Annotated in this window: 39 protein-coding genes and 2 pseudogenes (1 of these 41 running past the window's edge); 29 read left to right on the forward strand and 12 right to left on the reverse strand. The window is 67.1% G+C overall.

Annotation, left to right across the window (positions count from 1 at the left end; genetic code table 11):
- The 11 genes and pseudogenes from ASG20_RS19510 to ASG20_RS15540 form a co-directional block, all read left to right on the forward strand.
- Positions 1-113, forward strand: a pseudogene (locus ASG20_RS19510) (IS5 family transposase); the annotation flags it as partial.
- Positions 114-423: 310 nt separating this feature from the next.
- Entirely contained in the window at positions 424-864 is a 441-nt protein-coding gene (locus ASG20_RS15495) for a nuclear transport factor 2 family protein (RefSeq protein ID WP_168371638.1), read from the forward strand.
- Complete coding sequence (locus ASG20_RS19720) at positions 861-2,144, forward strand: hypothetical protein (RefSeq protein ID WP_056054880.1); 1,284 nt, start codon at positions 861-863, stop codon at positions 2,142-2,144. Before ASG20_RS15495 ends, ASG20_RS19720 begins: the two co-directional genes overlap by 4 nt.
- Positions 2,145-2,191: 47 nt before the next feature.
- On the forward strand, positions 2,192-3,946 hold the full coding sequence (locus ASG20_RS15505) for a tetratricopeptide repeat protein (protein WP_236698786.1): 1,755 nt from the start codon (positions 2,192-2,194) through the stop codon (positions 3,944-3,946).
- 867 nt (positions 3,947-4,813) lie between these two features.
- The gene (locus ASG20_RS15510; RefSeq protein WP_201780737.1) at positions 4,814-5,788 is read left to right on the forward strand and encodes a CobW family GTP-binding protein; all 975 of its coding nucleotides are present in this window, start codon (positions 4,814-4,816) and stop codon (positions 5,786-5,788) included.
- An 8-nt stretch (positions 5,789-5,796) separates the two neighbouring features.
- On the forward strand, positions 5,797-6,813 hold the full coding sequence (locus ASG20_RS15515; protein WP_236698787.1) for a WD40 repeat domain-containing protein: 1,017 nt from the start codon (positions 5,797-5,799) through the stop codon (positions 6,811-6,813).
- Entirely contained in the window at positions 6,810-7,049 is a 240-nt protein-coding gene (locus tag ASG20_RS15520) for a DUF1289 domain-containing protein (protein WP_056054888.1), read from the forward strand. Before ASG20_RS15515 ends, ASG20_RS15520 begins: the two co-directional genes overlap by 4 nt.
- Entirely contained in the window at positions 7,046-7,882 is an 837-nt protein-coding gene (locus ASG20_RS15525) for a HoxN/HupN/NixA family nickel/cobalt transporter (protein WP_056054891.1), read from the forward strand. Before ASG20_RS15520 ends, ASG20_RS15525 begins: the two co-directional genes overlap by 4 nt.
- Positions 7,879-9,045 (forward strand): CobW family GTP-binding protein, encoded by a 1,167-nt coding sequence (locus ASG20_RS15530; RefSeq protein WP_056054895.1) that lies wholly within the window; start codon positions 7,879-7,881, stop codon positions 9,043-9,045. The genes ASG20_RS15525 and ASG20_RS15530 overlap by 4 nt, the downstream gene beginning before the upstream one ends.
- A 51-nt stretch (positions 9,046-9,096) precedes the next feature.
- A complete protein-coding gene (locus ASG20_RS15535) occupies positions 9,097-11,289 on the forward strand; it encodes a TonB-dependent receptor (protein WP_231420831.1) in 2,193 nt (730 codons plus the stop codon).
- Positions 11,276-12,721: a PepSY domain-containing protein gene (locus ASG20_RS15540; RefSeq protein ID WP_231420832.1), complete on the forward strand. Its 1,446-nt coding sequence runs from the start codon at positions 11,276-11,278 to the stop codon at positions 12,719-12,721. Before ASG20_RS15535 ends, ASG20_RS15540 begins: the two co-directional genes overlap by 14 nt.
- 114 nt (positions 12,722-12,835) lie before the next feature.
- Here the strand turns inward: ASG20_RS15540 and ASG20_RS20115 are convergent, their stop codons facing one another.
- From ASG20_RS20115 to ASG20_RS15555, 3 genes are all read right to left on the reverse strand, one after another.
- A complete protein-coding gene (locus ASG20_RS20115) occupies positions 12,836-13,864 on the reverse strand; it encodes a cache domain-containing protein (protein ID WP_056054899.1) in 1,029 nt (342 codons plus the stop codon).
- Positions 13,865-14,272: 408 nt separating this feature from the next.
- Positions 14,273-17,239, reverse strand: a complete 2,967-nt coding sequence (locus tag ASG20_RS15550) for a TonB-dependent receptor plug domain-containing protein (RefSeq protein ID WP_156364386.1) — start codon at positions 17,237-17,239, stop codon at positions 14,273-14,275.
- A 209-nt stretch (positions 17,240-17,448) separates the two neighbouring features.
- Positions 17,449-20,505, reverse strand: a complete 3,057-nt coding sequence (locus ASG20_RS15555) for a glycosyl hydrolase family 28-related protein (RefSeq protein WP_056054905.1) — start codon at positions 20,503-20,505, stop codon at positions 17,449-17,451.
- A gap of 215 nt (positions 20,506-20,720) precedes the next feature.
- Here ASG20_RS15555 and ASG20_RS15560 point away from each other — a divergent pair, with 215 nt between their 5' ends.
- Positions 20,721-21,230 carry a gluconokinase gene (locus ASG20_RS15560; RefSeq protein ID WP_056055968.1) on the forward strand — a complete coding sequence of 170 codons (510 nt, stop codon included), beginning with the start codon at positions 20,721-20,723 and terminating at the stop codon, positions 21,228-21,230.
- 20 nt (positions 21,231-21,250) lie between these two features.
- Here ASG20_RS15560 and ASG20_RS15565 read toward each other — a convergent pair whose 3' ends face one another.
- Together ASG20_RS15565 and ASG20_RS15570 are read right to left on the reverse strand one after the other, a co-directional pair.
- A complete protein-coding gene (locus ASG20_RS15565) occupies positions 21,251-21,949 on the reverse strand; it encodes a FadR/GntR family transcriptional regulator (protein WP_056054909.1) in 699 nt (232 codons plus the stop codon).
- Complete coding sequence (locus ASG20_RS15570; protein WP_056054912.1) at positions 21,939-23,285, reverse strand: GntP family permease; 1,347 nt, start codon at positions 23,283-23,285, stop codon at positions 21,939-21,941. The genes ASG20_RS15565 and ASG20_RS15570 overlap by 11 nt, the downstream gene beginning before the upstream one ends.
- A gap of 255 nt (positions 23,286-23,540) precedes the next feature.
- Here ASG20_RS15570 and ASG20_RS15575 point away from each other — a divergent pair, with 255 nt between their 5' ends.
- Both ASG20_RS15575 and ASG20_RS15580 read left to right on the forward strand, forming a co-directional pair.
- Positions 23,541-23,798 (forward strand): helix-turn-helix domain-containing protein, encoded by a 258-nt coding sequence (locus tag ASG20_RS15575; RefSeq protein ID WP_056055970.1) that lies wholly within the window; start codon positions 23,541-23,543, stop codon positions 23,796-23,798.
- A gap of 54 nt (positions 23,799-23,852) precedes the next feature.
- On the forward strand, positions 23,853-26,852 hold the full coding sequence (locus tag ASG20_RS15580) for a glycosyl hydrolase family 28-related protein (protein ID WP_056054916.1): 3,000 nt from the start codon (positions 23,853-23,855) through the stop codon (positions 26,850-26,852).
- On the opposite strand, the gene ASG20_RS15585 is transcribed toward ASG20_RS15580, so the two are convergent.
- Entirely contained in the window at positions 26,844-28,241 is a 1,398-nt protein-coding gene (locus ASG20_RS15585; protein WP_056054918.1) for a sensor histidine kinase, read from the reverse strand. The two genes, ASG20_RS15580 and ASG20_RS15585, sit on opposite strands and share 9 nt — an antisense overlap.
- Entirely contained in the window at positions 28,231-28,896 is a 666-nt protein-coding gene (locus ASG20_RS15590) for a response regulator transcription factor (protein ID WP_200912584.1), read from the reverse strand. Before ASG20_RS15590 ends, ASG20_RS15585 begins: the two co-directional genes overlap by 11 nt.
- A 109-nt stretch (positions 28,897-29,005) precedes the next feature.
- Between ASG20_RS15590 and ASG20_RS15595 the strand changes: the two genes are divergently transcribed.
- The 9 genes from ASG20_RS15595 (at position 29,006) to ASG20_RS15640 (ending at position 44,475) form a co-directional block, all read left to right on the forward strand.
- Positions 29,006-30,088 (forward strand): ABC transporter substrate-binding protein, encoded by a 1,083-nt coding sequence (locus tag ASG20_RS15595; protein ID WP_056055974.1) that lies wholly within the window; start codon positions 29,006-29,008, stop codon positions 30,086-30,088.
- The gene (locus ASG20_RS15600) at positions 30,085-31,572 is read left to right on the forward strand and encodes an OprO/OprP family phosphate-selective porin (RefSeq protein WP_056054921.1); all 1,488 of its coding nucleotides are present in this window, start codon (positions 30,085-30,087) and stop codon (positions 31,570-31,572) included. The genes ASG20_RS15595 and ASG20_RS15600 overlap by 4 nt, the downstream gene beginning before the upstream one ends.
- Positions 31,573-31,801: 229 nt before the next feature.
- Entirely contained in the window at positions 31,802-33,103 is a 1,302-nt protein-coding gene (locus ASG20_RS15610; protein WP_056054927.1) for a CitMHS family transporter, read from the forward strand.
- 40 nt (positions 33,104-33,143) lie between these two features.
- A complete protein-coding gene (locus ASG20_RS15615) occupies positions 33,144-33,803 on the forward strand; it encodes an alpha/beta fold hydrolase (RefSeq protein ID WP_056054930.1) in 660 nt (219 codons plus the stop codon).
- A gap of 32 nt (positions 33,804-33,835) precedes the next feature.
- Complete coding sequence (locus tag ASG20_RS15620; RefSeq protein WP_056054934.1) at positions 33,836-35,242, forward strand: L-serine ammonia-lyase; 1,407 nt, start codon at positions 33,836-33,838, stop codon at positions 35,240-35,242.
- A 10-nt stretch (positions 35,243-35,252) separates the two neighbouring features.
- Complete coding sequence (locus ASG20_RS15625) at positions 35,253-37,289, forward strand: M3 family metallopeptidase (protein ID WP_056054937.1); 2,037 nt, start codon at positions 35,253-35,255, stop codon at positions 37,287-37,289.
- Positions 37,286-38,347 (forward strand): PLP-dependent cysteine synthase family protein, encoded by a 1,062-nt coding sequence (locus tag ASG20_RS15630; RefSeq protein ID WP_056054940.1) that lies wholly within the window; start codon positions 37,286-37,288, stop codon positions 38,345-38,347. Before ASG20_RS15625 ends, ASG20_RS15630 begins: the two co-directional genes overlap by 4 nt.
- 7 nt (positions 38,348-38,354) lie before the next feature.
- Positions 38,355-41,894 carry a hydantoinase B/oxoprolinase family protein gene (locus tag ASG20_RS15635; protein ID WP_056054943.1) on the forward strand — a complete coding sequence of 1,180 codons (3,540 nt, stop codon included), beginning with the start codon at positions 38,355-38,357 and terminating at the stop codon, positions 41,892-41,894.
- Between the two features lie 277 nt (positions 41,895-42,171).
- On the forward strand, positions 42,172-44,475 hold the full coding sequence (locus ASG20_RS15640; RefSeq protein WP_056054946.1) for a glycoside hydrolase family 3 C-terminal domain-containing protein: 2,304 nt from the start codon (positions 42,172-42,174) through the stop codon (positions 44,473-44,475).
- A gap of 233 nt (positions 44,476-44,708) precedes the next feature.
- Here the strand turns inward: ASG20_RS15640 and ASG20_RS19515 are convergent, their stop codons facing one another.
- Together ASG20_RS19515 and ASG20_RS19520 are read right to left on the reverse strand one after the other, a co-directional pair.
- A complete protein-coding gene (locus tag ASG20_RS19515) occupies positions 44,709-45,794 on the reverse strand; it encodes a sialidase family protein (protein ID WP_231420834.1) in 1,086 nt (361 codons plus the stop codon).
- A gap of 6 nt (positions 45,795-45,800) precedes the next feature.
- Positions 45,801-47,615: a DUF885 domain-containing protein gene (locus ASG20_RS19520; RefSeq protein ID WP_056054949.1), complete on the reverse strand. Its 1,815-nt coding sequence runs from the start codon at positions 47,613-47,615 to the stop codon at positions 45,801-45,803.
- 232 nt (positions 47,616-47,847) lie between these two features.
- Here ASG20_RS19520 and ASG20_RS20040 point away from each other — a divergent pair, with 232 nt between their 5' ends.
- Positions 47,848-47,973 (forward strand): hypothetical protein, encoded by a 126-nt coding sequence (locus tag ASG20_RS20040; RefSeq protein WP_268795643.1) that lies wholly within the window; start codon positions 47,848-47,850, stop codon positions 47,971-47,973.
- A gap of 56 nt (positions 47,974-48,029) precedes the next feature.
- Here ASG20_RS20040 and ASG20_RS15655 read toward each other — a convergent pair.
- The coding region (locus ASG20_RS15655) for a mannose-1-phosphate guanylyltransferase (protein ID WP_236698788.1) at positions 48,030-49,187 on the reverse strand (1,158 nt) is incomplete at its 5' end.
- A 1-nt stretch (position 49,188) separates the two neighbouring features.
- Positions 49,189-49,403, reverse strand: a pseudogene (locus tag ASG20_RS20045) (sugar phosphate nucleotidyltransferase); the annotation flags it as partial.
- A 268-nt stretch (positions 49,404-49,671) separates the two neighbouring features.
- Between ASG20_RS20045 and ASG20_RS15660 the strand changes: the two are divergent.
- The 5 genes from ASG20_RS15660 to ASG20_RS15680 are packed head-to-tail and all read left to right on the forward strand — an operon-like array spanning position 49,672 to position 57,247.
- Positions 49,672-51,060 carry a TIGR03013 family XrtA/PEP-CTERM system glycosyltransferase gene (locus ASG20_RS15660; RefSeq protein WP_056054952.1) on the forward strand — a complete coding sequence of 463 codons (1,389 nt, stop codon included), beginning with the start codon at positions 49,672-49,674 and terminating at the stop codon, positions 51,058-51,060.
- Positions 51,061-51,079: 19 nt separating this feature from the next.
- Positions 51,080-53,137 (forward strand): XrtA/PEP-CTERM system histidine kinase PrsK, encoded by a 2,058-nt coding sequence (gene prsK / locus ASG20_RS15665; RefSeq protein ID WP_082471016.1) that lies wholly within the window; start codon positions 51,080-51,082, stop codon positions 53,135-53,137.
- Positions 53,134-54,513, forward strand: a complete 1,380-nt coding sequence (gene prsR / locus ASG20_RS15670; RefSeq protein WP_056054958.1) for a PEP-CTERM-box response regulator transcription factor — start codon at positions 53,134-53,136, stop codon at positions 54,511-54,513. Before prsK ends, prsR begins: the two co-directional genes overlap by 4 nt.
- Positions 54,506-56,389 (forward strand): tetratricopeptide repeat protein, encoded by a 1,884-nt coding sequence (locus ASG20_RS15675; protein ID WP_056054961.1) that lies wholly within the window; start codon positions 54,506-54,508, stop codon positions 56,387-56,389. Before prsR ends, ASG20_RS15675 begins: the two co-directional genes overlap by 8 nt.
- 39 nt (positions 56,390-56,428) lie before the next feature.
- A complete protein-coding gene (locus tag ASG20_RS15680) occupies positions 56,429-57,247 on the forward strand; it encodes an ATP-binding protein (RefSeq protein WP_056054964.1) in 819 nt (272 codons plus the stop codon).
- A 1-nt stretch (position 57,248) separates the two neighbouring features.
- Here the strand turns inward: ASG20_RS15680 and ASG20_RS15685 are convergent, their stop codons facing one another.
- Positions 57,249-57,671 carry the 3' portion of an ABC-F family ATP-binding cassette domain-containing protein gene (locus tag ASG20_RS15685; RefSeq protein ID WP_056054965.1) on the reverse strand. Its footprint extends 1,359 nt past the window's final position, so 423 of the gene's 1,782 nt are visible here — the last part of the coding sequence; its start codon lies beyond the right edge, outside the window — the gene reads right to left on this strand; it ends in the stop codon at positions 57,249-57,251.

Here is a 57,671-nt window from a genome sequence, read left to right on the forward strand (position 1 = left end):
TCATGTTCGGCCGTCTGAAGGATTGGCGTCGCGTCGCCACTCGCTACGACCGCTGCCCAACCGTCTTCTTCTCTGCCGTCGCGCTCGCGGCCACCGTCATCTTCTGGCTATGATCAATGAGTCCTGACCCTAGGCTGTGATAGGATCAGGCTGTTCTCTAGAATGGGAATATAATCATGAAGAAGATCGAAATCGTCAAGATCCAGAAGCTCAAGACCACGACCGTCGCAGCATATCCGTTCTGGGATTGCTGGTTCGTCTGAACCGTTAAAGGCTGGCGCGGGACGATGGAAGGTCCCGCGCCATTTCTCAGGGTAGCCGCATAGTCGGGGGTCGCCGTCGAGGTTGGGAACGAGGAAACGGAATATGCGGTATTCGTCGACTTACGCGGGCCGATTCCGTCGGATGATCGGGATAAGCGCGGTGGCGGCCATCATGGCGCTGGCGGGGGAGTCTGCGGCGCATCCGTCGCGGTCCGCTAGCGAGCCTTTCGTTCCGTTGCTGCGCGGTTTTCTGGATGCCGAGCGAGATTTTGACCAAGCGGGGATCGCGGCGCGTATCACGCAGGACTATGTCGAAGTCTCGCCGATCGGTGAGGTTGACGAACGCGAGCGGATGCTCGGCTTCTACGCGCTCGCGAACAAGCGCGCCGCGCCCGCGATCGCGCTCGACGAGGTGACGACGCAGGTCGTGCGCGACGCCGCTACGGTGACCGCGCGGTTGGGCTATTCGGTGCCGGGGCCGGACGGGCAGGTGCGCATGATCGTGATGCGCGGCGGCTTCGTGTTCCGACGCGAGCGGGGCAATTGGAAGATCGCCTTTGCCCAATATACGCCGATCCGTCCGAGCAAATCCGGACGATGACGGAGCAATCGACAGCGACCGATGCGACCGATGCGACCGATGCGTCCGCGGTAGCGGCTGGCATTGACGGGCGCGTCTTCCAGGCGATTACCCTGTCGATACAACCTGACGGCGACGATTTTCTGGTTGGCGACGTGGAGCTCGGCGAGTTCTACCAGTTTCCGAAAATCGCCGTGCTGATCATGGCGCAGCTACGTGACGGTGCGACGATCGCGGAGATCAGGGCGTCGATCGGCAGTGAGGGCGCTGCATTCGACGTCACAGAGTTCGTCGAGACGCTCGTCGATATAGGCTTCGTCTACGAGCGCGGCGGACAACCGGTCGTGGCCACGCCGACGGGCGCGAGCGCATCGCGATGGACGCTGTTTCGGACGAGGCCACGCTGGGTCCGGGCGCTATTCTCCTGGCCTGTTCTGGTCCTGTATATCGGCGTCATCATCGTCGCGATCGCGTGCGCAGTCCGCTATCCGCAAGCGCGGCTCGATCCGGGCGGGTTCTTCATCGAGTCCGATTTCACCGTGACCCTCCTCCTTCTCCTCGCCATGTCGTCGGTGGCGAGCGCGATGCACGAGGCGGGCCATGTCCTGGCCGCCGCGCGGTGGGGCATCGCGTCCCGGCTCGGCATCGGCACACGGCTGTGGAGCATCGTAGCAGAGGCGGATATTTCCGGTATCCTTTCGCTGCCCAAGCGGCAGCGTTATCTGCCGCTTTCGGCCGGGATGCTGGTCGACGTCTTCAATATCGGCGTCCTGACGATCGTCGTAAGCGGGCTCGTTCGCGCCGGTGGACACAGCTTTGCGGTCAATCTTCTCCAGGCGCTCGTGCTCCAGATCACGGTGACGTTGATCTGGCAGTTCAACATCTTCCTTCGGACCGACGTATATTTCCTGCTGTGCACATGGCTGAACCAGCCCGATCTCGATCGCGACGCGCGACTGTATCTGGCCGGCTGGCGCACCCGGATCGCGCTTGGCCTGGGCCGACGGCGAGTGCCCCCGCCCGAGGTGCGCTATCGCAGCATCTCGACAGTGCGCTGGTTCGCGGCCGTGTGGCTGATCGGGCGCGTCCTGGCGGTCGCCATGTTGCTCGGTGTCTTCCTCCCGACGATGATCCGCTACGGGCTCAAGGCCTATCATTTGGCGGTCGGGCCCAAAGGCTCGATCGGAAGTGCGATCGATATCGCGACGTTCGTTCTCCTCTCCGTGCTGCTCGTTGCCGTCGGCATGGTCATGTGGTTTCGGCAGCGGGGAATTGTCCGTCAATCGGAGGTTCGATTATGATCGCTTCACGACCCGACCCGTCGAACACGATGCCGATGGATCCGCGTATGTTTGTGCTGGATGCCCGTTTCGACCACGGCGGTGCCTGGGCGGGAGTCGAGCAGTTGGTCGATGCCGCGTGGTGCGATCTGCGCGCGCGTGGTTACGATTCGCTGCTGCAACGGCATCATTACGCGTTCCACATGGTTCTCCAGCGACGCCGCGACAGGATACCGCTTGCCTATGCATCGCTGACGGACATGGCGGTCGGCTCCGAACGCACCCGGAACTTCCCGTTGGATCGTGCGCATCGGATCGTTCACGCTCTGGTCGACGTGATGATCGCGTGGCGACAGCTCGACGAACGCACCACACCATGGATCGTGTTCGTCCGCGGTTTTGACGGCGCTCAAACGCTGGCGCGGCGCTTCTTCGCCGAACTGGCGCGGCGTGGCGCGGCGGATATTGCAGTCGTGACCGACGCTGGAGGCCTTCCGACATGGCTCGACGATCGCGATGCCGCGCTTGCGGGCCGCGCGGCAGACGCATTGCCCGGTCATGATCTGGACGCAGCCGCGGCGATATGGGCCACCCATCCCCGCCTTATGACAGACATGGCGCTGGTCGAGCGTCATCACCCGGCGCTCATCGCGCTGCACCGCGAGAAGGGCGATGCCCTGACCGTTGCCCGCCTCTCGCTGCGTGCGCTCTGTCTCTACAATCACTTCGGTTATTATCACGAATCGGGAAGCTTCGTGGATACCGTCATGCCGTATTTCGATACGATCGTTGGCGACGACCGCGATGCGCGCTGGAATTATGTCGGCAACATCTTTCAGGGGCTGGTGATGATCGGGCGGCAGGCGGAGGCGTTTGCCGTCCTTTCGCAGCGGGCAGAGCCGTATCTGGACCGGCCCGATCTACGGGCAAAGATGCATTATGTCCTCGCGATGTACCATCTCCGGTACGCCGTCTCTACCGATGTCGCCCGTGCCGAATGGCACCTCGATGCGGCCTGTACCGATATCGCCGCGGCGCAATCGACGATCGACCCCGCCGACCACCTGTTTTTCTCGGTCTTCATCGACAACGGCATCGCGTTCCTCCGGGTCCGGCAGGGGCGGGCGGACGAGGCGATTGCGCTGTGTGGCGCCGGGCATGCCCGACTGACGCGCGCGCTGGGGGATGAGCGCCACCGGCTCCACCGCTCGGTGCTGCAATACAACATGGCGCAGGTCCACGCGCAACTGGGCCAGTTGGACATCGCGCTCGACTATTACCGCACCGCGATCGATGCCGATCCGCACTATTCCGAATATTATAACGAAAGCGGCAACCTCCTGCAGCGGCTGGAGCGGTTCGATGAGGCCTTGGCGATGTACGCGCTGGCAGAAACTTATAGCGCCCCCTATCCCGAGCTGTTCTACAATCGCGGCGTCTGCCACGCGCACCGCGAACAATGGCCTGCCGCGCTTGCCAGCCTGGACCGGGCACTGGATCTCGACCCAGCGCAGCCCGACGCGCTGCTGCTGCGCGCAGACATCTTGTCCGCGTTGGCGCGGACCGGCGAGGCGCTCCAGGATATCGAGGCGGCGCTGCGTCTGGCACCCGGCAATGCGTCGGGGCGGGTCAATCGCGCCGTCCTGCTGTTCGAGGGGGCGGACTTTGCCGGTGCCCTGTCGGACATGGATGCGGCAATAGATCTGGAACCCGGCGTCGCCGATCATTTCGACAATCGCGCTGCGGTGCTCGAGGCACTGGGAGAGGCCGACAGAAGCCGTGCAGATCGCAAGATCGCATCTGCACTGAGACTTGCAGCCTGACGCATACGTTCATGATACCGGTGGCGCATGCCTAAAGTATCCAACCTGATTATGGATCGGCACCAAACCGGACCCTGGCTCGAGTGAGACAACCGCCTCTAATGTTCGAGAAAGTATGCGTTAGGAAGGGGATCCGATAGGCGCCGATTGGTACCCCTGCCTGTATAAAGCTTCGACGCAGATTCAAGAGTTTCGCGAAGATCTACCGGGGGCTAATTTTCGGCGTCGGTCAACAGTTCCGGCGAGCGGAGCGGACGCGCTAGTTAGTAACAGGTGGCCTCCTGATTGCCTCCAAAAGCCCTGCGTCCAACAGCGCAGCAGGCGCACGCCATACACCGGGCTCATGGTTGGGACGCAGCGGAAGGAGTGCCAAGTTTGATGGGGCGGTGATAACGCGCATGGCACCAAGCTACATTGAGCCTAGCACTAGATTCACCCCGAACTAAGGCCAAAACCGCCGATGCGCCGATGCGCCGAGGACAGTGGATGTCATTGTACGGCCTGATCAATGCCATGGCCTGCCGGCTCACCGGAGCCTCCACCAGCTTCGCCTTTCGGTCACGGAGGAAAATCGTCAGGAGTACGTGCCTACTTAACGTAGTCACAATAAAGCGCTTGGGCCGTAAAACGCTATGACCGATCCGCGATAGTCTGACTTGGTCGTCCGCACTGAAGCAGTCCGTCGCTGCTTTATAAGGCCAGTCATCTGGTGCCCGCTCATATCGTGACCGCGAAATTCATCGCGTTACGGTGAACCGGGCTCCTCTAGGTGTTGCCGCTACCGCAGGGGGAACACCTTCACCACCGTTGCCGCGTTCGAAAATAGGTCATATAGGAGATGCTATATCATCGCATAGGATCCTCTCAGTGTCATCATCGACCATCCCCGTCACCGTTCTCACCGGCTATCTGGGCGCGGGCAAGACGACGCTCCTGAACCGCATCCTCAGTGAGAACCACGGCCGGAAATACGCGGTCATCGTCAACGAATTCGGCGAGATCGGCATCGACAACGACCTGATCGTCGATGCCGACGAAGAGGTGTTCGAGATGAACAACGGGTGCATCTGCTGCACCGTCCGCGGCGACCTGATCCGCATCATCGAGGGGCTGATGAAGCGCAAGGACGGCTTCGATGCGATCATCATCGAGACCACCGGCCTCGCCGATCCCGCGCCCGTCGCGCAGACCTTCTTCATGGACGACGACGTGCGCGCCCGGGCGAGCCTCGATGCGATCGTGACTGTGGTCGATGCGCGCCATGTCCTCGCCCGGCTGGAGGACAGCCATGAGGCCGAGGAGCAGATCGCGTTTGCCGACGTGATCCTGCTTAACAAGACCGATCTGGTGACCGCGCAGGAGCTTGAGGTGGTGCGCCAGCGCGTCCGTACGATCAACGGCCAGGCGCGGTTGCACGAGACGCAGAACTGCGTCGTACCGCTCGAGGAGGTGCTGGAACGCGGCGCGTTCGACCTCGACCGGATCCTCGAGATCGAACCCGACTTCCTGTCCGAGGACGATCACGAGCATGACGATACGATCACCTCGGTATCGCTGAGTTCGGCGACGGCGATCCGGCCCGAGCTGTTCATGCCGTGGTTGCGCAACCTGACCGCGGTCCAGGGACAGGATATCCTGCGGCTGAAGGGCGTGTTGTCGTTCCCAGACGAGGACCAGCGCTATGTCGTGCAGGGCGTCCACATGCTGCTCGACGGCAATCATCAGCGCGACTGGAAGCCGGACGAGGTCCGCAGCAGCCGGATGGTGTTCATCGGCCGCAACCTCGATCCTGTCGCCTTGCGCGCCGGGTTCGAGGCCTGCGCAATTCCTGCCGAACGATGATCGACGCGATGCGTGAGACGCTGGTGCAAAGCCACGGCAGCCGTGCCGAGGTTGGTGCGGAGCCGACCGCGATTCTGTGGCTCGGGGACGACGCGTTGCTGACGCTCGGCGATGGCAGTGTGCGGCACATGACCGACGCGGGCGAGGTCGCCGCGCATCCGGTGCACGGCGGCGCGATCCTGGCGGCGTGCCGTCATCCCGACGGACGCTCGATCGTCACCGGCGGCGACGATGGCCGGGTATGCCGCGTGACGGCGTACGGCGATTTTCTGGAGTTGGGCCGCTTCGACCGACGCTGGGTCGAGCATCTGGTGGCGAGTCCCGCCTCGGGCCTGATCGTCGCCGGCGTCGGTCGCGAAGCGGTCGTCTGGACGCCCGGCGCCACCAAACCCTCGCACCGCTACGCGATCGGTTCGACGATCGGCGGCTTGGCGCTCGACGGCAAGGGCAAGCGGCTGGCCGTTTCGCACTATGGCGGCGTGAGCCTGTTCTATGCCGCGACCGCCGGCAGCGGCCGCGTCGCGCTCGATTGGATCGGCTCGCACCTCGCTTGCACGATGAGCGCGGACGGCCGCTATGTCGTCACCGCGTTGCAGGAGACCGGACTGCACGGTTGGCGGCTTCCCGATCTGCGCGACATGCGGATGTCGGGTTACGTCGCCAAGACGCGCAGCTTCTCGTGGGATCGCCGCGGCAAATGGCTGGCGACCAGCGGCGATGCGTGCGCCGTCCTATGGTCGTTCGACGGCAAGAGCGGCCCGATGGACAAGCCGCCGGTGCTGCTGGCCGAACGGCGGGGCGCGATCGTCACACGCGTCGCCTTCCATCCTCGCAGCGACTTGCTGGCGGTCGGATATGACGATGGCGTCGTCGTCCTCACCCAGGCCGGCGACGATCGCCCGCTGCTGGTCGATGAAGAGGGCGCCGCCATTACCGCGCTGAGCTGGAACGATGCGGGCACCCGGCTCGGCTGGGGCGACGAGGACGGCCGGATCGGCATTCTCGACATGGCCGCGCGCGCATGAAGAGCCCGTGCGTCGATATCTGCCGCTTCGATGGGCGGACCGGCTGGTGCGTCGCCTGCGGGCGCACGCAGGTCGAGTGCCGCGGCTGGCGCAAGGCGGCGCGGCCGACCCTGCTGGGGATCCAGGCGGAGCTGCCCCGCCGCCTCGCCAAGCTGGCCGCGCGCGGCATCGTCGCCTCGGAACTGGCGCCCGACTCAATTTCGGAAGACGACCCTATCTCGGAAGACATGGCATGACAGATCCCTCGTTCGCACTGCCCACGCTGGGCCTGATGTTCGTGCTCGGCCTGCGCCACGGGCTCGATCCCGATCACGTCGCGGTGATCGACAATATCGTCTTCCGCATGGTCGAGGAGCGGCCGCGATTGTCGCCCTGGACCGGTACGCTGTTCGCGCTGGGTCACAGCCTCGCGGTGGCGGTCGTCGCGATCGGCGTGTCGCTGTTCGCGCACTGGATCGTCGTGCCGCGCTGGACCGCGACGCTGGTCGATACGATGGTCATCGCGTTGCTGATCCTGGTCGGCACGCTCAATCTCGTCGCGCTGCTGCGACACCGCGCCTACGCGCCGGTCGGGTGGCGCGCAGGGCTGGTGCCGCGGTCGCTGCGGTCGAGCACGCACCCGGCGGCGGTCGTCGCGATCGGCGTCGTGTTCGGGCTGGTGTTCGACACCGCGACCCAGGCTGCGGCTTGGGGGGCTGCGGCGACCACACGAGGCGGGCCGGCCGCCGCTGCCGGGATCGCGCTGGCCTTCACGATCGGCATGGTGCTCGCCGATACGCTGGACAGCCAGATCGTCAGCCGATTGCTGCGCTCGAGCCAGCGGGCGGGTCGCGGTGCAGGCGGATCGGTCATGCGGTATCGGCGCGCGGTCGGCTGGCTGATCGTCGGCCTGTCCTACGGCATGGCGCTGTTCGCGGCGTCGGAGACCGCGGGCTTCGCGCTCGACCTCGACGACCGGACCTTCACTGCGATCGGCGTCGGCGCGGCCACCATCGTCGCGGCGCTGCTCGCCCGCGGTGCCTGGATCGCCCGCAAGGCCAGTCGCCCCGCTCTGGAAGGCGCGGCATGACCGGCCTGGTCACCGGACCCGGTGCGCTGATCCCGGTCTCGGTCCTCACCGGCTTTCTCGGCAGCGGCAAGACGACCGTGCTCAATCGGCTGGTGCGCGATCCGCGGATGGCGCGCGCGCTCGTCATCATCAACGAATTCGGCTCGATCGGCCTCGACCATGACCTGATCGTCCGCAGCCAGGACGACATGGTCGTCGAGATGATGGGCGGCTGCCTGTGCTGCACCATCCGCGGCGACCTGTTGCGGACGCTGCGCGAGGCGCCGTGGCGGTTCGCGCGCGACGGCAAGTGCTGGTTCGACCGGGTGGTGATCGAGACGACCGGTCTCGCCGACCCAGCGCCGATTCTGCACACGCTGATGACCGACGAGCGCCTGCAAACGCTGTACCGGCTGGACGGGGTCATCACCACCGTCGACCCCGCGACGGGGATGGCGACACTCGATGCGCAGGAGGAATCGGTCAAACAGGCGGCGGTCGCCGACCGGCTGCTGCTGACCAAGACCGATCTGGTCGGTGCGGACGCGCGTGCTGCGCTGGAAGCGCGGCTGCACGCGCTCAACCCCGCCGCGCCGATCACGGTGGCGGTCGATGGCGCGGTCGATCCGGACCTGCTGTTCGAGGCCGGGCTCTACGATCCGACGACCAAGAGCCACGACGTCCGCCGCTGGCTTAACGCCGAAGCCTATACGAGCCCGGCCCCCCACCATCATGACGACCATCATCACGACCACCACCACGGGCATCACCATCACGGCCACCATCATCACGACGTCGATCGCCACGGCGACCGGATCCGCTCGGTCTGCCTGACCTTCGACGACCCCATTCCAGCCTTGGCGTTCGAGCGCTGGCTGGGCATCCTGACGATGTTCAAGGGCGCCGACATCCTGCGCGTGAAGGGCATCGTCAACGTCGAGGGCGTCGATCGGCCGATGGTGATCCACGGCGTCCAGCACATCTTCCACCCGCCGGTCCGGCTCGACGCGTGGCCGAGCGAGGATCGCCGCAGCCGGATCGTGTTCATCACCCGCGACCTCGACGAAGCCGATCTGCGCGGCACGCTGACGCTGATGACGCTGGGGCTCGAGCATTTCGGTCTGGTCGGAGAGGACGCGATGACCCTAGGGGCAGGGGGTGGACTGATCCCGGACAGAGGCTGACGACCACGACGACCGCAGGGGCGGGCAACAATATTAAAATGGGGGATATCGGTGCGCGCGACGATCATAGAGTCATGGGTGCGCGGTGCCGCGGCGGCGACCGCCTTGTGCGGCGCCTCGACGGCGGCGATCGCTGAGGACGGCACGCCGACCGCGTCGCTGTCCGTACCGGCCGCGGGCGAGGAGATTACCGTGACCGGCTGGCGGCTGCGCCAGCTCGACCTCGCGACGCCGACCGCGAGCCGCCTCGGCCTGTCGATCCGCGAGACGCCGGCCACGATCGACCAGATCGGTGCCGACGAGATCCTCACGCGCGGGTTCCGCACCGTCGAGGAGGCGACGGTCAGCCTGCCGGGCGTCACCTCGGGCGGCTCGCCGGGCGATCCCTCGTTGTTCTCGATGCGCGGCTTCACCGGCGAGCAGATCACGGTGCTGCACAACGGGCTGTATCTCGGGCCGGCGAACATGATCAATCGCCCCGGCAACACGTTCAACATCGCCAGCATCGACGTCCTCAAGGGGCCGGCGTCGGTGCTCTACGGGCAGGGGGCGATCGGCGGCGCGGTCAACATCGTCAACAAGAGCCCGGACTTCACCGCCGACAGCCTCCAGGCGCTTGCCTCCTATGCGTCGTTCGATACCGCAAGCATCGGGCTGGGTGGCAACCACCGCCTCGGCGACACGCTCGCCGCCCGCGGCGACGTCAGCTATCATCGCACCGACGGCTTCGTCGATCGCGCCGGTTCCACCTCGTTCAACGCCACCGGCGCGGTGCTGTTCAAACCGCGCGACACGCTGTCGATCGCGTTCAGCGTCGATTATCTCAAGGACAACCTGTCCACCTATTTCGGCACGCCGCTGGTGCCTGCCTCGTTCGCCGCCGATCCGATCGGCGGGATCCTGTCGACCGGCAACGGCTATGTCGTCGATCGCCGCACGCGCTTCACCAATTACAACGTGGCGGACAACCGGGCAAAGAGCTGGCAGGTCTGGCCGCGGCTCGTCGTCAACTGGTCGCCGTCAGACCACGTCACGCTGTCGAACACCGCCTATTATTTCCATGCCGAGCGGCAATGGATCAACGCCGAGAACTATGTCTTCAACGCGACCACCAAGTTGATCGACCGCGATCGCTTCTTCGTGTTCCACAACCAGGATCTGTTCGGCGATCAGTTCAGCCTGACGCACAAGGACAAACTGCTCGGCCTCGACAACAAACTGGTCGTCGGCATCGACTACAGCCATCTTGATTTCGTCCGCAGCCGTGGTTTTCCCGATGGCGACAGCGTCGATCCGCTGACCCCGAGCGCGGGTCTTTTCGGTGCGATCGACAAACGCGTGTCGCCGACCCGCTGGGACCAGATCGCGCTGTTCGGCGAGGATGCGCTCGCGCTCACGCCCTCGCTCAAGCTGGTGACCGGCCTGCGCGCCGAGCGGCTGTATCTGACGCGCGAGAATTTCAACGTCGACGGCAGCTTCAACGCCGGGTCGAGTTTCGACCGCACCTACCGGCTGTTCAACTGGCGCGCGGGGCTGGTGTACGACGTGACACCAAACGTCACCGCCTACGCGTCGTACAGCACCGGCAAGGATCCGGTCGGCGCGAACATCTTCCTCGTCAACGCCAACCAGAATTTCGGCCTGAGCACGTCGCGTCAGGTCGAGGGCGGGCTGAAAGCCGATCTGATGCACGGCCGCGGAACGCTGACGCTCGCGGCCTACGACATCAAGCGCGAGAACATCCTGACACAGGTCGCGGTCGATACCGTCAGCAATATCGGCAGCCAGCGCTCGCGCGGGATCGAAGCGTCGGGCGAAGTGCGCGTGACTCCGGCCTGGGCGGTGATTGCCAGCGGGACCTATGTCGACGCGAAATACGCCAATTTCGTCGATCCGAACTACGGGATCGCCGCGTCGGGCAACACGCCGCCCAACGTCCCGGCCTGGGTCGGCAATATCTGGACGACGGTGCAGCATATCGGCGGACTGCCCCTGGAAGCGGGCGGTGGCGTCAAATATATCGGCAAACGCTACGGCAACACCGCCAACGACCTCGTGCTCAAACCCTATGCGACGGGGATCGTCTACGCGACCTATGCGCTGACGCCGCGCTGGTCGCTGACCGGGCGGATCAACAATGTCTGGAACAAGACGTTCGTGCAGTGGGCAGACATTTATTACCCCGCGCAGGTCATGCTGGGCGAACCGCGCCGGTTCGAGGTCAGCGTCCTTGCCCGCTTCTAGGGCGAACGCGCGGCCGCGGCAGGCGATCAAGGCGCTCGTCTGGTTCCACCGCTGGCTCGGCATCGCGACCTGCCTGATCTTCGCGCTCTGGTTCGCGAGCGGGGCGGTATTGCTGTTCAAGCCGTTCCCGTCGCTGTCGCACGCCGACCAGGTGCGACTGGAGGCGCCGATTGACGTCGGCGCGGTGGCGATCTCGCCGCGTGGCGCAGCGATCGCCGCCGGCCAGCCGACCGCGCTGCGCCTCGTCCAGCGGGGCGGGGCGCCCGCGTATATCGCCACCACGCCGGACGGGACGATCGCGATCGATGCGCGATCGGGTCAGCGGCTGAGTGATCTCACCCCCGAAGACATCGCCTCGGACCGTTCATCGCCCGGCACGACGCCCCCGGTCGCGATCGCCTACGACCAGTGGGTCGTCCACAACCGCTTCGATCCGCTCCGCCCGTTTTACCGGATCGACCTCGCCGACGGACGCGGGACGAGCCTTTACCGTTCGGCGAAGACCGGCGAACTGGTCCAGCGCACCACTGCCGCCGATCGCGGCTGGAACTGGGTCGGTGCGGTGCTGCACTGGGCGTATTTCACGCCGCTGCGGTCGAGCTTCACCGCGTGGGACCGGACGGTGTGGATCCTGTCGTTCGTCGCGCTGCTGGTGGCAATCGCTGGCACGATCCTCGGCATCATCCGCATGCTCGCGGCGCGCCGTCTGCGCACGCCGTCGCTGACCCCGTACCGCCAGCGCTGGATGCGGTGGCACCATCTGCTTGGCCTGTTCGCGAGCGTCTTCGTGCTGAGCTGGACGCTGAGCGGCTGGCTGTCGATGGACCACGGCCGCCTGTTCTCGCGCGGCCAGCCGACCGCCGAACAGGCAACGCGCTATGCTGGAGCCCCCTTGGCGACCGCGCTGCCGAACGACCTGCCGATGGCCATTCCGGCGGACACCAGGCAACTCGACTTCACGGTCGTCGGCGGCCGGAGCCTCTCGGTCGCGTGGCAACCCGACGGAACGGCAGTGACCTATGATGGCGACTATACGCGGATAGCGCTCGCGATGCTTCAAGACAGGATTGGCAAGGCGGTGCTGACAGCATTTCCCGACGCGTCGGGTTTCAGCGTCGCCCCGATCGATCCAACTGCGACCTATGCCTTGGCGGAAGGCTGGCCCGCGACCGCCGTGCGCGTGACGCTAAGGGGCAATGCGCTTCCCGATGTCTATGCGGACGGCGTCGACGGTCGATTGCTGACGGTGATGGACGACAGCCGCGCCCGCTACGCCTGGATCTATTACGCACTCCACACTTTCAACGTGCCCGGCCTCGCCACGCGCCCGTTGCTGCGTCGGATCGTCGTGCTGATCCCGTTGCTGCTCGGCTTCCTGTTCAGCCTCACCGGCGTCGTGCTGGGCGTCCAGCGCCTACGCAAAATCCATTAGGCGCCGGCTTCGCTCGAAATGCCCCCGATCGCGCTTTCATTGGTGATCCGAGGCAACGTCGAACGAAGATTTCGATAGGGAAAGGCTGTAATACGGTTTGGCGTCGCATGCGGCTTATCCCATCAATGCCCGGCTGATTTCGTCATCCGTCGCGACATGCTCCTCGATGACGCATCTCAGATCGATCCCGCTGATACCGTAGCTGGATACGACGGCTGCCTGGGCGATGTTGAGACCGTCGGACGACTGGACCATTGTCCCGCCGACGGCGATCGGATGCGGATAGGTGCTGTGGTAGGCGTAGCGTCCGGTCGTTGCGACGACGCGGTCGGCGCGGTCTATGATGGTGGCGACGGCGTTGGCAGCGGTGCGATTGATGACGTTCATCACCGCCGCCGCCTGACCCTCGAAATCGAATTCGAGATAGCAGGCGCCGATCGTCACCTCTTCGATCCGGATCGGCGCGACGTAGATGAGCACGTTGCGGTCGCTCGACCACGGGTTCCTCCACACCGCGTCGGTCATCCATTCGGTGGTGAGCGGCGCGGACATGGCGCTGCGAAACTGGTCGTAATTCTTGAAATTCACTGTGCGGACCGCAGCGTTCGCGTGCGCGCAGACCGCGACGTGCCCCTCCGCGTCGACGACGAACGCGTTCAGGAAATAGGGCGAGCAGTTCAGCAGCGACTGCAACCGCTTCAACGCGCGCGCCTCGATCTGCGGCGACGATCGGCCGAGCAGCAGCGCTTCGCTGATCGAATGGTCGGTGGCCAGCATCCGCACGTCGATCGAGCGGTCGTACAGGGTGCGCGCCAGCGTGTCCGCGATCGACTGGGCAAGGTCGGCGAGCCGCCCGCCCTCCATGTCCTTGGCCAACTCGCTCGCGATCACCGCGCCGTGCTGCAGGTAATGCAGGACTTCGTCGCGAAACGCGCGGGCCGAACTCCGCGCGCTTGCCGCCAAATGCTTCACTTCCTGCGCGACGACCGTGAACCCGCGTCCCGCCTCGCCCGCGCGCGCGGCTTCGATCGTCGCGTTCAGCGCCAGCAGGTTGGTCCGCCCGGCGATCGCCTCCGCCTGATCGGCATGCGCGGTAACCTTGTCGCTCAGCGCGGTCAGCAAGGCTCGAATGCGTCGGGGCATCGTATACTTTCTCAAAGTCCGACTGCGGCCCTACCCGGCGATGGTTAACGCATCATGGCGATTCTCTTGCGATCCTTCCGTACCTGCATGGTATCGAACGGAAATATCCTTCACACCGGTGGGACGGCACCGACCGCGTAGCAGTCCTTGCGACTGGACGCCTGACCAACCAGCACCTGCTGGGACACAGGTTTCGCGTCGGTGCGGTCCGTCGGGACGCTACGCCATAGCCCGCGATCAGCATTACGGTCTTGCCCTTGCATTCCCCGAACCGCCGCGACCATGTCGTCTTGGGATCGGCCGGCAGGCGACCAACCTTGCCGCGCCGCTGGAGGTATCCCTGGGTATTTCCCCGTCTTGAAAGGGGTCCGCAGTCGGCGCCGAGTACGCCGACTGCGGACCCGGCCGTCAGAAGCGTGCGCGGACGCCGATGCGGTAGAAGCGGCCGAGCGTGTCGTAGAGTGCCGGGTTCACGTCGAGGCCGGTGTTGGTCTGCGGCGAGGGCTCGGGATCATGATCGAACAGATTGTCGACCTTGAAGAACATGCTGACCTGCTTGGTGACGTTCACCGCGCCGCCGATGTCGAAGTAGAACGCGCCCTTCATCTTGTTGTAGTCGATCGTCGGGTTGTTGCCCGTCGATACCGGGCAGTTCCCCGCCGAGCAGACGACGTACTGGTTGCCGATCACGCCGTCGCTGAACCAGCGTTGCTGCAGCGTCAGGCTGAACTGATCGGTATCGTAGCTCTGCGTCGCGAGCCATTTCCAGCTGGGGGTCGCGCCCGAGTTCGCGCCCGCACTGTCGACCGGGATCGTGCCGGGCAGACCGGGATCGGTGACGAACTTGATGACGTGCGTGGCGAGCGCGCGCACCGTCAGGTTGCCGGCGATGCCGAGCGGCCGGCGCCACTGATAGCTGCCCTCGATATCGAACCCGTTGGTCTTGATCGAGGCGAGGTTGAACGACTGGACGTTGACGAAATTCGGGCCCGCCGTGTTCTGCAGATTGAAGCTGCCGCAGGTCTCCGTATTGCCCTGGAAGCAGAGATTGACGATCTGCGCCGCCGACAGGCTCGAGACGACGTCGTTCAGCTTGATCGTGTAATAGTCGAACGACAGGCTGAGCCCCGGCGCCCATTTCGGCTTGGCAAGAACGATGCCGGCCTCGGTGCTGCGCGCGATTTCGGGGCGCAGCGCCGAATTGCCGATCGTGTTCTGGATGATCAGCACCTGCGTGTTGCGGAAAGGGTCGGTGAAGTTCGGCACGGTCGTCGTCGTCGGCGCGGCGAACAGCTCGGACAGGTTCGGCGCGCGGACATCGCGCGAGGTGACGGCGCGCAGGCGGAAGCCGTCGAACGGGGTCTCCCAGGTGCCGCCGACCTTCCACGCATAGACGTTGCCCGACGTCGAATAATGCGTCGCGCGGCCGGCTGCATTGACGTTTGCGCGGCCCAGCGTGTCGGAATTGAGGACCGGCAGGTTCAGCTCGAGGAAGCTCTCGACGACGTCGTACTTGCCGGTGCCGTTCTTGTAATTGCCCGCATACCAGTTGTTGCCGGCGGGCAGCAGCGACGGATCGGACGGATACAGCGTCGAATTCGGGCTGAGGTCGGACACGCCCGCGCCGTAGGGATCGGCGTTCACGCGGTAGAATTCGCGGCGGTACTCGGCACCTGCCGCGACCGCGAGCGGCCCCGCCCACAACGTCAGCGGCTCGCCCGAGATGCTGACCGCGGCGGCGTCCTGCGTCTGCTTGGTGTGCTGGAACGGCCCGTTCGCGGGGACGATATAGGCCAGCGCGGCCGCCGATGGCGTGGTGCCGCCGAAGATGTTGATCGGCTGGCATCCGCCGGCGCGCGCGGCGGCATTGGCGCAGACGATCTCGCCGTTCAGCCGGACCGCGTTGATCGCCTGGTTGTAGCGTCCGGTCAGGCTGATGTTGTCGACGCGGATGTCGGTGGTGTTGATGCCGTGCTCGTACGACGCGTCATAGGTCCAGCTGGTCCCGAGTATGCTCGCCTTGCCCTTCACCCCGCCGACGAAGCGGTACTGCCTCCGATCGGTGTTGACGTGGATGTTGGGCAGGATCGCGTTGCTCAGGCCGTATTGGAAATTGGTGATGCCGTTAGCGGCGCACGCGGCCGAGATCGAGGCGGGCAGATACGGGTTGGCGCACTGGATCGTCAGCCCGGTCTTCGATGCGCCGGGGTTGGGCTGGTTGTCGGATTTCACCTGCGCGATGTTGGCGGTGAAATACACCTCGTTGTCGGGGGCGAAGTCGTAGCCGATCCGCGTATAGCCGTTGAGGCGTTGCAGCCCCGATTGCAGCGAGGTGCCCGATCCGACATGCCCCGACTGGTCGCCGCCGACGCAGAACCCGACATAACAGCCGTTGACGGTGCCGGCCGCATTCTTGGCGGGGACGCCGTTCGAGCCGTACTGGAACTGGAAGGGCTGGCCGTTGGCGTCGAACGCGGTGCCCTGGAGCGGGCCGGCGCTGATCAGACCGTATTTGGTGTATTGATAGGCCTGGCCGTGATCGCGGTAGAGGAACTGCGGCGAGCCGTTGTTGCGGATGCCGGTGTCGACCAGCGTGGTCGCGCGGTACCAGTCGCGGCTGCCGGCGAGGTCTTCGCCGAAATTGCCGGGGCCGACGCCCTCTTCGTGCGAATATTCGCCGCTCAGTATGACGTGGAGCTTGTCGCCGGCAAAGCTCTTGCCGACCGCCGCCTGGACCAGCACCTGGCCGTCGTCGCCATAGGTGGTGACGCCGGTCTGGATATTGCCCTTGAACCCGGTGAAGCGCGTGTCGGTGATGAAGTTGATCACGCCACCGACCGCATCCGAGCCGTAGGATGCGGACGCCCCGCCGGTGACGATGTCGACGCGCTTGATCAGCAACTGCGGAAACTGGCTGATGTCGGGCACGCCGGTGACGTTTGCGCCGACCACGCGCTGGCCGTCGAGCAGCGTCAGCGTGCGGATCGTGCCGAGCCCGCGGAGCGAGAACGAACTCAGGCCCTGCGAGCCGCTCGACGTGCTGAAGGTACCGGTGCTGGCGCCGGTCGAGCCCTGCAGCGACGGCAGCTGTGCCACGGTGGTGAAGATGTTCGGCTGCGCGTTCTTGAGGATCTGCTCCTCGCCGATCACCGTCGTCGGGGTGGGGGCGTTGAACCCGCTCGAGGTGATGCGCGTGCCGGTCACGACGATGTCGCTGGCCGATGCGGGCGACCGCTCGGCGTCGGCAGCATCGGCGGGTAGCGACTGCGGCGTGGCGGCGGGCGCCTCGGTTGGGGCCGGGGCCGCAGTGGTGGCGGGTGGGACGGTCTGCGCGATCGCCGGCGCGCACAGCAGCGCCGTCGCGAGTACCGCCATGCTAGTAGCGCTACCAAACAGGCTTCTGCTCAAGCGCCGGTCGTGCGTGACCAATTCCATCATCCGTCCCCTTGTTGCACTTCGCATCGGCCGTGTTCGGCTCGGCCAAAGCTCGATTGTCGCGGCGTTCTACCGCATGCGGTGCAGCCGGGCATCTACGACCATCGTCGCATTTCATTCGGGTCGGGGAGCTTGGCTGTCAGGGGCGATCAGGGGCGGGCGGTGTAGAGCGCGTGGTGCGTGAGGATGTAGAGCGTCCGTCCGTCGGCGCCGCCGAACAGCAGTTGCAGGGGGCGTTCGGGGATGTCGATACGGCCGTGTTCGCGACCGTCCGCCGCGTAGACGAACACCTGTCCGTTGGCGACGTAGACGCGGCCGTCGGGACCGGTCGCGACGCTCTCCCCGCCACGTGATGCGAAGCGCTTCAGGTCGGTGATCGCGCCGCCGCGGCCGAGCAGCCCGGTATAGGTCGTGTCCTCGGATCCGTTGACGATGTGGACGCGCGCGCCGACCCGGCCTGTGACGAAGCCATAGGTGTCGAGCGTATCGGAGAACCGCCAGCCGAGATGGTTCGCCGGCCCCTGCTGCCAGACGCGATAGGCGGGCAGTACGAGGCTATTGTCGGGCGAGACATATTCCAGCGGCTTGGCGAGCGCCGCGTCGCGCGCGAACATCTCCGCCAGCGTCGTGAAATGGTCGGTCTCGGCGTCATATTGATCGCGGAATTCGCCGTTGTTCCAGACGCTGCCGGGCAGTGCGATCGCGGCGCCGGCGCGCGCGGCGACCGGTGTCGGCGCGATCACGCGCACGTCCTGCGGTTTCGCCGGGTCGATCGCGTAGACCGTGCCCGCCGGGCCTGCGGACGAGAGCACCATCAGCGTACCCGACCGATCGATCGCCAAATTGACGGGATCGAGCGGCGCATCGGCGACGATCGACAGGCCGTCCTTTTCCGACCAGCCATGAATGCGCTGGAACTGGCGGTCGACGAAATACAGTTTCCCCGCAGCATCCACCGCGCCGCCGCCGAGTGAATAGAAGCCATCGGCGACCTGCTTGACGGACGCGAGCGGGGTAGGGGCGGCGGGGGCCGGCGTATCGGTCACGTCCAGTACCGCGAACTCGCGCTCGCGCATCTCGGTGCCGCGCGCGACATCGACGATCGCGTTTTCGTACGGATATTTGCTCGCGCGCAGATACGTGCCGCAACCGTTCGCGTCACAGGTCGAAAAGCCGCTCTCCGCGTTCACATGGACGTTGCGGAAACGAATGTCGGTCGAGCCGTACAATGTCACTGCCGCGCGCGCCGGTTCGAGCGACCGCGTGACGCGGTAGGCGTGGAGATTGGCGAACAGGATGTCGCGCGAATTGCGCACCTCAAGCGCGACTGTGGCGCGGCTTTCGCCCGCTTCCTCCTCGGTCTGCGGCGCGAGGAACTGCCAGTTGCGCACCCCGTCGAGGACGATCTCGGCACGACGATGATGTTCGGCCGACATCTGGTAGACATAGCCCGGCGTGCTGGTGTTCGAGACGTGGAGCCCGGCGGCGGCATAGGTGTCGGGCGTCCACACGCCGTTGAACGTGCCGCCGCCGCCGTCGGTGACCCACAGGCTCGCATATTGCCCGTCCCAGCGCTTGGCCGGATCGATGTCGGCGGTGTGCGTCGCGTTGTAGGGATCGAAGCGGCTGCCATCTGCGGCAAAGGTACCGTGGCCGCCCTGGAACTTCACGTCGTCAACCAGCGAGCGTTCGCCTGCGCGCCACAACAGCGCGGTCGCGCGCGGGTTGCTGCCGCCGGTGAACAGCCCGAGCCCCGAGACGATCGCGGCGCCGCCCTTCGCGCTTTCGATCAGCGCGCGGGGGCTGCCGACGCCGCGATACGCCGGGCTGTTCTCGGCGAGGACGATCTGCGTCAGGCTCGGGTGGAGGCCAATCAGCACGCTGTCCGCGCGCAGTTTCAGCGTGTCGGTGACGCGGTAGAATCCGGCCGGGAAGTACAGCACGCGGTGATCGTCGATCGCCCGCTGGAGCGCGGCGGTGTCGTCGGTCGCATCGTCGCCGCGCACACCGAGATCGCGGACGTTGGTCCACGCCGATACAGGCGGCAGCGCACGGATCGCGGCGTCGCGCGGACGGTCGATTTTAGGCAGTGGCGTCGCGTCCATTCGTGTCGCGAAGCTGCCCGTGGTGCCGAGCGCGGGAAGAGTCAGACCGTACGTAAACGCGCGGACGCGGTAGCGTGCGGCTGGCCCGGCGACCGTGCGGCCGCTGTCGCGAAAGCGCGCGAACGTCGGCGTATTCTGCCCGACCGCGTTGTCGAAGCCGATCTGCGTATAGGCATTGCCCTCGTTGCTGATGACGATGCCGGCCTTGGCGACGTTTTCGAACCGGACGTCCTTGCCCCACAGCCAGTCGCCATAGCCGCGATCGATCTCGATCCCGACCGGGACGTTGCGGATCACGGTGTTGACCAGCGTCAGCCCGGCCTCGTGCTCGCGGATCGCCGCGTCGCGCTGACCCTCGAACACCGAATCGAGCAAGGTGAACTGCCATGCCGGCGAGGTCTTCTCGGTCAGGATCCCGTAGCGGCCCCCGAAGAACTTCAGGTCCTGAGCCAGATTGCCGACCTGGTAGACGCCTGCCAGTGCCGAACCCAGGTGGAAGTCGATATGGCTGAGATAGGCGTGCTGCGCCGCGTGGAAGCGGACCGCGGTCGCGGCGGGATTGCCCTCGCCGATCTCGAAGTCGACATTCGACAGCGCCGTGTAGAAGGTGCCCGAATTGGCATCGGCGATCCCCGGATCGAACGGCACGCTGGTCGGCGGCGGGACGGGGACGGGCGGTGCCGGCGGTGATCCCGCAGTTGCGGCCGGGGTGCCGGTGAAGAAGACCATGCTGCCGACGCCGCGCTGGAACCCGGGGGTCGACGGCGCGAGCAGGAGCACCGGGCGGGCCCTGCCGACGCCGAACAGGCGGACGCCCGGCCGCATGTAGAGCGTGCGCGTGATCCGGTAGCGGCCAGCGGGCAGGAAGACGATGCCGCCCGCGCCGGTGTTCTTCGACGCGGCGGCGGCCACATCGATCGCGCGCTGGATCGCCACGCTGTCGTCGGTGACGCCGTCGCCGCGCGCCGCGACCGTGATCGCGCGCGGATCGACGGGCGCGGTGGCGAACACCGAGGTCGAGGCTAGCGCGGGGGCGGACACTCCGACCAGCAGCCCCACCAGGAGAGGGGCTGCGAAACCGGCGGTAAATCTGGCCGTCATGACTGTGCGTCCTTCGATGAGGGCCGTTTCCCGCTGCACGGAAAGCGATAGGCTGCCGCGTCGCGCGCGACGATTGCGACAAAGGTCGTAATGGCCAATCCGGAACATCTGATCGATAGCGGCGTATCGACACCCGGCCACTCGGTCGTTGCGAAGGATATCGACCGCCGGTGCCAGATCGTGTGAACACCCAGACCCCCTACGGAATCGTCGTGATGGGTGTGAGCGGCAGCGGCAAGTCGACTCTGGCCGCGCTGCTCGCGCGGCACCTGCACAGCCCGCTGCTCGAAGGCGACGATTTCCATTCCGCGGCGAACGTCGCCAAGATGGAGTCGGGCCATCCGCTCGACGATGCCGATCGCTGGCCGTGGCTCGACCGGCTCGGTGCCGCGATCGGCGTGGCCGCACAGGACAGGGCGACGCAGAATGGGATTGCGGTGGCGGCCTGCTCCGCGCTGAAACGCAGCTACCGGGAGCGACTCTCGCAAGCCTCCACAGTGCCGCTCGCCTTCGTGCTGCTCGACACCGCGCCCGACGAGATCGCCCGGCGTCTCGCAGGCCGCACCGGTCATTACATGCCGCCAAGCCTGCTCGACAGCCAGCTTGCGACGCTCGAACGGCCATCGGCAGGCGAGCGCGCGATCACGCTCGATGCCGTGCTGACGCCCGAGCGGTTGAGCGAGGACGCGCTCGCTTGGCTGAGCGCTCAATTTCCGCGAGGCTAAGCCCCCGCGACATTGCGCGGTCATGGCATCAGCCGCTTGCGACCCTGTGACAGGTGCCAGCGCATCGCCAGCGCTGCGCCGTCCGCGTCCTGCGCACGGATGGCTTCGACGATCGCATCATGCTCCTCCATCATCGCACCGATCACCTCGGGCGGCCGCAAGCGCGAGATATCGACGCCTGCGCGCAGAATCCGCATCACCTCGTCCTGGAGATGATCGAACACCGGCAGGAAGGCGGCATTGCCGGTCGCCTCAGCGATCGCGCGGTGAAGCTGCCAGTCCTCGTCATGCGCCGATGCGTTCGACAGCAACGCGCTCCGCAACGCTTCCAGCGCGTGCTCGATCGCGTCGAGCTGGCGATCGGAGCGGCGCTGCGCCGCGAGGCGCGCCGCCTCCGCCTCCAGCACGAAGCGGACTTCATAGGTGCCGAGCGTCGTCGCGAGCGCATCCATCGGCATGTGCGTGCCGAGCCGCGCGGACGGCCGACGCTTGACGAACGACCCCGCACCGAGCCGCGCCTGGGTAATGCCGTCCGAGGCGAGCCGCGCCAGCGCCTCGCGCACGATCGTGCGCGACATCCCGAACGTCGCCGCGAGCTTGGCCTCCGACGGCAGGCGGTCACCGATCGCCAGATCGTCTTCGGTGATGATCCGGACGATGCCGGTATAGGCGCGATCCGCCAGCCGGCCTTCGGTCGAGGGTGGTAGGTCAGACGACATAGCTGAGCGCCATCACGAGGACGAGGCCGACCACCGAGATCGCGGTTTCGAGCAGCGACCAGGTCCGGAATGTGTCGGCGGTACTGGTGCCGACATAGCTTTTCACCAGCCAGAACCCCGGATCGTTGACGTGGCTGAAGAACACCGAGCCCGCGCCGATCGCCAGCACGACCAGTTCCGGCGACACGCCCGAACTCGCGACCACGCCGGGCATGATCCCGACCGCGGTGATCGTCGCGACGGTCGCCGAGCCTGCCGCGAGTCGGATCGCCACCGCGACCAGCCAGCCGAGCAGCAGCGGCGAGATCGAATACATCAGCACGGTCCGCGCGAGCAGGTCCGAAAGCCCCGCTGTCACCAGCACCTGCTTCAACGCCCCCCCCGCACCGATCGCGAGCAGGATCGCGCCCGCCGCGCCCATCGTCTCGTGCCACACCGCATCCTGGATCGCGACCTCGCGCAACCGCCGGCCGAACAGCAGCGGCAGCGCGATCAGGTTGGTCAGCAATAGCGCGACCACCGGGTTGCTCGCGGCGACCAGCCAGGCCGCGCCCTTCCACGTCTGCACCATCTGGCCCAGCTCGCCGGTCGCGATCATCAGCACCGGCAGCAGCACGATCAGAAGCGACAGCGCGCGGGGGGGCGGCGCGATCGCGAGCCCGGTCTCGCGCAGCACCGGCGATACCAGCCGCACGCCCCGCGTCGTGAACTTCGCCAGCAACGGCCCGGCGATGACCGCAGTCGGGATCGCGATCAGGATACCGTACAGCATCGTCCGGCCGAGATTGGCACCGAGCGCCTCGACAGCGAGCAAAGGCCCCGGATGCGGCGGCACCAGTGCATGGACCACGCCCAATCCGGCGAGCGCGGGCATGATCAGCCGCAGCTTGGCGGCATCGCGCGCTGCGCCGTCCTTGCCGGTCATTTCCTCCGCCGCGGCGACAACGATCGGCAACAGCAGCACGAGTCCGGTTTCGAAGAACAACGGCAGGCCGACGACGATCGCGATCCCCAGCGTCGCCCAGGGTGCGGCGCGCACGCCGGTTAGTCTCAGCGCGCCCTTCGCCAGCGACGCCGCGGCGCCCGACAGATGCAGCATCGCGCCGAGCGACAGGCCGAGCGCAACGACGAGCCCGGTGCCGCCGATGATATCGCCGACGCCCTTCTGCACGGCTTTCGCCACATCGGGCAGCGGCAGGCCGGCGAGCAGGCCGACGGTAAACGCGCCGCACAGCAGGCCGATGAAGGGGTGCAGGCGTCCTTTGACGATCATCAGCACGGCAAGCAGGATGCCGGAGAGCGCGGCGATCACCAGCCGCAGGTCGCCGCCGATCATCGCGCCGCGCCGATCGCAGGGGCGTTGCGACGTTCTGGCTGACGGTCCGGTGCTTGCGCCTTCATCATCGCTCCCCGCTCGATCCGGCGGCGTTTCTCGCCTGCCGATATGGCTCTAGCTGTAGGACAGGTTTTTGCCTGCCGCCAACAGAAAAGGCTTGATTGCCGATAAATCCGGGGCGCATACGGAAAACCTGTCCAACCGAATCCATTCAAATGGATCGCACCCACGGGCCGAAACAGGAGGAGGATGACCATGCAAGGGACCACCCAGACCGTCTCGCAGCACCGGCAGCTGCCAGCCATCCCGGTATCGCCGCAGCTCACGCCGACCCAGATCAAGGTGCTGCACGGCGTCCATTCCGGACTGCTCAACAAACAGATCGCGTACGACCTCGGCATCGCCGAGGCGACCGTGAAGGCGCACATGACCGCGCTGATGCGCAAGCTCAACGTCCGCAACCGGACTCAGGTCGCGATCGTCGCGCACGGCCTGGTGTTGCACGCCGCCTGAACGTTCGGCTCGCGAGCGATCGACGGGCACACTGCATTTACGGGGAGACGGACGATGGACGCGAGATGGCTGCTTGGCGCCGCGGTGCTACTGCTTTCGACGCCGGCATCGGCGAAAACGACCTCGGTCTATCTGACCGCCCCTGCTGATCCGCGCGCGATCACCGTCAAGGGTGTCGGCGATGGTCGCGCCGACGACAGCGTCGCGCTCCAGCAGGCGATCGATGCCGCCGCGGCTGGCGGGCATGGCGGAGTCGTGTTCCTGCCATCCGGCCGATACCGGATCAGCCGGACGATCTTCGTCCGCTCCGCCGTCCGGATCTTCGGCGTTGGTTCGACTCGCCCGGAGATCGTGCTGGGCGACAACAGCGCGGGCTATGCTTCGGGCGTCGCGGCGATGGTCGCGTTTACCGGCGAGGACCAGTACCGCGTCGGCAAGGCGCCGGTCCCGCCGCGCACCAGCGTGCCGTTCGACCCGGCGATCTTCGACGCGACCTCGAGCACCTTCTATTCCGCATTGTCGAACGTCGATTTCCGGATCGGCGCGGGCAATGCCGGGGCGGTCGCGGTGCGGTTCCGCGTCGCGCAGCACGGCTATCTGCGCCACGTCGACTTCCATATCGGCTCGGGCCTCGCCGGAGTCTATCAGGCGGGCAACGAGTTCGAGGATCTGAAGTTCTTCGGCGGCCGGTATGGCATCCTGTCCGAAAAGACGTCGCCGGCCTGGCAGTTCACGCTGATCGACTCCGACTTCCAGGGCCAGCGCGACGCGGCGATCCGTGAACACGAGGTCGACCTGACTCTGGTCAACGTCGCGATCCGCGATACGCCGGTCGGGATCGAGATCGATCGCGGCTATTCGGATTCGCTGTACGGCAAGGACGTCCGCTTCGAGAACATCGCGAAGGCGGGCGTCGTCGTGTCGAACGAGAACAGCGTCTTCACGCAGATCGGGTTCGACAATGCGGTGGCATCGAACATGCCGACGTTCGTGCGGTTTCGCGACAGCGGCAAGACCGTTGCCGGGGCAGGGACACGCTACCGGGTCGGCGATTTCTCCTACGGCCTTAAGCTCGCCGGGCTCGGCCAGATCGGTGCCTATGCGACCGATATCGTCATGGCGCCGCTCGCCCGCCTGCCCGAGCGACGCAAGCCCGCGATCGCCGCGCTGCCGCCGGTGCGCGACTGGGCGAACGCGCACGATCTTGGCGTCAAGGGCGACGACACGACCGACGACACCGCCGCGTTGCAGCGCGCGATCGACACGCACCGCGTGGTGTATCTCCCGGTCGGTCGCTACCGCGTCACCGACACGATCAGGCTGCGGCCCGACAGCGTGCTGATCGCGCTGCATCCGAGCCTCACGCATCTCTATCTGCCCGACGAGACGCCCGCCTATAGGGGCGTCGGCGGGCCGAAGGCGCTGCTGCAAAGCGCGAAGGGCGGCAACGCGATCGTCTCCGGCCTCGGTCTGTGGACCGGCGGCGTGAACCCGCGCGCGACCGCGCTGCTGTGGAAGGCGGGCGAGGCGTCGATGGTCAACGACGTCAAGATCCAGGGCGGCGGCGGCACCGTGCTGACCAAGGGCAGCCCGATCGGCTTCGGCGATCCGCGCGCGCGCTTCGACGGCCAGTATCCGAGCATCTGGGTCACCGATGGCGGCGGCGGTACCTTTGCCGCCTTGTGGTCGCCGAACACGCTCGCTTCTGCCGGGTTCCACGTCTCGAACACCAAGACGCCGGGCCATGTCTACGAGCTGTCCGCCGAGCATCACTATCGCGCGGAAATCGTCCTCGATCATGTCGAGAACTGGGAGTTCCTGGCGCCGCAGACCGAGCAGGAGGTGCGCGACGGCGTCAACGCGATCTCGACCGAGATCCGCAACTCGCGCAACATCCTGTTCGCCAATTATCACGGCTACCGCGTCACGCGCTCGATCAAGCCGATGGACGCGGCGGTAAAGCTCTACAATTCGGGCGATATCCGCTTTCGCAACGTCCATGTGAACGCCGAGAGCGGGTTCGCGAGCTGCGATGCGAAGGGTTGCGGCACGTATCTGCGCGCGAGCAAATTCCCGTTCGAGAACGCCATCAAGGACATGACCCGCCAGCAGGAGGTCCGCGAACTCGAATTCGCCAAGCTCGACGTTCCGCCTGCGCCGACCGTCGCCGCGGCGGCCTCGGCGGTGCCGGTATCACCGGGCGTCGAGAAGCTTGCGGACGGCTTCTATTCGATCGCCGGCGGGGCGGTCGATGCAAAGGGCAAGCTGTACTTCATCGATCGCCAGTTCCAGCGGATCCATAGCTGGTCGAAGGCCGAGGGCCTGTCGATCGTCGCTGAGGCGCCGCTCGATGCGGTCAATCTGGCGGTGGATCGTTCGGGCGACCTGCTCGTGCTGTCGTCCGCGGGTCGCGACGGCACCGTGTACAGTATCGATCCGGCCAAGCCCGCGGAGGTTAAGGTGATCCCACCGACCGCGGTCCGTGCGCGCCGCGACGCCGCGACGGTACTGCCCGTCAACGTCTGGGCGAACGGCGAGTTTGCCGACCGGATCGATCCGACGACCTACCGGTTCCCGACCATGACGGACTTCTTCACGACCAAGATGGGCGAGGCCAAGCCGCAGGAATATGTTTCGCCCGACGGCTCGCTGGCGCTGCCCGCGTTTCGCGTGTGGAACCAGGGGCCGGACGATCATCAGGGCTGGCGCTGGTCGGACACGCTCGACGCGAACGGCTTCGTTGCCGCCAAGCCCGGCGAGCGCGTCGTGCTCGCCAACGCCTCCGAAGGGCGCACCTATTCGGGCCTCGTCGGCGATCAGGGTCGCGTCACCGATCTCAAGATCGTCGCCGATCGTGGCGGCGAGAGCGTCGCGCACGATGCCGCCGGCAATCTCTACGTCGCGAACGGGCAGGTGTTCGTCTACAACCCCGCCGGCACGCTGCTGCGGCGGATCGATGTTCCGGAACGGCCGCTCCAGCTCGTGATCGGCGGCGCCGATGGCCGCACGCTCTTCATCCTCGCGCACCACGCGCTGTACGGCGTCTCACTCTGACGGCACGCGCGGGAAGCGCAGGATGAGCGTGGTGCCGCGCGCGGCATCGCCGAAGCCGATCGTCGCGTTCAGCCGGGCTGCGGCGGAGCGGACGATGGCGAGGCCGAGCCCACTCCCCTCAGGGCTCGCGACGCCGCCGAGGCGCACGAACCGGTCGAACACCGTGTCGCGGCAGGCGGGCGGAATACCGGGGCCGTCGTCCGCGACGACGACCGCGGTGTCCGAGGCGGACGTTACCAGCTTGACCGAGACCGTGCCGCCGACCGCGTTGTAGCGGATGCCGTTGTCGATCAGGTTCGAGAGGATCTCGAAGATCAGCGTGCGGTGGCCCGAGACGATGTGACGCGCGTCGTCTTCGCTATCGAGCGTCAGGTCGACTCCCGCCTCGATCGCCTGATTGATCCGGCGGGTGATGACCGCGGCGGCGACCTCGTGCAGGTCGACCGCCTCGAGCGGCGCGGACACGCCGGCCTCCTCGGCCCGGGCGAGCGCGAGAAGCTGCGTGACCAGGCGTTCGAGTCGCGTAACGGCGTCGGCGATCTCGTCGAGCGCCTCGCGGCGTTCGGCATCGGAGCCGCGGCGGGCGAGCGCGACCTGGACTTTCAGCACCGACAACGGCGTGCGCATCTGGTGCGAGGCGTCGGCGGTGAAGCGGCGGACGCCGACGGTGGCGGTGTCGAGCTGCGCCAGGAGACGGTCGAACGCGCCGGCGAGCGGGCGGAGTTCGCGCGGCAGGGGACCCGTGTCGAGCGGTGAGAAATCGGGGCGCGCCCGCTCGTCGCGCGCCTCGATCGCTCCGCGCAGCCGGGCGAGCGGACGAAGGCTCCAGCCTAGCGCGGGTCGCAGCAACAGCGCGGCGGCGCCGACGAGGACGCATTCGCCGATCAGCAGCGCGAGCATCAGCCGCCGGGTCAGCGCACCGCGATTGTCGAGCGTCTCGGCGATCTGGACGATCACGGGCTTGTCGATCCGGGGGAGCGAGCGGCGGACTTCGGCTATGCGGATCGGCTGGCCGCGGTAGCGCGCGAAGCGGTAACGCGGGACGTCGATCGAGAGCGTGGCGGGATCGGGCGCTGGCATATCCGCGTAGCCGGTGAGCAGGTCCGGCCCGACGGCGACGCGGTAATAGACGTTGTCGCGTTCGGTATTCTCCAGCATCCCGAACGCGGCGGACGGCAGGTCGAGCGTCACCTCGCCGCGTTCGACCTGCACCGTCTCGGCGATCGCGCCGAGCGCACCACCGAGCACGCGGTCATTCGTGCGGCGGACGACGTCGGCGATCAGCGTCGCACCGACCACGCCGATCAGGACCGCCGCCGCCAGCAACGGCCCGAGCACCGCGACCAGCAGGCGGGTGCGTAGCGCAGGAGTCCGCGTCTCAGCCGGCATCGAGCATGTAGCCGACGCCGCGGACGGTGCGGATGCCGGGGCCGTCGGGCGCGAGCTTGGTCCTCAGGCGGGTGACGTGGACCTCGATCGCGTTGTCGCCGACCGGCTCGTCGAACCCGAACACCTCGCCGATCAGCAACGCGCGGGGGACGACCCGGCCGGCTCGGGTAGCGAGCGCCTCCAGAACCGCACGCTCGCGCCGGCGCAGGTCGAGCGCACGACCGGCGATGTCCGCGTCACCAGTCGAGCGGTTAATCGTTAGCGTACCGACGCTCAGCACCGGCAGCGGATCGCCGCCTCGCCGCCGCCCCAGCGCCCGCACCCGCGCCTCCAGTTCCTCGGGCTCGAACGGTTTGCGCAGGTAATCGTCGGCGCCGAGGTCGAGCCCGCGCACACGGTCATCGAGCGCATCGCGTGCGGTCAGCATCAGCACCGGCACCCGCTCGCCGCGACGGCGCAGCGTTTCGAGCACCGAGAAGCCGTCGATCCCGGGCAGTCCGACATCGAGGATCACCAGCGCGTAGGGCTCGCCGGCGACCACCGACAGCGCCTCCTCACCGGTCGCGACGTGATCGACCGCGTTGCCGCCGGCGCGCAACAATGCCGCGATACTGCGCGCGAGGGCCGCGTCGTCCTCGATCAGCAGGATGCGCACAACGGCTCGTCCTGCGCCCGATCGGCGTGAAAGGTTGGTGACAGGTTCGCTTCGTACTCCACCGTTGCAGTCTATCCGAACACAGAGACGGAAGGCGAGGAGAGTGATGATGGCACGCATTTTATTGAAGATCGCGATACTGACCGGGCTGTCGGCGCTTGCCGCGACGGCCGTGGCGCAGCGCCCTGCCAATTATCCGCGCTCCTACGACCAGCTGATTTCCGACGCGCGTGCCGAGCGGCAGGTGCGGATCTACGGCAATGCCGATCGCGCCGAACTGCTGCCGGTCGTCGCCGCGTTCCGGAAGCGGTATCCGGGCATCACCGTGCTGTACGCGGACATCGGCTCGACCGAAATGTACCGCCGCTTCGTCACCGAGACGCGCGCGAAAAAGATGTCAGCCGATCTCGTCTGGTCGTCGGCGATGGATCTCCAGGTGAAGCTGATCAACGACGGCTTCGCGCAAGGCTATGCGAGCCCCGAAAAGCCCGCGCTGCCGCCCGTGTCGGTGTGGAAGAACATGGGGTTCGGCGTCACCGCGGAGCCGATCGGGATCGTCTACAACAAGCGCCTCGTGCCGCCCGCTCAGGTGCCGCGCACGCACGCCGCGCTGGAGACATGGCTGCGGAAGAATGCGCGCGCCCTGACAGGCCGGGTGACCACGTTCGATCCGGCGCGCTCGAATGTCGGCTATCTGTACCTGTCGGAGGATCTCGCGATCACGCGCGACACGCGGTCGTTGCTCGAGGCGATCGCCGCGACAAAGCCCGTGCTGTCGCGCACCAGCGAGCCGATGCTGCGCGGCGTCGCCGAGGGGCGGCAGGCGATCGCGTACAACGTCATCGGCTCTTACGCGGTGGAACGGGCGCGGACCGATCCCCGCATCGGTGTCGCGTTCCTCCAGGACTACACGATCGTCACCTCGCGGATCGCGTTCATCGCGCGCGAGGCCGCGCACCCCGCGGCGGCGAAACTGTTCCTCGATTTCCTGCTGTCGCGCGAGGGCCAGTCGCTGCTCGCGAAACGCAGCCTGTGGCCGGTCCGCACCGACGTTTCCGCCCGCCGTCTTCCCTCGAGCCAGGCGCGACCGATCCGCGTGGGCCCACAACTTCTCGTCAACCTCGACCGCGTCAAGCGCCAGCGTTTCCTGCGCGACTGGACCGCGATTCTCGCCACCGGAGCTCAACAATGACTCTCTTCCGTACCGGGTGCGCCGCACTCGCGCTGATCGCCGCAACGCCGGCGCTGGCCCAGGCTCCGAGCGACGCCGACCTCGGCGCGCTGGTGCGCGCGCAGGCCGCCGAGATCGCTGCGTTGAAGTCGCGGCTCGATCGGCTGGAGAATGCCGCCGCCGTTGCGCAAACCGCCCCTCCGGTCGCTCCGCCACAGGCGGTCGCGCCTCCACAGGCGATGGCGCAGAACACCGAGCCGCGCCGCACGGTGCCGTTCGCGCCGCAGCTCGCGCCTCCGGGCCCGGCCGATCGCAGCGTCGCGCAGGCAGTCGCCGCACGCGACAATCCGTCGGGCGTGACCACCGAATGGGGCGCAGGCCTGCCCGTCTTCCACTCGGCGGACGGCGTCTACACGTTCAAGCCGCGCGGCCGCATCCTGACCGACGTCAGCTCGAGCTTCGGCTCGAAGTACGACGGCCGCAACATCACCACGACGGGCATGCGCGCGCTGCGCCTCGGTCTCGAAGGCGGCGTCGGCACGCACTTCTTCTACCAGTTCGAGAGCGACTTTTCGGAGAACGAGGTCGACGTCGTCACCGCGTTCGTCGGCTGGCGCAACAAGATCAAGCCCGGTCTCGACTATGACGTTCGCGCCGGTCACCTGTTCAACGATCGCGGCTTCGAAGGCTCGACCGGCTCGGACTCGACCCCGTTCCTCGAACGCACCACGGTCGCCACCGCGATCATCCCGCAGCGCGGCTTTTACGGCATCGGCGTGATGCCGCGCATCTTCTGGAAAACCGGCCACGCCTCAGTGACGATCACCGGCGACCGGATCGACGGGACGCAGACCGTCGGCGACAGCCGCACGGTGCTCGGCCGCGCGCACTGGAACCCGATCAAGTCCGATACCGGCGTATTGCATATCGGCGCATGGGGCTTCGACGAGTCGCTATCATCGGTCGCGGGCACGCTGACTCGCAACACGGTGATCGGCGGTCGCTTCAACGGCGCGCTGCGCGTGTCGACCGGGCCGCTGATCGGCGGCACCGGCACGACCGGCTACGGCGTCGAGCTCGGCGGCTATCGCGGGCCGTTGTGGGTGATGGGCGAAGCCGGCCGCCGCAACGCGCGGCTCGACGGCGGGCGTCCCGATTTCGTCAGCAAGGCGTGGAGCGTCTCGGCCGGTCTGTTCCTGACCGGTGACCTGCCGCCGTACAACCCGCGGCTCGGCAGCTTCGGCCAGCCCAAGGTGTTGAAGCCCACGTTCGACGGCGGGGTCGGCGCGATCGAACTCACCGCGCGCTACGAAAGCCTCGATTTCGACAATCTGCTGACCGGCGGCGACGGCTGGGCGGCGACCGTCGGGGTCAACTGGTACCTCAACAGCTTTACCCGCTTCCAGGTGAACGCGATCCAGTGGAACACCGACAACCGCGCCGGCGATTATGTCGGCAACGACAGCGGGCAGACGGTCAGCGCGCGCGTCGGGGTGACGTTCTGATGCAGACCGGCATGCGCTTTGCCACGATGGCCCGGCCCCACTCCTCCGTCATCCTGACGAAAGTCAGGATCCAGAGCCACAAGGGACCACGCGCCGTAACCCTGGATCCTGACTTTCGTCAGGATGACGGGGTGCTTGCGGCCGCCCGTATAGCGGCCCCCGCGACGGTAACTGCGGCGATGCCTGCCACCCCCACCCCCCTATTCACGCCCTTTCCTAGGACGAAGCGATGAACCTTGCCCTGCTCGGCTTCCTGATGGTCGCCACGTTCATGACGTTGATCATGACCAAGAAGATGACGCCGCTGGTCGCGCTCATCGTGATCCCGTCGATCTTCGGCGTCTTCGCGGGTGAAGCCGCGGGTCTTGGCCCGATGATGATCGACGGCATCAAGAACCTCGCGCCGACCGGCGTCATGCTGTTGTTCGCGATCCTGTTCTTCTCGACGATGACCGACACGGGTCTGTTCGATCCGCTGGTCGGGCGGCTGATCCGGATGGTCCACGGCGATCCGATGCGGATCCTGATCGGGACGGTCGTGCTCTGCGCGCTCGTCAGCCTCGATGGCGACGGGTCGACCACCTACATCATCACGATCGCCGCGCTGTTGCCGCTCTACAAGCGCTTCAACATGAACCGGCTGTATCTCGTCTGCCTGTTGATGACGACGAGCGGGATCATGAACCTGACGCCGTGGGGCGGGCCGACCGCGCGTGCCGCAAGTGCACTGAAGCTCGATCCGGCGACGCTGTTCCTGCCGCTGATCCCCGGCATGATCGCCGGCCTCGCCTTCCTGATCGGGCTCGCCGTGTATTTCGGGCGCAAGGAGCGCGTCCGGATGGGTGAAGCGGGGATCACCGCGGACACCGAGTTCACCGGCATGGCCGTCTCGCAATATCCCGAGGCACGCCGCCCGAAGCTGATCTGGTTCAACGCAGCCCTCGTCATCACGCTGCTGACGCTGCTGGTATGGGGCATTCTTCCGCTCTCGGTGCTGATGATGCTGGCGTTCGCGATCGCGATGATCGTCAACTATCCCGGCGTCGCCGACCAGAAGGAGCGCATTTCCGCGCATGCCGGCAACGTGCTCGCGGTCGTCTCGCTGATCTTCGCGGCGGGCATCTTCACCGGAATCCTCGGTGGCACGGGCATGGTCGAGGCGATGAGCAAGGCCGTAGTCGGGGTGATCCCGCCCGCGCTCGGGCCGTACATGGCGCCGATCACCGCGGTGCTGAGCATGCCGTTCACCTTCTTCATCTCGAACGACGCGTTCTATTTCGGGATGCTGCCGATCCTCGCCGAGGCCGGCGCGCATTACGGCGTCGCCCCCGAGGCGATCGCGCGCGCGTCGCTGATGGGCCAGCCGGTCCATCTGCTCAGCCCGCTGGTGCCGTCGACCTATCTGCTGGTCAGCCTGGTCGGGATCGACCTCGCCGATCACCAGCGCTTCACGCTCGTGCCCGCGATCGCAGTCTGTGTCGTGATGACGCTCGTCGGCATGATCGCGCTCGCCTTCCCGTTCGTCGCCTGAGGTGAGCATCCCCGCAACCCGCCGCTACCGGAGCTTCCGCATGATCCGACCGCGTACACCGTTGATGCTGCTCCCCGCGATGGGTTGCGACGGGCAGCTCTGGGCCCGCCAGATCGTCGACCTTGCCGCCGTCGCGCAGGTCGAGTTCGGCGACCTGTCGCAGGACGATACGCTGTCGGCGATGGCCGCGCGCGTGCTCGCCGCCGCACCGCCTCGGTTCGCGGTCGCGGGCGTCAGTCTTGGCGGCTACGTCGCGATGGAGATGGTCCGCCAGGCGCCCGAGCGGATCACGCGGATCGCGCTGTTCGGCACGCGCGGGTCGATGGACGTCCGTCCACGTACGGTCGCGGGGCAGGGGATGCTCGCCACCGCGCCGCATGCCGACCCGCGCCTCTCCGCGATCGTCAGCGGCCCCGCCCAGGCGATGGCTGATCGCGTGGGACCCGTCGTGTTCGAACGCCAGCAACGTGCGCTGCTCGCCCGCCCCGACATCAGCGAGGCGATCGCCGCGATCCATGTGCCCACCCTGGTCGCGGTCGGCGATCGCGACCGGATCTGCACGCCTGACGACGCGCTGTCGCTGAGTCTGCGGATTCCGGGTGCGCACTTCCACCTGCTGCGCGGCTGCGGCCATCTGTCGCCGCTCGAACGTCCGGGCGAGGTCACCGCGGTGCTTCGCCAGTGGTTGAAATCCGGCTGACATCGCCGCGTTGGCGGTGCATGGCGCAAGGCATGGACCCGCTGACCTTCGACCGCCCCGACGAGCGCACGCGAGCGCGGCCCGATTGCCACCAGGCGATCAGCATTCTCGACCTGTTCACGATCGGGATCGGGCCGTCGAGTTCGCATACCGTCGGGCCAATGCGCGCGGCGTGGTTGTTCGCCGATCTGGTCGCGGACGAGAAGCCGGTGGCGGTGCGGGTCGACCTGTACGGCTCGCTGGCGCTGACCGGGCGGGGGCATGCGACCGACAGTGCGGTGATGTTGGGGCTTAGCGGTGCGCAGCCCGAGACGATCGATCCGGACCTGATCCCGGTGCGCCTCGCCGCGATCCGGTCGAGCGGGCGGCTGATGCTCGCCGAGCGGGTCGAGATTGGGTTCGAGGAGAGCCAGCACCTCCTGTTTCATTCGAAGACCTTTCTGCCGGGGCATCCCAATGCGGTGACCTTCACCGCCTCGTTCGGTGACGGGCGCAGCGTCGAGCGGACCTATTTCTCGATCGGCGGCGGGGCGATCGTCGAGGCGGGCTCGGGGCCGGTGAAGGCGAACATCCTGTTGCCGCGGCCGTTCTCGTCGGGGGCGGAACTGCTCGCGACCGGCGATGCGACGGGGATGACGATCGCCGACATCGTCCGCGAGAACGAGATCGCGTGGCGGCCGGAGAGCGAGACCGATGCGTTCCTCGATGCGGTGCGTGGTGCGATGTTCGCGTCGATCGATCGCGGGTGTCGGCAGGGCGGCATCCTGCCGGGCGGGCTGAAGGTGCCGCGTCGGGCGAAGGCATTGTTCGAGGGGTTGCAGGCGCGCGATACCGCGGCCGATCCGTCGGCGGTGTTCGAATGGGTGAGCCTGTACGCACTGGCGGTGAACGAGGAAAATGCGGCGGGTGGCCGCGTCGTGACCGCGCCGACCAATGGCGCGGCGGGCGTGCTGCCGGCGGTGCTGCGCTTCTACGAGACCTTCACCAAGGACCCGACCGCCAAGGGCGCGCATGACTTCCTGCTGACAGCGGCGGCGATCGGATTTCTCTACAAGAAGCGCGCGTCGATCTCGGCGGCGGAGATGGGGTGCCAGGGCGAGGTCGGCGTCGCGTGCTCGATGGCGGCGGGGGCGCTGGTCGCGGCGCTCGGCGGGACGAACGAACAGATCGAGAATGCTGCCGAGATCGGTATGGAGCATAATCTCGGGCTGACCTGCGATCCGATCGGAGGGCTGGTCCAGATCCCGTGCATCGAGCGCAACACGATGGGTGCGATCAAGGCGATCAACGCCGCGTATCTGGCGCTGCGGGGGGACGGTCGCCATATCGTCAGCCTCGATGCGGTGATCGAGACGATGCGCCAGACCGGTGAGGACATGCGCTCGCAATATAAGGAGACGTCGCTTGGTGGCCTGGCCGTCAACGTCGTCGAATGCTGAAGGATTTTCCATGACTGCCCCGACGAACCCGCTTCTCGATACGCTGTCGCTGCCCCGTTTCGGCGAACTGTCGCCCGACCAGATCGCGCCTGCACTCGATGAGGCGATCGCGCGGCATGAGGCGATGGTCGAGGCGCTGACGACCTCGCGGCCGACCGATTTCGCGGGAGCGTGGCTGCCGTACGAGCGCGCAAATACCGATATCGGCGCGATCTGGTCGGCGGTGTCGCATCTGCACGGTGTCGCGGACACGCCCGAACTGCGCGCGGCGTATTCGGAGGGGCAGAAGCGGCTCGTCGAGAACGACATGAAGGTCGGGCAGAACCGCGATTTGTACGAGGTGTTCGTCGCGTTGAGCGTGTCGCCCGATTTCGCGTCGCTGTCGGATGAGGACCGGGTCGCGGTCGAGCAGGCGATCCGCGACTTCACGCTGTCGGGCGTGGCGCTGGAGCCAGAGGCGCGCGATCGGTTCAGCGAGATTTCGGTCGAGCTGTCGGGGTTGTCGAACGAGTTCGGCAGCGCGGTGCTCGATGCGACCGACGCTTGGTCGGAGCTGGTGACGGACGAGGCCGATCTCGCGGGGATTTCGGACGCGGACAAGGCGATGTTCGCGGATGCCGCCAAGGCGAAGGGACAGGCTGGCTGGCTGGTCACGCTGCAACAGCCGAGCGTCAACGCGGTGCTCACGTTTGCCGAGAACCGCGACCTGCGCGCGCGCATGTACCGCGCGTTCGCGACGCGCGCGTCGGACCAGGGGCCCAACGCAGGCGAGTTCGACAACAGCGCGCGGATCGCTCGTATTCTTGAGTTGCGGCACGAGGGCGCGAAGCTGCTCGGCTTCACCGATCCGGTCGCGTGGTCGCTCGAGACCAAGATGGCCCCGAATGGCGCCGAGGTGATCGCGTTCCTGCGCGATCTGGCGCGGCGCGCGACGCCGGCGGCGGAGCGCGACCTCGCCGAGCTGAAGACGTTTGCGGCCGAGCAGCTCGGGATCGCCGATTTCGAGCCGTGGGATGCGGGCTTCGTGTCGAACCGGTTGCGGCAGGATCGCTATGCGGTCGATGCGCAAGTGGTAAAGGCGTATTTCCCGGTCGAGCGGGTGATGGAGGGCTGGCAGACGCTGATGCAGCGGCTGTTCGGGATCAAGCTGGTCGAGCGCGACGACGTGTCGCTGTATCACGAGGACGCGCGGTTCTTCGACGTGGTCGACGAGAGCGGCACGGTGTTCGCCGGGCTGTATCTCGACCTGCATGCGCGCACCGGCAAGCGTGGCGGCGCATGGATGGCGCAGGCGCGGCCGCGGTTGCACGACGGCAACACCGTCACGGTGCCGGTCGCGTATCTCGTCTGCAACTTCGCGCCGGATGGTGGCGAGACGCCGTCGCTGCTGAGCCACAACGACGTGACGACGCTGCTGCACGAGACCGGCCACTGCATCCACCTGCTCTTCACCAAGGTGAACCGGCCGAGCATCGCAGGGACCAACGGGTTCGAGTGGGACGCGATCGAGCTGCCGAGCCAGCTGATGGAGGATTTCGCCTGGGACAAGGACGTGCTGACCGGCATGTCGGGGCACTGCAAGACCGGCGAGACGCTCCCCGCCGACCTGTTCGAGCGGATGGTCAAGGCACGGCATTTCCAGGCGGGGATGTTCATCTTGCGCCAGGTCGAGTTCGCGCTGTTCGACCTGCTGCTGCATCTCGGCACGATGGGCAGCGATCCGATCGAGGTGATCGAGGCGGTGCGCGACGAGGTAGCGGTGATCCGCCCGCCCGCATGGCACCGCTTCCCGCACGCGTTCAGCCACATTTTCGCAGGGGGCTATGCGTCGGGGTATTACAGCTATCTCTACGCCGAGTTGCTGGCGGCGGATGGCTTCGGAGCGTTCGCGGAGGCCGGGTTGGTCGATCGCAAGACCGGCGACCGGTTCCGCGAGGAAGTGCTTGCGCGCGGTGCGACACGGCCGGCGGCGGACAGCTTCCGTGCATTCCGCGGGCGTGACCCTGAGCCGACCGCGATGCTGGTCCGTCACGGGCTGCAAGGGTGACGAAGCGCGTCGACCGGCGCTGGTTGTCGGAGGCGGTGCGGCGGATCGAGGCGGACTATAACCGGTCCGCCGACACGCACCTGATCCGCGTCGACCTGCCGCGGTACCCCGGTATCGTCCTGTACCTGAAGGACGAGAGTTCGCATCCGACGGGCAGCCTCAAGCACCGGCTCGCGCGGTCGCTGTTCCTGTACGCGCTGTGCAACGAATGGATCGGGCCCGAGACGACGGTGATCGAATCCTCGTCGGGATCGACCGCGGTGTCGGAGGCGTATTTCGCGAAAATGCTGGGGCTGCGGTTCTTTGCCGTAGTGCCCGCGACGACCGCCAAGCCCAAGCTCGACGCGATCCGCTTCCACGGCGGCGAGATCCACATGGTCGACGATCCGCGCACCGTCTACGCGGTGTCGCACCGGCTCGCGGCCGAAACCGGCGGGCATTATCTCGACCAGTTCACCTATGCCGAGCGAGCGACCGACTGGCGCGGCAACAACAATATCGCCGAGAGCATCTTCGCGCAGATGGCCGAGGAGGAGCATCCGTGCCCGTCCTGGATCGTCTGCGGTGCGGGGACCGGCGGCACGTCGGCGACGATCGGGCGCTTCATCCGCTATTGCCGGCACGACACGAAACTCTGCGTCGCGGACCCGGTGCACTCGGTGTTCCATCGGCATTTCGAGGACCGCTCGGTGGTGGCGTTACCCGAAGGGTGCGCGTCGCGGATCGAGGGGATCGGACGGCCGCGGGTCGAGCCCAGTTTCGTGCCGAGCGTCATCGACCGGATGATCGCGGTCGAGGATGCGGACAGCATCGGCGCGATGCGCGCGCTGTCGGATCGGCTCGGCCGGCGCGTCGGCGGCTCGACCGGAACCAACCTCTGGGCGTGCGCGCAGATCGTCGAGGAGATGGCCGCGGCGGGCGCGACGGGCAGCGTCGTCACGCTGTTGTGCGATGGCGGCGATCGCTATGGCTGCACCTATTACGAAGACGCATGGCTCGACGATCGCGGGGTCGCGTGGACCGGGGCAGCGGCGCGGATGACGCAATTTCTGGGCTGAGTAACCGATGACCACATGGCAGTTCTGGATCGACCGTGGCGGCACGTTCACCGATGTCGTCGCGTGGCAACCGGACGGGCGGATCGTCACCGCCAAGCTGCTCTCGGAAGATCCCGAACGCTATGATGACGCCGCGGTCGAGGCGATCCGGCGGCTGACCGACGGGGCGGACGTGCCGCTCGAACTGCGGATCGGGACTACGGTCGCGACCAACGCGCTGCTCGAGCGCAAGGGCGAGCCGACGTGTCTCGCGATCACCCGCGGGTTTGGCGATGCGCTGCTGATCGGTCACCAGGAACGGTCCGACATTTTCGCACGCGACGTGAACCGTCCGCCGCCGCTGTTCGCACACGTCGTGGAGATCGACGAGCGGGTTGCGGCCGAGGGCGACGTGCTTCGACCGCTCGACGTCGATGCTGCGCGCGCGGGCTTGCAGGCGGCATTCGATAGCGGTTTGCGCGCGGTCGCGATCGTCCTCATGCACGGCTATCGCTTCACTGCGCACGAGGAGGTGCTGGCGGCAATCGCGGCCGAGACAGGCTTCACCCAAATCTCGGTCAGCCACCGCGTTGCGCCGCTGATCAAGCTGATCGGGCGCGGCGATACGACCGTCGTCGACGCGTATCTGTCGCCGGTCGTCGATCGCTATGTCGCGGGGCTTAGCGTGGCGCTGGGGCAGGGCGCGCTGTTCATGCAGTCGTCGGGCGGACTGGTCGACGGCGCAGGCTTTCGCGGCAAGGATGCGATCCTCTCGGGGCCGGCGGGCGGCATCGTCGGCATGGCCGCGACGGCTCGCGAGGCCGGGTTCGAGCATGTCATCGGCTTCGACATGGGCGGCACCTCGACCGACGTGTCGCACTACGCCGGGACATATGAGCGCGACACCGAGACGCTGATCGCTGGCGCCCGCATCCGTGCGCCGATGTTGCGGATCCATACCGTCGCGGCGGGCGGCGGCTCGATCTGTCGGTTCGACGGCGAGCGGCTGATCGTCGGCCCGGAGAGCGCGGGCGCGGTGCCGGGGCCGGCATGCTACCGCCGCGGTGGGCCGCTGACCGTGACCGACTGCAACGTGATGCTCGGCAAGGTTCGCCCTGAATTCTTCCCGGCGCTGTTCGGACCGGAAGGCAACCAGCCGCTCGATGGCGAGGCGGTAGCGGCGCGGTTCGCGGAACTGCCGCTCGATCCGCAGGTCGCGGCGGAAGGGTTCGTCGCGGTCGCGGTGGCGAACATGGCGAATGCGATCCGGACGATCTCCGTCGCGCGCGGGCATGACGTGACGCGCTACACGCTCGCCTGCTTCGGTGGGGCCGGGGGGCAGCATGCGTGTCTGGTCGCCGATGCGCTGGCGATGGACCGGGTGATGATCCATCCGCTCGCCGGGGTGCTGTCGGCTTACGGCATGGGGCTCGCCGATCGTCGCGTGCTCAGCGAGGCGACCTCGGGTGCTGCGTTCGCGGACTATGCCGCAATCACGCAGGTGCTGGACGGTCTGGCGGAAGCAGCGCGCGACGCCCTGATGGCGCAGGGCGTCACGGCGGACGACGTCCGGATCGAGCGGCGCGTGCATCTGCGGCGAGGCCAGACAGATCACACGATCGAACTCAATCTCGACGAACCCGAAGCGATGATCGCCGCATTCGATGCCGCACATATCGCGCAGTTCGGGTTCGCCAGCGAAGCGCCGTTGATCGCCGACCGAATCGTCGCCGAGGCGATCGCCGAGAGCCCGCCGATCGACGCCGCACTGGTCACGTTCCCTGACGAGCCCGCTGCGCCGCTGTCGGTGGCCCCCGTCTATATGGCCGGTGCATGGCACGACACGCCCGTCCTTGCCCGCGAAGGCCTCCCTGCCGGACACGCCATCGATGGCCCCGCACTGATCCTCGACAGCGTCTCGACCACCATCGTCGAGCCCGGCTGGCGCGCGCGCGTCGATCCTATCGGCAACCTGATCCTCGACCGGATCGCACCTCGTATCGGCGCGAGTATCGGCATCGAATCCGATCCCGTCCGGCTGGCGATCTTCGCCGGTCTGTTCATGAGCATCGCCGAGGAAATGGGCGCCGCGCTCCAGCGCTCCGCCGCGTCGGTCAACATCCGCGAACGGCTCGACTTCAGTTGCGCGCTGTTCGACGCGCACGGCAACCTCGTCGCCAACGCGCCGCATATCCCGGTCCATCTTGGTTCGATGGGCGAGAGCATCCGCACGATCATCGACGCGCGCGGCGGCGGCGCAGACGGCCGCGGTATCCGTCGCGGCGACGCCTATGCGCTCAACGCGCCGTATCGCGGCGGCACGCACCTCCCCGACATCACCGTCATCATGCCGGTGTTCGCAGATGATAGCGACGCGCCCGCGTTCTTCGTAGCCGCCCGCGGCCATCACGCGGACGTCGGCGGCATCACCCCAGGATCGATGCCGCCCGAAAGCCGCTCGGTCGAGGAAGAAGGCGTGCTGCTAGACGACGTGCTGGTGGTCGACGAAGGACGCTTCCTCGAAGCCGAACTCCGCACGGTGTTCGCCAGCGGCCCCTATCCAGCGCGCAACATCGACCAGAACATCGCCGATCTCGCCGCGCAGTTGGCCGCCTGTACGCGCGGCGCGACCGGTCTCACGCGGCTGGCCGACGAATACGGCACCGACGTCGTCACTGCGTACATGGAGCACGTCCAGGCCAATGCCGACGCCGCCGTCCGCCGCCTGATCGCGACGCTCGACGATGGCGCGTTCGCCTACGAGATGGACGATGGCGCAATCGTGCGCGTGGCGGTCCGCGTCGATCGCGCGGCCGCGACGATGGAGGTCGACTTCGCCGGCACCAGTGATCAGCGCCCGACCAACTTCAACGCCCCCGTCTCGATCGTCCGCGCGGCCGTGCTCTACGTCGTCCGCGCGCTGATCGACGAGGCCGTCCCGCTCAACGACGGCTGCCTGTGCGGCGTGACGATCCGCGTGCCCGAAGGCTCGATGCTCAACCCGCGCTACCCGGCTGCGGTCGTTGCCGGCAACGTCGAGACGAGCCAGGTCGTCACCGACGCGCTGTTCGGCGCGCTCGGCGCGATGGCCGCCAGCCAGGGGACGATGAACAACTTCACCTTCGGCAACGACACGCACCAATATTACGAGACGATCGCCGGCGGCGCGGGCGCGGGCCCCGGCTTCGACGGCGCCTCGGTGATCCAGACGCACATGACCAACAGCCGCCTGACCGATCCGGAAATCTTCGAAACGCGCTTCCCGGTACTGCTCGAGGAGTTCTCGATCCGCGCCGGCTCGAGCGGGGCAGGCGCACACCACGGCGGCGACGGGGCGACACGGCGCGTGCGGTTCCTCGAGGACATGACCGCCTGCATCCTCGCCAACCGCCGCCGCGTGGCCCCGTTCGGGGTGGCGGGCGGCGAACCGGGAGGGCTGGGCTCGGCAACCATCGAGCGCGCGGATGGCGGCATTGAGCACCTGGGCTCTACTGCCAAGGTCGACATGCACGCAGGCGACGTGTTCGTGATCGAGACGCCCGGCGGGGGTGGCTTCGGCGAGGCGTGACCGCACCCGTGCGACGCGTGGGAGAAGGACTTTCGACTGATGGCGAAGACCTTCGCCGACGTTCGGTGGAGCTTTGCGCGTACTTCTGCTCCCATCCCTGAAAGGGAGGGGCAAGGGGGTGGGTAGGTCGGCTCGTGTCGCCGACGTCACACGGTTCGGAAACCCACCCACCCCCTTGCCCCTCCCTTTCAGGGATGGGAGACCGGTACGACGGCTGGTTGCGGTAACGCGACGAACGCGGCACAAACGGCATTCGATCAGCCTGAAAGTGAAGCCCATGACCGCATTCCGTTCCCGCGCCCTGTTCGTCCGATTGCTCGCGGGATCGGTTCTCGCGATTGCCGCTCCTGCAACTGCGCAGACGACCAACAACGCGCCCGGTGCAGCGGCGGCGAAGACCGCGGCCCCCAAGGCGCGGCCGTGGATGAACACCAAACTCAGTGCAGATGCGCGCGTCGAGATGCTCCTCAAGGAGATGACGCTCGACGAGAAGCTGCAGCTCACCTTCGGCTATTTCGCGACCAACGCCGACTGGCTGAAGACGCCGGTCAAGAACTGGGTCTATCCGAAGGACGGCCTGCCCGCGTCCGCCGGGATCGTCCCCGGTATCCCGCGGCTCGGCATCCCCAACCAGTGGGAGACCGATGCCGGCGTCGGCGTCGCCAGCCAGCGCGGGCCGACGCCGCGGCTGCGTACCTCGCTGCCGTCGGGGATCGCGACCGCGGCGACCTGGAACCCCGAGCTAGCGCAGGCCGGCGGCGCGATGATCGGCCGGGAGGCGTTCCTGTCGGGCTTCAACGTCCAGCTTGCCGGCGGCATGAACCTGACGCGCGAACCGCGCAACGGGCGCAACTTCGAATATGGCGGCGAGGATCCGCTGCTGGCCGGTGTCATCACCGGTCATGAGATAAAGGGCATCCAGTCGCAGCACGTCGTCTCGACGATGAAGCACTACGCCTTCAACGGCCAGGAGACGAACCGCAACAACATCGATCACAAGATCGGCGAACAGGCGGCACGCCAGTCCGATCTGCTCGCGTTCGAGATCGCCAACGAGGTCGGCCAGCCCGGCTCGGTGATGTGCTCGTACAACCGGGTGAACGGCCATTACGCGTGCGAGAACGACTGGCTCTTGAACAAAGTCCTGAAGCGCGACTGGGGCTTCAAGGGCTACGTCATGTCCGACTGGGGCGCGACGCATTCGACCAGCGAGGCCGCGAATGCCGGGCTCGACCAGCAGTCGGGCTGGGCGTTCGATCGCTCGGCGTATTTTGCGGATGCGCTGCGCGAGGCGGTCAACAACGGCCACGTCAGCGAAGCGCGCGCGACCGACATGGCGCGCCGCGTGCTGTGGGGAATGGTCTCCGTCGGGGCGTTCGACACCGTCGTGGCGGGCGACCAGGCGACCAAGATCGACTACGCCGCGCATGCCGCGGTGACGCGCGCCGATGCGGAGGAGGGCATCGTTCTGCTGAAGAACACCGCGGGTCTGCTGCCGATCGCCAAGTCGGCCAAGTCGATCCTGCTGATCGGCGCGCATGCCGATGTCGGCGTGCTGTCGGGCGGTGGATCGTCGCAGGTGTACTCGCACAACGCGCCGACCAACGGGCTGGTCGTGCCCGACGAATTCCCGAGCGGCTTTCCTGGCCCCAAGACGTATCACGCGTCGTCACCGATGAAGGCGTTGCAGGCGCGGACCGGCGCGAGCGTGACGTATCTCGACGGCAAGGACGTCAAGGCGGCTGCCGCGGCGGCGCGGAATGCGGACGTCGTCGTCGTGTTCGGCGAGCAGTGGACTGGCGAGTCGTTCGATGTCCCCGACCTGAACCTGCCGGCTGGCCAGAACGCGCTGATCGACGCGGTCGCGCGTGCGAATGCGAAGACGGTGGTCGTGCTCGAAACCGGTGGTCCTGTCGTGATGCCGTGGCTCGGCAAGGTCGGCGCGGTCTTGGAGGCGTGGTACCCCGGTACGGCAGGCGGCGAGGCGATCGCGCGCGTGCTGACCGGCGAGGTCAATCCGTCCGGGCATCTGCCCGCGACGTTCCCCGCGTCGCTCGCGCAGACCCCGCGGCCCAAGCTCGAGGGCGATCCCAAGCTCGACCGCGATTCGCATCCGATGGGCAATTACGACATCGAGGGCGCGGCGGTCGGCTACAAGTGGTTCGACAAGACCGGCGCCAAGCCGCTGTTCCCGTTCGGCTACGGCCTGTCCTACACGAACTTCGTGATGACCGGCCTGACCGCGGCGCCCGCGGGCAAGGGCATCAAGGCGGACTTCACCGTTCAGAACACCGGCGCCGTGCAGGGCAAGGCGGTCGCGCAGGTCTATGTGTCGGGCGCGGGCTGGGAAGCCCCAAAGCGGCTCGGCGCATTCCGCAAGGTCGATCTGGCCCCCGGCAAGAGCCAGACGGTGTCGGTGACGATCGACCCGCGCCTGCTCGCGACGTTCGACGTCGCCAGCGGCGGCTGGAAGATCGCTGGCGGCGACTACAAGGTCATGCTCGCCACCTCGGCGACGGATATCGTCCAGACCGCAACGGTCCGCGTGGCCGCGCAGACGCTCGACGCCCGGGGACGCTGAGGGGGTTCGGCGCGTATCCTGTTCGAGTTAGGGGTATCGCCATTCAGCTTTACGCGCCAGATCTTCACCGCCGTCATGCCGGGCTCGTTCCGGCATCCACGGTCCCGCATAATCGCGAGATTTTGGTTCGCGGAACGGTGGACCCCGGAACCAGTCCGGGGTGACGGAGGTCGTGGTGTGACACGTGCCCAAAGCTGAACCCCGAGACGTCCAACCACCGGTTTCCGTCCAGATCAGTGCAGGCGGCGCGGGTCGACCACGACGTATTTTATGTGCTGGCGATCATAGGTGTAGGTGATCCGGACGAGCCCGTCGCGAGTCTGGATCACCGCGGGATAGGCATAGCCGTCGGGAAGCGGTTTGCTTTCCAGCGTCAGCACCGGATGCCAGCGCACGCCATCGTCCGACAGCGCTAGATTGAGCGGCCAGCGCGGTCCGTCGCCCGGACGGTCGGGCCAATGACCGCTGTGATTGTACACGATCAGCTGTCGCCCATCGCGCAGCGTCACCGCATCGGTGCCCGCGTTCGGGTTGGGAAGGTCGATCGCGGCGAGCGGCGACCACGTCCGGCCGATATCCTTTGACCAGCTCATCGCCAACGCCCCCTGCCGCGTGCGCGCGACGAGTTCGAGCCGGCCGTCGGGGTAGGACAGCACGCTGGGCTGGATCCCCTCGATATGCATCGGCGAGGGGATCGGCGGCTCGACCGTCCAATGCGCGCCGCGATCGGTGCTGCGTTCCATGCGGAGCGACCAGCGATTGGCCTCCGCGGTGCCCTCCTCGCGGCTCGACGGCGATAGCCAGCTGCCATCGCGGAGCACGACGGGCTTGTTCTTGATCGGGCCGAGGACGCCATCGGGCAGGCGCTCCGGCTTGCCCCAGCTTCGGCCGTTGTCGGTCGAACGGATCATCATGCCCCACCAGTCACGCGGGTTCGGCCCGACCTTGTAGAACAGGCGGAGGTCGCCGGGGGCCGGCTGGAACAGCACCGGGTTCCAGGTGGGAAAGCGGCGACCATCGGCACCGATCCCGCTCGCCACCGGCTCGGGCGCGGTCCAACCGTCGCCCACCCCGCCGCCGTTGCGCGACGTCCAGATGCGGACATCGGCATTGCCTTCGCCCGATCCGGCGAACCAGGCCGCCATCAGGCTGCCGTCGGCGAGCTGCACGATCGTCGACGCGTGCGCCTGCGGGTAGGGGGCGTGCGCATCGATCAGTTCGGCCTCGAGGATCGGATCCGATGCGGCTGATCGTGCGGCAGTGTCGGGAGCGCCAGCCCCCGACAGCAGCGCTGCCAGCCCGATGATCGCCGCCTTCACGGGGACTTACGCCCGCCTGCGGATCGCTGCGATCCGTTCGTCGACGCGCCGTTCGAGGATGGTCAGCGGCATCGCACCTTCGAGCAGAATGTCGTGGAACTGCTTCAGGTCGAACCGGCTGCCGAGCGCCGCCTTCGCCTTCATCCGCGCGCGCGTCCAGGCCATGTGGCCGACCTTGTAGCTGCACGCCTGTCCCGCCTGCGTGCAATAGCGCTCGACCTCGCGCAGCGTCCGCGGTCGCGCGAAGCCAGTCGTCGCGACCATATAATCGGTCGCCTTCTCGCGGCTCCACTGCTTGGCGTGGATGCCGGTATCGACCACCAGCCGCGTCGCGCGGAACAGGAACGACTGGAGATAACCGGCACGTTCCAGCGGCGTCGCATAGGCGCCGAGTTCGTCCGCCAACTGCTCGGCATACAGCGCCCATCCTTCCGAATAGGCCGAGAAGAAGCCGATTTTCCGGAGCGTCGGAATGTCCTTCGACTCTTGCGCGAGGCTGATCTGGAGGTGATGCCCCGGCACGCCCTCGTGATAGGTGAGCGACGGCAGCGTGTATTTCGGCCAGTCGCCGACGTCCTTCAGGTTGACGAAGTAGATCGCCGGGCGGCTGCCATCGAGCGAGGCGCGGTTGTAATAACCGTTGGCGGCGCCGTCCTGGATCTCGACCGGGACCGCGCGGATCTCGAGCGGTTGCGTCGGCACGCGCGAGAATGCCTCGGGCAGCTTGGTGTACATCGCCTTGATGCCCTCGTTCAGCCCGGCGATCAGTTCGGTGCGCCCTTCCGCGGTGTTGGCATAGAGCTGGTCGGGCATGACGTTCAGCTTGGCGAGCCGCTCGCCGACGGTGCCGGTGGCGTAGCCCTGCGACTTGAGGATCGTGTCGAGTTGCGCAGTGATCTCCGCAACCTGCGCCAGGCCGATCCGGTGGACCTCGTCGGGGCTCATCGTCGTGGTGGTCGCCTGGTTGAGCGCCATCGCATAGATCGCGTCGCCGTTCGGCACGCGCCAGATCCCGTCGCCGGGCTTGGTGGTCGGTTTCAACCGCTCGATCAGCGCGATCTGACGGTCGAGCGCGGGATAGACCTTGTCGTCGACGATCTTGGCGGCGCGTGCCTGCCAGTCGCCGGTGAGGCCCTTGGCGGCGGCGCGCTTGACGAGCGACTGGACGATGCTCGACGTCGCCGCCGGCTGGCCGCGCAGTTTGCGCATCTGGCCGAGCGTCAGGTCGAGCGACCAGCCGGGTGCGAGCAGGCCGCGTGCTGCCTCGGCTTGCTGCATCGCGCTTTCCTGGTCGAGGACGGTACCGAACTGGTCGAGCCGCGCCAGATACGCCTCGGCATCGGGTGTCGCCGCGATCGTATGCGCGGTGTTGAGGAAGTCGGGCACCTGGAAATAGGCGCCGCCCTGCTGGAAGATCCGGTAGGGGCGGATCGGGCTGTCCATGCCGAATTTTTCGGGCGCCGCGATCTGCGTTTCGAGCGAATAGCGGACGACTTCGAGATTCAGCTTGGCGGCCGGCGAGAGCCCTGCTCCGTCATAGCGCGCAAGGCTCGCGATCGCGGCCTTGGTCTCGGCGACATCGCTCGCGCGCTTCTCGGGAGTCCGCGGCGAGAGCTGGCTCTTCAGCGCTGCCAGCGGCCCCTTGTCGAGGCCGAGCGACGTCGCGAGCTCGGGCGATCGCGCGACGCTCTGCTGGAAGATCCGTTCGAAATCAGCGTTCAGCGTGGTGTCGCCGGTGGGTTTCGAGAAGGCGGCTGAGGGCAGCAAGGTGGTCGCGAGCGCGGCGACACCGCCCGAAGCGAGAAACTGACGACGATCCATGACGAACTCTCCCGTGATATGTCGTCCATCGTAGGCGAACAGGACACGGCTTTGCCAGTTGCATGTCGACCGAATCTCATCGCGATCGCGGGAACCACATCTGACGCTGGAGGTTCAAACAGGGAGACCGGCGGTGTGGTTGATCCACCCCCAACGACCCCGTCGGTCGCCCGTGTGCGTATCGAGACCAGCCGTGCGAGATAGATCATCCAAGCCGTTCAACGATGGGCGCTTGCACGCGGTTGGCGAAACCTTGCGCAATTCGTGGCAGACGCCGACGGATACGATGATCACCGACGACCTGCCGACGTTGCTGACCCTGCTGTCCAAGGTGCCGAGCCGCCGCAAACGCCCGTGACGGATCTGTAACGAAAGCGGGTGCGGGCCGTCTTTGGTGCCCGCACCCGTTTTCGGTTACGGCTTGGCCTTCATCGCCTCGATCAGTTTCTTGACCTCCTGGCTGCGGCCGCGCGGCATGATCAGCACGTCGTTGCCGCTCGCGACCACGATCAAATCCTCGACGCCGACCAGCGACACGCGGATGCCGTCGCTGCGGACGAAGCAGTTCTGCGTGTCGATCGCCAGCACATCGCCGTCCTTGTCGCTGCGATGCGCGTTGCCGCTCGCGTCGCGATCACTGATCGCATGCAGCGCGTCCCAGCTGCCGACGTCGTTCCAGCCCATCGCGACCGGCACCACCGCGACGCGGTCGGCCTTTTCCATGACCGCATAGTCGATCGAATCGTCCGGCGACGCGGCGAAGGCGGCCGCATCGGGATAGACCCGCGGGCCCTCGATCCGCGCCTTGTCCATCGCCTCGCGCGTCGCGACCAGGATGCCGGGATGGAACTGCGCGAGCGCCTCGAGATAGGCATCGGCGAGGAACAGGAAGATCCCGCCGTTCCAGGCATGATCGCCGCTCGCCAGCATCGACTGCGCCTTGTCGAGCGGGGGCTTCTCGACGAACCGCGCGACGCGGTTGATGCCGGGCTGGAGCTCTAACAGGAAGACCCCGCCGTTCCAGGCATGATCGCCGCTCGCCAGCATCGACTGCGCCTTGTCGAGCGGGGGCTTCTCGACGAACCGCGCGACGCGGTTGATGCCGGGCTGGAGCTCTTCGCCGATCTGGATCCAGCCATAGCCGGTCTCGGGTGCATCGGGGGCGATCCCAAAGGTTACCAGCCAGCCCTGCGCCACGAGCGGCATCGCCGCCTCGATCGCGGCATGGAACGCGGCGACGTCGCCGATCACATGGTCGGACGGCATCACCAGCAGCGCGTCGCCACCGCCGCCCGCCGAGGCGGCCTTCGCCGCCAGCGCGGCCAGCGCGATCGCAGGGGCTGTGTTGCGGCCGGCGGGTTCGAGGATCAGCGCCTGTGGTGCGGCACCCGCCTCGGCGAGCTGCTGCTCGACCAGCTCTGCATGTCGCGCATTGGCGACCACGATCGGCGCGGCATAGCGCTCGCCCAGCGCGCGCCCGGCGGTCAGTTGCAGCATCGTCTCGTCCGCGGTCAGCGCCAGCATCTGCTTGGGCATTTCGGGGCGCGACATCGGCCAGAGGCGGGTCCCCGANGGGCCCCGGCCTCCGCCTGGGGCATGTCGCGCATTGGCGACCACGATCGGCGCGGCATAGCGCTCGCCCAGCGCGCGCCCGGCGGTCAGTTGCAGCATCGTCTCGTCCGCGGTCAGCGCCAGCATCTGCTTGGGCATTTCGGGGCGCGACATCGGCCAGAGGCGGGTCCCCGAACCACCCGACAGGATAACGGGRACGATCTTACGTACGGTCATGAATCCTCCAGATTGCGCCGAGCTATAACGGCGAGTCCGTGCCTGCCAATCGTATAATCGGTCAATTCGCTGCACGGTCTTCAGGGAACGATCTTACGTACGGTCATGAATCCTCCAGATTGCGCCGAGCTATAACGGCGAGTCCGTGCCTGCCAATCGTATAATCGGTCAATTCGCTGCACGGTCTTCAGGGTTTTTTGGTATTTGACCGCGTAGCACTGGCCAGGTGTCGGTAGCATTTACAGATGATGTGTCGGGATAGCGTGCGATGATACGGCTCTTCAAACACTATGTGCCGCATGCCGTGCTGCTGCTCGGACTGGTCGATCTTGCCCTGCTGATCGCCTCCGCGGAGATCGGCTGGGTCGTTCGCGCGCATCAGATCGGCATGGCGGTCGCGCCGATCCATACGCGGATCGCGCAGTTGCTGACCTTCGCGATCGCGCTCCAGGTGTCGCTGGTTGCGGTTGGCGCGTACGGGGTGGCGTCGTTCCTGTCGCTGCGGTTCGCTGCCGCCCGGCTTGCGGTGGCGCTGGCGCTCGGCGTGATCGCGCTGTCGTTCATCTTCTTCCTCGTACCTGCGCTGAGCTTCTGGCGGTCGAATCTGCTCTATTCGACGATCATCGCGACGGTGCTGCTCGTCACGGTCCGCGCGCTGCTCGGCAAGACGCTGGGCGGCGATACCTTCAAGCGTCGGATCGTCGTGCTCGGTGCCGGTGCCCGCGCCGCGCGGATCCTCCAGCTGTCCGAACAGCCCGGTATCAACTTCATCGTCGCCGATTTCGTCGCGATGGGCGAACCCAATCAGGTGATCGGCGACGCCAGGCCGCGCACGGAAATTCCCAATCTGTCGGCGCATATCGTCGATCGCAACGCGAGCGAGGTCGTGCTCGCGCTCGACGAGCGCCGCAACGCGCTGCCGATGAAGGATCTGCTGCGGGTCCGTACCACCGGCGTCCAGGTCAGCGAGATCTCGACCTTTCTCGAGCGCGAGACCGGGCGGATCGACCTGAAGAGCGTCAACCCGTCCTGGCTTATCTTCTCCGACGGCTTCGCCTCGAGCCGAATGCTGTCGAGCGTCTTCAAGCGCGCCTTCGACATTTTCGCGAGCGGGCTGCTGCTGCTGCTGACGCTGCCCGTGATCCTGCTGACCGCAGTGGCGATCAAGCTCGAATCGAAAGGCCCGGCGTTCTACCGCCAGCGCCGTGTCGGGCTGTACAATGAGGGCTTCGACATCCTGAAGCTGCGGTCGATGCGCCAGGATGCCGAGGTCGCGGGCACCGCGGTCTGGGCGGCGGAGGACGATCCGCGGATCACGCGGATCGGCCGATTCATCCGAAAGGTCCGGATCGACGAACTGCCGCAGACCTGGACCGTGCTCAAGGGCGAGATGAGCTTCGTCGGTCCGCGTCCCGAACGGCCGCAGTTCGTCGAACAGCTCGAGGAGCATCTGCCGTTCTACGCCGAGCGCCACATGGTGAAGCCCGGCATCACCGGCTGGGCGCAGATCAATTATCCGTATGGCGCATCGATCGAGGATGCCCGTCACAAGCTCGAATACGACCTGTATTACGCGAAGAACTATTCGCCGTTCCTCGACATGCTGATCCTGTTGCAGACGTTGCGCGTGGTGCTCTGGCCGACCGGCGCACGATGAGCGCCCCGATGAGCAAATCGTGAGCGGCGCGCTGATCCTGTGGGCGCACGCGCTGACCGCGCTGCTGTTCGGGACACTGGGCCTTGCGCAATTGCGCGGCGGGCAGGGGGCGAACTGGGGGCTGGGGCGCTGGGCGCATCGTGCGTTCGTCGCCGCGCTGTTCGCTACTAGCCTGTGGGCGTTGGCGGTGGCGGGGATCGATGCGCGCGACGTCGCGACGCGGATCGCCGAAAGCGTCCGGAACATCGCGTGGCTGCTGTTCATGATGGCGCTGGTCCGGCACGATCGCGTCGGCAGCGTCTCGCTCGGCGCGGTGTACGGCGTGGTGATGATCATCGCCGGCGGCAGCGCGGTGCTCGCGGTGGTGCAACTGGCGCCGCTCGACGCCGATGCGCGGGTCGCGCTGGAGTCGGCGCGGCTCGTGTTCCGGATGATGGCGGCGGTCAGCGCGCTGGTACTGGTGCATCATGTCTATCAGGCGGCGCCGGCATCGCGCGGCGGCGTCCGGCTCGTGATGCTGGCGGTGGCCGCGATGTGGGGCGTCGACCTCCTGCTGTTCACTGCTCGCTATGTTCAGGGAGACTGGTCGACCGGCCTGATGATCCTCCGCGGCGTGGCGATGGCGGGCGTGGCAGTGCTTCTCGCCATCGCCGTCCACCGGCGTGGCGACTGGACGCTGGCGCTGTCGCGACCGATCGCCGTCCGGGCCTTGTCCGCGATCGCGCTCGTCCTGTACGCTGGCGCCACCGCGCTCGCGACCAGTATCGCGGCGAGCTATGCCGGTGGCTCGCTGCGGATCGTCCAGACCGCGATCGTGTTCGGCGCGACCGCCGCGCTGCTGGCGCTGATCTGGACACCGTGGCTGCGCGCCTGGACCAAGGTGAAGGTCGCCAAGCATTTCTTTCGACACCGCTATGATTATCGTGCCGAGTGGCAACGCTTCACCGATACGCTCGGCAAGCCCGGCGCCGATGCGGAGTCGCTAGAGACCCGTGTCGTGAAATCGATCGCCGACCTGACCGACTCGCCCGGCGGCCTGTTGCTCGTTCCCGATAACGCCGCGCTGGTCATGGGTACGGGGTGGAACTGGACCGCAGGTTCCGACGGCCCGCCCCATGAAGAGCTGGCACGCTATCTGTCGGAGGACGCACGGATCGTCGAGCTGGACGGCGTCCGCGCCGGAACCTGTTCCGCGGACGAGGCGGCGAGCGTTCCCGACTGGATCCGGGCATGTCCCGAAGCGTGGGCGATCGTGCCATTGGTCCATGGCGGTTCGCTGGTCGGCGCGATCGTGCTCGCGCGTCCGCCGGTCGACCGCGCGCTCGACTGGGAGGATTTCGACCTGTTGCGCGTCGCCGGGCGGCAGGCGGCAAGCTATCTCGCGGAAGACCGCGCGCATGCCGCGCTGGCGGACGCAGCGCGGTTCGACGAGTTCAACCGCCGCTTCGCGTTCATCCTCCACGATATCAAGAACCTCGTCAGCCAGTTGACGCTGGTCGCGCGCAATGCCGAGCGGCATGCCGACAATCCCGCGTTCCGCGTCGACATGGTCGCCACGCTCAAGGACTCGTCCGATCGTATGAACGCGCTTCTCGCCCGCCTGTCGCAGCATGGCCCGGTCCGCAACGAGCCGCTCCAGCCGATCGACGTCGGCGCGATCGTCGATCGGGTCGTCGCCGGTCGCCGCGCACAGCATCCGATCGCCGCGCATACGGTCGCGGCGTGCGCACTCGGTCATGTCGCACGGCTCGAACAGGTGCTCGGTCACCTCGTCCAGAACGCGATCGAGGCCAGTGGCGCGGAGGATGCCGTCCTGTTATCGATCGAAACCATCGGTGATCACATCGCGATCGATGTCGTCGATCGCGGCTGCGGCATGACGCCGGGGTTCGTCCGCGATCACCTGTTTCGTCCGTTCGTCTCGTCCAAGCCCGCCGGGTTCGGGATCGGCGTGTTCGAGGCCCGACAGCTCGTCCACGCGATGGGCGGCACGATCGAGGTCACCAGCCGCGAAGGCGAGGGGACCCGATTCCGCATCCTGCTTCGCGTCGCCGACAGACTTGAGGCAGCGGCATGAGCGACGACCGGACTTCGCGCGGCGCTACGCCCTTGCCCGTGCTGCTGATCGTCGAGGACGATGCCGGTCTGCAACGTCAGCTACGCTGGGCGCATGAGGGGTATGAGATCGTCGTCGCCAGCGACCGGGCGCAGGCGCTCGACGCGATCCGCGCGCATGAGCCCGCGGTGGTGACGCTCGACCTCGGCCTGCCGCCCGATCCCGATGGGGTGACCGAAGGCTTCGCGACGTTGCGCGATATCCTGGCGATGAAGTCCGATACCAAGGTCATCGTCGCCTCGGGGCACGGCGCGCGCGAAAGTGCGCTGCAGGCGATTGCCGACGGCGCGTGGGATTTCTACGCGAAGCCGATCGATATCGATGCGCTCGGCCTGATCGTCAGCCGCGCGTTCCATGTTCATGCGCTGGAGGCCGAGAACCGGCGGCTGGCCGGGCGGATCGGTCCCGGCGGTTTTGGCGGCCTGCTCGCCGCGTCGCCCGAGATGGCGGTCGTCACGCGGACGCTGGAGCGAGTCGCCCCCGCCAACGTGTCGGTGATGCTGCTCGGCGCCAGCGGCACCGGCAAGGAACTGCTCGCTCGCGGGCTGCACGATGCGTCGCCGCGGTCGCGCGGCAATTTCGTCGCGATCAATTGCGCGGCGATCCCCGAGACGCTGCTCGAAAGCGAATTGTTCGGGCACGAAAAGGGTGCGTTCACCGGCGCGGTCAAGACCACCGAAGGCAAGATCGAACAGGCCGCCGGCGGCACGCTGTTCCTGGACGAGATCGGCGACGTCCCACTCGCGCTCCAGGTGAAGCTGCTACGGTTCCTGCAGGAGCGCGTGATCGAACGCGTCGGCGGGCGCAAAGCGATCCCGGTCGATACCCGTATCGTCTGCGCGACGCACCAGAATGTCGATGCGATGGTCGCCGCGGGACGGTTTCGCGAGGACCTGTATTACCGTCTCGCCGAGATCGTCGTGCGGATACCGCCTCTCGCCGAACGGACCGGCGACGCGGTATTGCTCGCGCGGCATTTCGTCACGCGCTACGCCAAGGCGATGAACCCCGTCGTCACCGGCCTCGCTCCCGATGCACGGGCCGCGATCGACGCCTGGGGCTGGCCCGGCAACGTTCGCGAACTCGAGAACCGGATCAAGCGCGCGGTCATCATGGCCGATGGCAAGCTCGTCACCGCCACCGACCTCGATCTCGACGGCAAAGGCGATGAGGCCGCGGCGCTCAATCTGCGGAGCGCGCGCGAACAGGCCGACCGCAAGGCGATCCGCCAGGCGCTCGCCCGCGCCGATGGCAATATCTCGAGCGCCTCGCGGTTGCTGGGGATCAGTCGGCCGACGCTGTACGACCTGCTGAAAAGCTACGACCTGCATGGCTGAGTCGATCTATCCGCTGTTGCGTCGGCGTCGCCGCAAACGCCGGTTCCGGCTGGCCAAGGCGTTTGCAGGCAACCGCGCGCGTGTGCTGGCGATCGGCCTGCTGTGCGGCGTGGTCGTACTGGTTGGCCTTGCGACAGCGATGCGACCGTCGCCGCCAACCGCCGGTCAGTTGTTCGCCGACAGCCTGAAGACGCTCGATGCGGGCAACTACAGCGCGGCGCGGACCAATGCGCAGAAGGCGATCGCCGCGGACCCGAATCTGGCGATCGCACATGCCGTCCTGGCACGTGCATTCCTCGAGCTCGACGACGGCGTTGCGGCGCAAACCGAACTCGCCGCGGCGATCGCCGCCGGGTTCCCTGCGGATCGCCTGCACCAGCTTTCGGCGCATGCACGCCTGTTGCGCGGCGATCCCGCCGGCGCGATTGCCGAAGCGGCGCAGGCGCAACCGCGCTATGCGGGGTACGCCACGCGCATTCGGGCACGGGCGCTTGCCGCGCAGGGACATCCCGGCGACGCGGTGGCGGTTCTCCAGGCGTTGCTCTCGCGCGTACCGACCGATGCGGCGGCCTGGACCGATCTCGGCCGCCTGAGTTTGACCGGTGGCGACGTCGGCGGTGCGACGATCGCGGCGGCGAATGCGGTATCGCTGGACCGGCGCAGGCCCGCAGCGCTGATGCTCCAGGGCGACGTCGTCCGCAGCCGCTACGGCCTCGTCGCGGCGCTGCCCTGGTTCGAGGCGGCGTTGCAGCGTGATGCCTATTACCCGCCCGCGCTGATCGATTATGCCGCGACGCTCGGCGATGCGGGACGCAACGTCGAGATGCTCGCCGCCACCCGCCGCGCGCTGCTCGCGCGTCCCGGTGACCCGAACGCATTGTATCTCCAGGCAGTGCTCGCCGCGCGCGCGGGGCGGATTCCGCTTGCCCAGGTGCTGCTCGACAAGACCCATGCGCTCGACGCCGTGCCCGGCACGCTCTTGCTCAGAGGGGATCTGGACTATGCGCAAGGGCGGTTCGCGCAGGCGGCGGTGCAGTGGCGCAAACTCGTGCAGATGCAGCCGTCCAACATCGCCGCGCGCCAGTTGCTGGGTCTCGCGTTGCTTCGCGCGGGGAATGCCGGTGGCGCGATCACTGTCCTGCGACCCATCGCTGCTCGTCCCGACGCCGACAGCTATTCGCCCACCCTGATCGCGCGCGCGCTCGAGGCGGTCGGCAACCGGGTTGGGGCAGCGGCTTTCCTCGATCGCGCGGCGGCGGCGGCGGTATCGTCCTCGCCGACCGCGCTGGCGGGTCGTCCCGTCGCGCGCGTTATCGCGACGCCCGGTGCGCCCGCGACGCAGCTTGCGCTCGGCGATTCGCTAGTGGCGGCAGGACGCTATGGAGACGCGGCGCGCGCCTACACGCAGGCTGCCGACCTGTCGTTCGACGAGCCCACGATGCGGCGTCTAGTCGACACGCTCGCCCGTGCTGGCCGCGCGCAGGACTCCGCGACGGCGCTCGTCCTGTACCTGTTGCAGAATCCGCAAAGCCTCGTGGGCGCGCGGATGCTCGGTCATCGCCAGGTGGCATCGGGCGAATGGGACCGCGCGATCGACACGCTCGAAAGCGTCCGCGCCCGCGTCGGCAACCAGGATGGCGGCGTGCTCGCCGATCTCGCGCTGGCCTATGCGGGCAGCGACGACGGCGCGATCGCGGTCCGCTACAGCCGCGCCGCCTATGCGCTGTCGCCGATGCGCGCGGCGGCCGCCGATGCTTACGGCATTGCCCTCGCCGCGAACGGCGATCTGGTCGGCGCCCGACAGTTGCTGGTCAAGGCGACGCAGCTCGCGCCCACCGATGCCGCGATCGCCGGACATCTTCGCCAACTCGGGTGAATGCTTGTCTCCGGCGTTTCGCGCGGCCAATAGCGGCACATGATCGACCCGCTGGACCGTATCGCCGCCGCGTTGGAGCGCCTCTCGCCACCGCCGCCGCCCGCCGCCGATCCGCGCGCTTACCCCGCCTATGTCTGGCGGGGCGGCGCCCTGGTCCCCGTGCTTGGCTTCGCGCCGCTGCCGCTCGACAGGCTGGTCGGGATCGACCGGCAGAAGGCCGCGTTGCTCGGCAATCTCCGGCGTCTGGCCAGCGGGCATGCGGCACAGGACGTGCTGCTGTGGGGCGCGCGCGGCACCGGCAAGTCGGCGCTGGTCAAGAGCGCGGTCGCCGCGATTCAGGCTGAGTCGGGCCAGGCTGGGTCGGGCGATCTGGCGCTTGTCGAAGTCTCCGACCTGACTGGCTTGCCGATGCTGTTCGCCACGCTTGCCGGGGTGCAACGCGCGTTTGCGGTGTTCATCGACGATCTCGGCTTCGACGTGCCGGCCGAGGCGCGCGCGCTGCGTTCGATGCTCGAAGGGGGCAGCGAGCCGCGGCCGCACAACGTCCGCCTGTTGGTGACGGCGAACCGCCGGCATCTCGCCCCTCGCGACATCGCCGAACAGGAAAGCGCGATAAACCCGCGCGATTCGGCGGACGATCATCTGGCGTTGTCGGATCGCTTCGGGCTGAGTCTTGGCTTCCACGCGCTCGACCAGGACGGGTATCTGGCGATCGTGGCCGGCTATGCCGCGGCGTACGACCTGACGTTCGAGCCTGCGGATGCGATCGGCTGGGCCACGCGCCGCGGCAGCCGATCGGGCCGCGTCGCGTGGCAGTTCGTCGTCGACCTAGCAGGCCAGGCCGGCCGCAGCCTCTGACCTAGCTGGCGCCCTCGACCTGTTCCGCCAGTTCGAGCCAGCGCAGTTCGGCAGCCTCCTTCTCGGCGCGCGCAACTTCGATCGCCTTGGTCAGCTTCGCGAACGTCGCATTGTCGCGCATATACAAATCAGGCTTGGCCAGCTTGACCGCATCGGCCGCCATCTGCGCGTCGAGTTCCTCGATCCGCTTTGGCAGCAACTCGTAATCGCGCTGGTCCTTGTACGTCAGTTTCGCGCGCGGTGCCGAAACAGCCGGAGCAGTGGCCGCGACCTTCTTCGACGCACGCTTGCCGGTGGTCGTCGAGACGCGGCGCTTTTCCCAGTCCTCGTAGCCGCCTGCAACGACATCCACGGTGCCCGAGCCATCGAGCCCCAGCGTGATCGTCACGGTCCGGTCTAGAAAGTCGCGGTCATGGCTGACGAT

Source organism: Sphingomonas sp. Leaf198, from assembly GCF_001424005.1.
GTDB lineage: Bacteria > Pseudomonadota > Alphaproteobacteria > Sphingomonadales > Sphingomonadaceae > Sphingomonas.

Coding starts and splice junctions, on each gene's coding strand:
- ASG20_RS15530 (WP_056054895.1), top strand. CDS start 7,879: ATGACCGGCCTGGTCACCGGACCCGGTGCGCTGATCCCGGTCTCGGTC.
- ASG20_RS15620 (WP_056054934.1), top strand. CDS start 33,836: ATGGACCCGCTGACCTTCGACCGCCCCGACGAGCGCACGCGAGCGCGG.
- ASG20_RS15515 (WP_236698787.1), top strand. CDS start 5,797: ATGCGTGAGACGCTGGTGCAAAGCCACGGCAGCCGTGCCGAGGTTGGT.
- ASG20_RS15600 (WP_056054921.1), top strand. CDS start 30,085: ATGACTCTCTTCCGTACCGGGTGCGCCGCACTCGCGCTGATCGCCGCA.
- ASG20_RS15525 (WP_056054891.1), top strand. CDS start 7,046: ATGACAGATCCCTCGTTCGCACTGCCCACGCTGGGCCTGATGTTCGTG.
- ASG20_RS19520 (WP_056054949.1), bottom strand. CDS start 47,615: ATGGATCGTCGTCAGTTTCTCGCTTCGGGCGGTGTCGCCGCGCTCGCG.
- ASG20_RS15680 (WP_056054964.1), top strand. CDS start 56,429: ATGATCGACCCGCTGGACCGTATCGCCGCCGCGTTGGAGCGCCTCTCG.
- ASG20_RS15570 (WP_056054912.1), bottom strand. CDS start 23,285: ATGATCGGCGGCGACCTGCGGCTGGTGATCGCCGCGCTCTCCGGCATC.
- ASG20_RS19720 (WP_056054880.1), top strand. CDS start 861: ATGACGGAGCAATCGACAGCGACCGATGCGACCGATGCGACCGATGCG.
- ASG20_RS15560 (WP_056055968.1), top strand. CDS start 20,721: ATGGGTGTGAGCGGCAGCGGCAAGTCGACTCTGGCCGCGCTGCTCGCG.
- ASG20_RS15520 (WP_056054888.1), top strand. CDS start 6,810: ATGAAGAGCCCGTGCGTCGATATCTGCCGCTTCGATGGGCGGACCGGC.
- prsR (WP_056054958.1), top strand. CDS start 53,134: ATGAGCGACGACCGGACTTCGCGCGGCGCTACGCCCTTGCCCGTGCTG.
- ASG20_RS15610 (WP_056054927.1), top strand. CDS start 31,802: ATGAACCTTGCCCTGCTCGGCTTCCTGATGGTCGCCACGTTCATGACG.
- ASG20_RS15575 (WP_056055970.1), top strand. CDS start 23,541: ATGCAAGGGACCACCCAGACCGTCTCGCAGCACCGGCAGCTGCCAGCC.
- ASG20_RS15640 (WP_056054946.1), top strand. CDS start 42,172: ATGACCGCATTCCGTTCCCGCGCCCTGTTCGTCCGATTGCTCGCGGGA.
- ASG20_RS15580 (WP_056054916.1), top strand. CDS start 23,853: ATGGACGCGAGATGGCTGCTTGGCGCCGCGGTGCTACTGCTTTCGACG.
- ASG20_RS15505 (WP_236698786.1), top strand. CDS start 2,192: ATGTTTGTGCTGGATGCCCGTTTCGACCACGGCGGTGCCTGGGCGGGA.
- ASG20_RS15675 (WP_056054961.1), top strand. CDS start 54,506: ATGGCTGAGTCGATCTATCCGCTGTTGCGTCGGCGTCGCCGCAAACGC.
- ASG20_RS15595 (WP_056055974.1), top strand. CDS start 29,006: ATGGCACGCATTTTATTGAAGATCGCGATACTGACCGGGCTGTCGGCG.
- ASG20_RS15555 (WP_056054905.1), bottom strand. CDS start 20,505: ATGACGGCCAGATTTACCGCCGGTTTCGCAGCCCCTCTCCTGGTGGGG.
- ASG20_RS15635 (WP_056054943.1), top strand. CDS start 38,355: ATGACCACATGGCAGTTCTGGATCGACCGTGGCGGCACGTTCACCGAT.
- ASG20_RS20115 (WP_056054899.1), bottom strand. CDS start 13,864: ATGCCCCGACGCATTCGAGCCTTGCTGACCGCGCTGAGCGACAAGGTT.
- ASG20_RS15550 (WP_156364386.1), bottom strand. CDS start 17,239: ATGGCGGTACTCGCGACGGCGCTGCTGTGCGCGCCGGCGATCGCGCAG.
- ASG20_RS15585 (WP_056054918.1), bottom strand. CDS start 28,241: ATGCCGGCTGAGACGCGGACTCCTGCGCTACGCACCCGCCTGCTGGTC.
- ASG20_RS15625 (WP_056054937.1), top strand. CDS start 35,253: ATGACTGCCCCGACGAACCCGCTTCTCGATACGCTGTCGCTGCCCCGT.
- ASG20_RS15615 (WP_056054930.1), top strand. CDS start 33,144: ATGATCCGACCGCGTACACCGTTGATGCTGCTCCCCGCGATGGGTTGC.
- ASG20_RS15565 (WP_056054909.1), bottom strand. CDS start 21,949: ATGTCGTCTGACCTACCACCCTCGACCGAAGGCCGGCTGGCGGATCGC.
- ASG20_RS15660 (WP_056054952.1), top strand. CDS start 49,672: ATGATACGGCTCTTCAAACACTATGTGCCGCATGCCGTGCTGCTGCTC.